This is a genomic window from Acinetobacter sp. YH16044 (assembly GCF_013417145.1).
GTDB lineage: Bacteria > Pseudomonadota > Gammaproteobacteria > Pseudomonadales > Moraxellaceae > Acinetobacter > Acinetobacter amyesii.
Window position 1 is genome coordinate 1 of sequence record NZ_VPEK01000024.1, and the last position, 42771, is coordinate 42771.

At 40.8% G+C, this 42771-nt stretch carries 44 protein-coding genes; 14 read left to right on the top strand and 30 right to left on the bottom strand.

The annotated features are described in order from the left end of the window. From FTV38_RS12610 to FTV38_RS12630, 5 genes are all read right to left on the bottom strand, one after another. A partial coding sequence (locus tag FTV38_RS12610) for a GTP-binding protein (RefSeq protein WP_228146067.1) occupies nt 1-220 on the bottom strand: 220 nt, incomplete at its 3' end. Nucleotides 221-313: 93 nt separating this feature from the next. Next, complete coding sequence (fusA, locus tag FTV38_RS12615; protein ID WP_180022659.1) at nt 314-2449, bottom strand: elongation factor G; 2136 nt, start codon at nt 2447-2449, stop codon at nt 314-316. A 130-nt stretch (nt 2450-2579) separates the two neighbouring features. Continuing rightward, complete coding sequence (rpsG, locus tag FTV38_RS12620) at nt 2580-3050, bottom strand: 30S ribosomal protein S7 (protein WP_005011815.1); 471 nt, start codon at nt 3048-3050, stop codon at nt 2580-2582. Nucleotides 3051-3228: 178 nt separating this feature from the next. Continuing rightward, nucleotides 3229-3603 carry a 30S ribosomal protein S12 gene (gene rpsL / locus FTV38_RS12625; RefSeq protein WP_000246374.1) on the bottom strand — a complete coding sequence of 125 codons (375 nt, stop codon included), beginning with the start codon at nt 3601-3603 and terminating at the stop codon, nt 3229-3231. A gap of 155 nt (nt 3604-3758) precedes the next feature. Then, complete coding sequence (locus FTV38_RS12630) at nt 3759-5219, bottom strand: EcsC family protein (protein ID WP_180022660.1); 1461 nt, start codon at nt 5217-5219, stop codon at nt 3759-3761. Nucleotides 5220-5492: 273 nt separating this feature from the next. Here FTV38_RS12630 and FTV38_RS12635 point away from each other — a divergent pair, with 273 nt between their 5' ends. Together FTV38_RS12635 and hemJ are read left to right on the top strand one after the other, a co-directional pair. Beyond that, nucleotides 5493-6722, top strand: a complete 1230-nt coding sequence (locus tag FTV38_RS12635) for a beta-ketoacyl synthase N-terminal-like domain-containing protein (RefSeq protein WP_111885033.1) — start codon at nt 5493-5495, stop codon at nt 6720-6722. A gap of 68 nt (nt 6723-6790) precedes the next feature. Next, nucleotides 6791-7243 (top strand): protoporphyrinogen oxidase HemJ, encoded by a 453-nt coding sequence (hemJ, locus tag FTV38_RS12640; protein WP_180022661.1) that lies wholly within the window; start codon nt 6791-6793, stop codon nt 7241-7243. Nucleotides 7244-7313: 70 nt separating this feature from the next. On the opposite strand, the gene FTV38_RS12645 is transcribed toward hemJ, so the two are convergent. The 9 genes from FTV38_RS12645 to FTV38_RS12685 all read right to left on the bottom strand — a co-directional run bounded on the left by FTV38_RS12645 (nt 7314) and on the right by FTV38_RS12685 (nt 12405). Further along, a complete protein-coding gene (locus FTV38_RS12645) occupies nt 7314-7556 on the bottom strand; it encodes a hypothetical protein (RefSeq protein ID WP_180022662.1) in 243 nt (80 codons plus the stop codon). 51 nt (nt 7557-7607) lie between these two features. Further along, nucleotides 7608-7838 carry a hypothetical protein gene (locus FTV38_RS12650; RefSeq protein WP_180022663.1) on the bottom strand — a complete coding sequence of 77 codons (231 nt, stop codon included), beginning with the start codon at nt 7836-7838 and terminating at the stop codon, nt 7608-7610. Nucleotides 7839-7909: 71 nt separating this feature from the next. Further along, nucleotides 7910-8575 (bottom strand): hypothetical protein, encoded by a 666-nt coding sequence (locus tag FTV38_RS12655; RefSeq protein WP_180005432.1) that lies wholly within the window; start codon nt 8573-8575, stop codon nt 7910-7912. Between the two features lie 108 nt (nt 8576-8683). Continuing rightward, nucleotides 8684-9157, bottom strand: a complete 474-nt coding sequence (gene lysM, locus FTV38_RS12660) for a peptidoglycan-binding protein LysM (protein WP_078190053.1) — start codon at nt 9155-9157, stop codon at nt 8684-8686. 191 nt (nt 9158-9348) lie between these two features. Next, nucleotides 9349-9585 (bottom strand): acyl carrier protein, encoded by a 237-nt coding sequence (acpP, locus tag FTV38_RS12665; RefSeq protein ID WP_078190054.1) that lies wholly within the window; start codon nt 9583-9585, stop codon nt 9349-9351. An 85-nt stretch (nt 9586-9670) separates the two neighbouring features. Continuing rightward, nucleotides 9671-10405: a 3-oxoacyl-ACP reductase FabG gene (gene fabG / locus FTV38_RS12670; RefSeq protein ID WP_078190055.1), complete on the bottom strand. Its 735-nt coding sequence runs from the start codon at nt 10403-10405 to the stop codon at nt 9671-9673. Next, the gene (gene fabD, locus FTV38_RS12675; RefSeq protein ID WP_168379587.1) at nt 10402-11382 is read right to left on the bottom strand and encodes an ACP S-malonyltransferase; all 981 of its coding nucleotides are present in this window, start codon (nt 11380-11382) and stop codon (nt 10402-10404) included. The genes fabG and fabD overlap by 4 nt, the downstream gene beginning before the upstream one ends. A gap of 205 nt (nt 11383-11587) precedes the next feature. Next, the gene (rpmF, locus tag FTV38_RS12680; RefSeq protein ID WP_004279227.1) at nt 11588-11770 is read right to left on the bottom strand and encodes a 50S ribosomal protein L32; all 183 of its coding nucleotides are present in this window, start codon (nt 11768-11770) and stop codon (nt 11588-11590) included. Between the two features lie 77 nt (nt 11771-11847). Continuing rightward, entirely contained in the window at nt 11848-12405 is a 558-nt protein-coding gene (locus FTV38_RS12685) for a DUF177 domain-containing protein (protein ID WP_078190057.1), read from the bottom strand. 97 nt (nt 12406-12502) lie between these two features. Between FTV38_RS12685 and FTV38_RS12690 the strand changes: the two genes are divergently transcribed. The 3 genes from FTV38_RS12690 (at nt 12503) to FTV38_RS12700 (ending at nt 14302) form a co-directional block, all read left to right on the top strand. Then, nucleotides 12503-13165 (top strand): elongation factor P hydroxylase, encoded by a 663-nt coding sequence (locus tag FTV38_RS12690; protein WP_111885029.1) that lies wholly within the window; start codon nt 12503-12505, stop codon nt 13163-13165. Nucleotides 13166-13254: 89 nt separating this feature from the next. Continuing rightward, a complete protein-coding gene (locus FTV38_RS12695; RefSeq protein WP_180022664.1) occupies nt 13255-13872 on the top strand; it encodes an L-threonylcarbamoyladenylate synthase in 618 nt (205 codons plus the stop codon). 103 nt (nt 13873-13975) lie between these two features. After that, on the top strand, nt 13976-14302 hold the full coding sequence (locus FTV38_RS12700; RefSeq protein ID WP_180022665.1) for a hypothetical protein: 327 nt from the start codon (nt 13976-13978) through the stop codon (nt 14300-14302). Between the two features lie 14 nt (nt 14303-14316). Here FTV38_RS12700 and FTV38_RS12705 read toward each other — a convergent pair whose 3' ends face one another. Next, on the bottom strand, nt 14317-15036 hold the full coding sequence (locus FTV38_RS12705; protein WP_180022666.1) for a GNAT family N-acetyltransferase: 720 nt from the start codon (nt 15034-15036) through the stop codon (nt 14317-14319). Between the two features lie 339 nt (nt 15037-15375). On the opposite strand from FTV38_RS12705, the gene FTV38_RS12710 reads away from it, so the two are divergent. The 3 genes from FTV38_RS12710 to rluB are packed head-to-tail and all read left to right on the top strand — an operon-like array spanning nt 15376 to nt 17923. Beyond that, the gene (locus FTV38_RS12710) at nt 15376-16170 is read left to right on the top strand and encodes a ScpA family protein (RefSeq protein WP_180005437.1); all 795 of its coding nucleotides are present in this window, start codon (nt 15376-15378) and stop codon (nt 16168-16170) included. Continuing rightward, nucleotides 16167-16763, top strand: a complete 597-nt coding sequence (gene scpB / locus FTV38_RS12715; protein ID WP_078190063.1) for an SMC-Scp complex subunit ScpB — start codon at nt 16167-16169, stop codon at nt 16761-16763. Before FTV38_RS12710 ends, scpB begins: the two co-directional genes overlap by 4 nt. A gap of 41 nt (nt 16764-16804) precedes the next feature. Beyond that, nucleotides 16805-17923: a 23S rRNA pseudouridine(2605) synthase RluB gene (gene rluB / locus FTV38_RS12720; protein WP_180011977.1), complete on the top strand. Its 1119-nt coding sequence runs from the start codon at nt 16805-16807 to the stop codon at nt 17921-17923. 50 nt (nt 17924-17973) lie between these two features. Here the strand turns inward: rluB and FTV38_RS12725 are convergent, their stop codons facing one another. From FTV38_RS12725 to FTV38_RS12750, 6 genes are all read right to left on the bottom strand, one after another. Further along, nucleotides 17974-19713, bottom strand: a complete 1740-nt coding sequence (locus FTV38_RS12725) for an ABC transporter ATP-binding protein (RefSeq protein WP_180022667.1) — start codon at nt 19711-19713, stop codon at nt 17974-17976. Between the two features lie 13 nt (nt 19714-19726). After that, on the bottom strand, nt 19727-20866 hold the full coding sequence (locus tag FTV38_RS12730; protein WP_078194230.1) for an ABC transporter permease: 1140 nt from the start codon (nt 20864-20866) through the stop codon (nt 19727-19729). Between the two features lie 7 nt (nt 20867-20873). Further along, entirely contained in the window at nt 20874-21812 is a 939-nt protein-coding gene (locus tag FTV38_RS12735) for an ABC transporter permease (protein WP_078190067.1), read from the bottom strand. A gap of 10 nt (nt 21813-21822) precedes the next feature. Beyond that, nucleotides 21823-23838, bottom strand: a complete 2016-nt coding sequence (locus FTV38_RS12740; protein WP_180022668.1) for a M3 family metallopeptidase — start codon at nt 23836-23838, stop codon at nt 21823-21825. Between the two features lie 23 nt (nt 23839-23861). Further along, nucleotides 23862-25625 (bottom strand): ABC transporter substrate-binding protein, encoded by a 1764-nt coding sequence (locus FTV38_RS12745; protein ID WP_373887013.1) that lies wholly within the window; start codon nt 25623-25625, stop codon nt 23862-23864. A 67-nt stretch (nt 25626-25692) separates the two neighbouring features. Continuing rightward, nucleotides 25693-27420 carry an ABC transporter substrate-binding protein gene (locus FTV38_RS12750; RefSeq protein ID WP_180022680.1) on the bottom strand — a complete coding sequence of 576 codons (1728 nt, stop codon included), beginning with the start codon at nt 27418-27420 and terminating at the stop codon, nt 25693-25695. Between the two features lie 773 nt (nt 27421-28193). Here FTV38_RS12750 and FTV38_RS12755 point away from each other — a divergent pair. From FTV38_RS12755 to FTV38_RS12775, 5 genes are all read left to right on the top strand, one after another. After that, complete coding sequence (locus FTV38_RS12755) at nt 28194-30905, top strand: TonB-dependent receptor (RefSeq protein ID WP_180022670.1); 2712 nt, start codon at nt 28194-28196, stop codon at nt 30903-30905. 148 nt (nt 30906-31053) lie between these two features. Continuing rightward, complete coding sequence (locus FTV38_RS12760) at nt 31054-31752, top strand: energy transducer TonB (protein ID WP_180022671.1); 699 nt, start codon at nt 31054-31056, stop codon at nt 31750-31752. Between the two features lie 28 nt (nt 31753-31780). Further along, nucleotides 31781-32644 (top strand): MotA/TolQ/ExbB proton channel family protein, encoded by an 864-nt coding sequence (locus tag FTV38_RS12765; protein WP_078194237.1) that lies wholly within the window; start codon nt 31781-31783, stop codon nt 32642-32644. 14 nt (nt 32645-32658) lie between these two features. Beyond that, the gene (locus tag FTV38_RS12770) at nt 32659-33084 is read left to right on the top strand and encodes a biopolymer transporter ExbD (protein WP_078190074.1); all 426 of its coding nucleotides are present in this window, start codon (nt 32659-32661) and stop codon (nt 33082-33084) included. Between the two features lie 18 nt (nt 33085-33102). Next, a complete protein-coding gene (locus FTV38_RS12775) occupies nt 33103-33516 on the top strand; it encodes a biopolymer transporter ExbD (RefSeq protein ID WP_078190075.1) in 414 nt (137 codons plus the stop codon). 104 nt (nt 33517-33620) lie between these two features. Here the strand turns inward: FTV38_RS12775 and FTV38_RS12780 are convergent, their stop codons facing one another. The 6 genes from FTV38_RS12780 to FTV38_RS12805 all read right to left on the bottom strand — a co-directional run bounded on the left by FTV38_RS12780 (nt 33621) and on the right by FTV38_RS12805 (nt 38850). After that, complete coding sequence (locus FTV38_RS12780; RefSeq protein WP_180022672.1) at nt 33621-34079, bottom strand: nucleoside deaminase; 459 nt, start codon at nt 34077-34079, stop codon at nt 33621-33623. 39 nt (nt 34080-34118) lie between these two features. Beyond that, nucleotides 34119-34763: a dethiobiotin synthase gene (gene bioD / locus FTV38_RS12785; protein ID WP_180022673.1), complete on the bottom strand. Its 645-nt coding sequence runs from the start codon at nt 34761-34763 to the stop codon at nt 34119-34121. Beyond that, nucleotides 34760-35548 carry a malonyl-ACP O-methyltransferase BioC gene (gene bioC / locus FTV38_RS12790; RefSeq protein WP_180022674.1) on the bottom strand — a complete coding sequence of 263 codons (789 nt, stop codon included), beginning with the start codon at nt 35546-35548 and terminating at the stop codon, nt 34760-34762. The genes bioD and bioC overlap by 4 nt, the downstream gene beginning before the upstream one ends. Before the next feature lie 7 nt (nt 35549-35555). After that, nucleotides 35556-36713, bottom strand: a complete 1158-nt coding sequence (locus tag FTV38_RS12795) for an 8-amino-7-oxononanoate synthase (RefSeq protein WP_180022675.1) — start codon at nt 36711-36713, stop codon at nt 35556-35558. After that, a complete protein-coding gene (gene bioA, locus FTV38_RS12800) occupies nt 36710-38002 on the bottom strand; it encodes an adenosylmethionine--8-amino-7-oxononanoate transaminase (protein ID WP_180022676.1) in 1293 nt (430 codons plus the stop codon). Before bioA ends, FTV38_RS12795 begins: the two co-directional genes overlap by 4 nt. Before the next feature lie 86 nt (nt 38003-38088). Further along, entirely contained in the window at nt 38089-38850 is a 762-nt protein-coding gene (locus FTV38_RS12805) for a YqiA/YcfP family alpha/beta fold hydrolase (protein WP_180022677.1), read from the bottom strand. Nucleotides 38851-39043: 193 nt separating this feature from the next. On the opposite strand from FTV38_RS12805, the gene FTV38_RS12810 reads away from it, so the two are divergent. After that, on the top strand, nt 39044-39577 hold the full coding sequence (locus FTV38_RS12810) for a peroxiredoxin (RefSeq protein ID WP_373887012.1): 534 nt from the start codon (nt 39044-39046) through the stop codon (nt 39575-39577). A 57-nt stretch (nt 39578-39634) separates the two neighbouring features. On the opposite strand, the gene bfr is transcribed toward FTV38_RS12810, so the two are convergent. From bfr to FTV38_RS12825, 3 genes are all read right to left on the bottom strand, one after another. Beyond that, entirely contained in the window at nt 39635-40099 is a 465-nt protein-coding gene (gene bfr / locus FTV38_RS12815; protein WP_067762676.1) for a bacterioferritin, read from the bottom strand. 346 nt (nt 40100-40445) lie between these two features. Next, the gene (gene rlmF / locus FTV38_RS12820) at nt 40446-41420 is read right to left on the bottom strand and encodes a 23S rRNA (adenine(1618)-N(6))-methyltransferase RlmF (protein WP_180022679.1); all 975 of its coding nucleotides are present in this window, start codon (nt 41418-41420) and stop codon (nt 40446-40448) included. Nucleotides 41421-41773: 353 nt separating this feature from the next. Then, the gene (locus FTV38_RS12825; protein WP_180011991.1) at nt 41774-42562 is read right to left on the bottom strand and encodes a hypothetical protein; all 789 of its coding nucleotides are present in this window, start codon (nt 42560-42562) and stop codon (nt 41774-41776) included. Nucleotides 42563-42771: the final 209 nt, after the last annotated feature.

Below are 42771 nucleotides of genomic sequence, written 5' to 3' on the forward strand. Positions count from 1 at the left end.
TTGGAGAATCGTATTCTACGTGTGAAGTATTAATTGTAATACCACGTGCTTTTTCTTCTGGTGCAGAGTCGATTGCAGCGTAATCTTTCGCTTCACCACCGAATTTTTTTGCACATACAGTTGCAATTGCAGCTGTTAAAGTAGTTTTACCGTGGTCGACGTGACCAATTGTACCCACGTTAACGTGTGGCTTATTACGTTCGAACTTAGCCTTAGCCATGAGATCTTCCTTTTTAAACTACTCATGCAGGGATACTGCATGAGCATTTGGTTTTTAACTATGAATTAGTTTGGGCTTATAGTAATCGAAAGATTACTCGTCGTCACCTTTTTTACCGCCAGATTGGAACTTAGCGATGATGCCTTCAGCCACGTTACGTGGTGTTTCAGCGTATTTAGCGAATTCCATAGAATAAGTCGCACGACCTTGAGACATAGAACGCATTTGAGTCGCGTAACCAAACATCTCAGCAAGTGGAACTTCAGCTTTAATTGCTTTAGTACCGCCAGGAAGATCGTCCATACCTTGAACCATACCACGACGACGGTTTAAGTCACCCATGATATCGCCCATGTAGTCTTCTGGAGTTTCTACTTCAACTTTCATGATAGGCTCAAGAAGAACAGGATCTGCTTTCATGAAACCATCACGGAATGCGTAAGAACCTGCCATTTTGAACGATAATTCGTCAGAGTCGACATCATGGTAAGAACCGTCGAACAATGTAGCTTTGATGCCAACAACTGGATAACCAGCAAGGACACCATTCTTCATACGTTCTTGAATACCCTTGTCAACCGCACCGAAGAATTCTTTAGGTACTACACCACCTACAACTTCTTCAGCGAATTCGTATTCTTTACCAGCATCTTCAGCAAGCGGTTCTAAACGTACGTATACGTGACCGAACTTACCTTTACCACCAGTTTGACGTACGAATTTACCTTCTTGCTCAACAGTCTTTTTGATTGTTTCGCGGTAAGCAACCATTGGTTTACCGATGTTCGCTTCAACGTTAAATTCACGTTTCATACGGTCAACAATAATGTCAAGGTGAAGCTCACCCATACCAGAAATAATTGTTTGACCAGATTCTTCGTCAGTACGTACGCGGAATGAAGGGTCTTCTTTCGCTAAACGGCCAAGAGCGATAGACATTTTCTCTTGGTCAGCTTTAGTTTTAGGTTCAACCGCAAGCGCAATTACTGGCTCTGGGAATTCCATACGTTCAAGAGTGATGATGTGTTTTTCATCACAAAGTGTATCACCAGTTGTAACGTCTTTAAGACCTACACATGCAGCGATATCACCGGCGCGAATTTCTTCAACATCTTGACGTTCGTTTGCGTGCATTTGCACGATACGACCGATACGTTCACGCTTAGATTTAACTGGGTTATAAACCGAGTCACCTTGGTGCAGAACACCAGAGTAAACACGTACGAAAGTCAAGTTACCTACGAATTTGTCGTTCATGATTTTGAACGCAAGCGCAGAGAACGGAGCTTCGTCAGAAGATTCACGTGAGCCTTCAGTTTCGTCTTTGTCGTCAAGGATACCCTTGATCGCTTCAACGTCAGTCGGCGCAGGTAAGAATTCAATTACAGCATCCAACATACGTTGAACACCTTTGTTTTTGAACGCTGAACCACAAAGCATTGGCTGGATTTCGCAAGCCAAAGTTTGAGCACGGATACCAGCAACGATGTCTTCTTTAGAAAGATCACCTTCTTCTAGGTATTTGTCCATTAACTCTTCAGAAGCTTCAGCAGCTGCTTCTACAAGGTTAGTGCGCCATTCTTGAGCTGTTTCAACTAGATCAGCTGGAATGTCGCCATATTCAAACTTCATACCTTGAGACGCTTCGTCCCAGATAATCGCTTTCATTTCGATTAGGTCAACAACACCCTGGAAGTTATCTTCAGCGCCAACTGGAATCACAACTGGTACAGGGTGCGCACCAAGACGTGTTTTCATTTGTTCAACAACACGGAAGAAGTTTGCACCTGTACGGTCCATCTTGTTCACGAATGCTAAACGAGGCACTTTATATTTGTTTGCTTGACGCCATACAGTTTCTGACTGAGGTTGTACACCACCTACAGCACAGTAAACCATGCACGCACCATCAAGAACACGCATAGAACGTTCAACTTCAACTGTGAAGTCAACGTGTCCCGGAGTGTCAATTACGTTGATGCGGTGTTCTTTAAACTGCTGGCTCATGCCAGACCAGAATGTAGTTGTCGCAGCAGAAGTAATGGTAATACCACGTTCTTGCTCTTGCTCCATCCAGTCCATTGTTGCTGCACCGTCGTGTACTTCACCGATTTTGTGAGATACACCTGTGTAGAACAAAATACGTTCTGAAGTTGTAGTTTTACCAGCGTCAATGTGCGCTGAAATACCAATGTTACGGTACTGAGAAATTGGGGTTTTACGAGCCATGATTTCTAGCATTCCTAAATTTTGTTGTTAAAACAGGACGCTTTAAGCTGCATAGCAACTTAAAGCGATTCGATGACAGAACAGTGACAACCGCTCAACCACCCTCCTGAATAGGGGCTGTTTTATCCGCTTAGAAACGGTAGTGAGAGAAGGCTTTGTTGGCTTCAGCCATACGATGCACATCTTCACGTTTTTTGATCGCTGCGCCTTTACCTTCAGCTGCATCAAGCAACTCACCAGCAAGACGTAAAGCCATAGTTTTTTCAGAACGCTTAGCAGCAGCATCTACTAACCAACGCATAGCCAAGGCAGTACGACGGGATGGGCGTACTTCCATAGGCACTTGGTATGTAGCACCACCAACACGGCGTGCTTTTACTTCGACCATAGGACGAACTTTTTCAAGAGTAGTCTCGAAAAATTCAACTGGGTCTACTTTAGATTTTTCTTGAACGCGGTCTAAAGCACCGTAAACGATACTTTCAGCAATAGATTTTTTACCATCTTGCATTACGTGGTTCATGAATTTAGCGATTGTTTGGCTGCTGAACTTAGGATCCGGAAGGATTTCACGGGCAGCAACTACGCGACGTCTTGGCATTTTAATACACCTAATAAATATGACACTTCAGGTTACTCCAGCAGGTGCACAAAGTGTCATGTGCTTTCGCTGGCCTTACTATACGTCGCTTGGAATTTTCACAAAAAATGCAGAAATCAGACAAGCGAGACGATAAAGGATTGCAGTTCTAACGAACTAAGAAGTTAATCTTTTCAGATTATTTCTTAGGACGTTTAGCACCGTATTTAGAACGAGACTGGTTACGATCTTTAACGCCAGCACAGTCTAAAGAACCACGAACGGTATGGTAACGTACACCTGGTAAATCTTTAACACGACCACCACGGATAAGAACAACACTGTGCTCTTGTAGGTTATGGCCTTCACCACCGATGTAGCTAGAAACTTCAAAACCTGAAGTTAAGCGAACACGGCAAACTTTACGCATTGCTGAGTTAGGTTTTTTAGGTGTAGTTGTGTAAACACGTGTACAAACACCACGACGTTGTGGACAAGCCTTCAACGCAGGAACTTTAGATTTTTCAACTAAAGTTGTACGACCCTTACGGATCAACTGATTTGTTGTTGCCATTTGGCAATTCTCCCGTTAATAAAAAGCCCCAAAAAATACTACTTTTTGAGGGCATGCAATTGTAAGCGAAGACTTAAAATTGGTCAACAATATACGATCATCGAAAACATTTATTCATCGTGATTTGCGCAATTTTTCACCCACAAATAAATAGTTTATTTTTCAGAAGAATCTGCTGATTTTTTTGTAACTTTATCCACGGCTGCTGTTTTGGCTTTACGCGGCTTAGTTTTGGGTGCAGCTTTTTCCACTGGGACATCCTCCTGCTGTACAGATTCCAACACATCAAACTCATCTTTTTCAGCTAAAGCAGGTTTTTGCGCAGCCACGGGTGCATGAGGTTCAACAACTTTTTCTGCGAGTGCTTCCAAACCTTCTGAGACTTTTTGTTCCTGCTCTACCGCCACTTCGGCTGCATCAGCGGTTTTAGCTTGTGCTTTTTTGGTGACTTTTACTGCGCGAATACTCTCATGACCTGCAACATTTATGGTTTGATCCAATACTGGCTCAGCCAAATCAATATCTTTCGCCTTAATACCTTCTAGTAATTTAGGTGTCGCCTGAGCAAGCAACTCAAGAGAGCGCTCGTAGGCATGCAAAGGTGACAAGCTAATATCTTGATGCTGCAAAATATATTGGCGTGCATTGGAAAAGACTTGCTGTGCCTTCTGATTCACTTCATCCACCAAACGACGACTATACACCACACTTACACCCGCACTCGCCACAGGAGATAAGCGTGATAGCTGGTTGAACAGTGAAACTTTTGGCATTTGATTGAGCCATGCCCACTTGAACTGACCATTTTCATCCAGTACATATTTTTTCAATGCTGCTGCATCTGTGTCCGAACCCACCAATTGCTGCAACTGATGCAAATCACTATTTTGCAGCGTGCTACTCAGGGCTTTAATCGCCATAAGCAAGGTTTGTTTTTCTGCAATTAAACTCAGGTCGACCTGTTTAAAAATAAACTGAACGATATCTTGATCACTTTCTTTACTTAAGTCGAAACCATAAGAACGTCCAACTTGATAAATCACTCGCAAGGTCATAATCAATGACGCAGGGATATCAATACTTGAACCGATGACACCTGTCGCACCTGTTAAAACCCCTTGAATTGAAGCAATCCATTTATTTTGCTCGCCCAAGGCCTGACTAATGCGACGTGAACGATCGACATCTTGTGTCAACTCTTCTAAATCACGTACGCCAGCTTCATCAAGCACTGCATCTACAGATGAAATATCCGAACTAAAATGATTCAATCGATCAAAAAGATAGTCAGAAATCTTGTCGCTAAATTGAGGGGCAACAAAATTAGCTACATTATTTACGGTATTAAAATGTCGACCGAATAATTGTCTAGAAACATTCGGAACATGTTCACGCAGAATTTGCTGCGGATTATCATATTTTTTCACATCAAATACGCTCATCTGACGTGACTGACCTTCCAAGGTTTGACCATTCTTTTGTGGCTGAATGACCTTAGTTACAGATTCGGGTGCAACATGATTGATAATAGACACCCCTGTAGAACTGAGCTTTTTAGCCACTCCAAAGGCGTTTGAGAGCAGACCAGCCGTTGGTTTATTATTCGTTTTCGCCATTCCCTACCCCATTCAGACTATTCTTGAAATTCTTGATAAATACTAGGTGTAGTCAAACTTTATCACAACTTGAATATGTATCTTTAAGTTAAGTTTTTTGCTGCAAAGTTGCAAATTAGCTCAGTCAACAATAGGCATAGGATTTGCCATAAGAATTCAAAAAGCTTTCTGCTATCATTATTCCAATCAAATTATATGAGTTCGCCTATTTAGAAAGTTTCCTTCGTATACTTTCTATAGCTTGCTCACACACTACCTATAAAGGATCTGTAGATGAAACGTGTTGTAATCACTGGTATGGGCATCAACTCATGCATTGGTAATACATTAGAAGATGTCACTCATTCTTTGCAAAACGGGATTTCTGGAACACGTTTCAACCCAAGTTATGCTGAACTTAATTTTAAAAGTCATGTCAGTGCGGCTGCAGAACAAAACTTTGACGGTATTGACCGCCGTTTAAAACGCTTTATGGGCGTATGCGCAATGTATGCATACAACTCAGCTTTGGCTGCGGTAGAAAATGCAGGCTTAACAGCAGAACAAATCGGTGGTAATCCACGTTACGGTATTGCGGGTGGGTCAGGTGGTGGTTCAACTGCATCTGTTGTTGAAATGAAAGAACTTCTAGACACCAAAGGTGCACGTAAAGTTGGTCCATTCTTTGTACCACGTAATATGACCAACACCATTACTGCAAACGTGGGTGTTGCATTTAAAATGCAAGGTATTGCACACACCATTACTAGCGCATGTGCAACATCTGCAGATGCCATTGGTTATGCATACAATTTGATTCAATTAGGCAAACAAGACTTAATGCTTGCCGGTGGTGGTGAAGAAGACCATTGGTCACAAAGTCTTTTATTTGATGCAATGGGCGCACTTTGTTCAAAATATAACGACACTCCAGAGACTGCTTCACGCCCTTACTCTGCTGACCGTGACGGTTTCGTGATCGCTGGCGGCGGTGGCTTCGTTGTACTAGAGTCACTTGAACATGCTCAAGCACGTGGTGCAAACATTTTGGCTGAAGTTGTCGGCTATGCAGCAAATTCTGACGGCGCTGACATGGTTGCACCATCGGGCGAAGGTGCGACGCGTTGTATCCTTATGGCTTTAGAAGAAGCTAAACAACATGGTGTAGATACCATCGACTATGTTAATACACACGGTACATCTACTCCGGCAGGCGATGTCACTGAACTTAAAGCGATGGAGCGTGCTTTCGGTGAAGGGCAAGTTCCTCCGCTCAGCTCGACCAAATCGATGACCGGTCACAGTCTGGGTGCTGCAGGTGTACAAGAAGCGATTTACTCTATTTTAATGATGCAAAATGACTTTATAGCACCAAATATCAACGTGACTGAACTTGACGAAGGTGCAAAACCTTTTGATATCGTACTTGAAAAACGTGATGCAAAATTGAATACTGTGATGAGTAACAGTTTTGGTTTTGGCGGTGTAAACGCTTGCCTCGTTTTCAAAAAATGGGAAGCATAATATAAAGTTTGCTGCTTTGGCGCTTCGGTGCCAAAGCACATACCCACCGCCCTTTTAAGGGTTAATATATGGATGCTCCATCAGATGCTTTCCTCTGGGTAAAAGCATTGCATATCATCGCAGTTGTTTGCTGGTTCGCAGCGCTATTCTATCTCCCTCGCCTTTATGTCTACCATGCTATGAGTGATGATGCTACGAGTCATCAGCGCTTTCAAATCATGGAACGTAAGCTATACCGCGGCATTATGTGGCCCGCTATGATTGCTACACTGATCACGGCGCACTTCCTCGTCGATTGGGGCGATGCAACACGACACTACCATGAAGCGCTTTGGTTCTATTTAAAAGTTGGATTGGTTGGACTATTGGTGATTTATCATTTTGTTTGTGGTTATTACCGTAAAAAGCTTATCGAAAATGCACATTATAAGTCGCATAAATTCTGGCGTTATTTTAATGAAATGCCCACTTTGATTTTATTTGCGGTTGTCATTTTAGTTGTAGTGAAGCCAAGCTTCTAAACGACTGTAAAAAAAGCCCCTACTCATTGGGGCTTTTTTATTTCTATATCAAAATGTTTATATACAAAAACTACAACTGCACACAGCTATCTAAAATATTCCAATTGTGTGCTCTAAATTGCTCACGCGGATACGGCACTTCAGCACACAACATCCCCTCTTTCTTAAAGAAACGTCGACCGTGGCTATTTTGATTCAACTGCATTAAATCAGTCGCACCCTGATTCAACAAATTAAAAATCATAATTCGATCATTCAAAATGTGCCCCGCAAGTACATAGCGCTCCCAAGGCACCCACTCTATATTGGACAAAGTATTGCCCAAATAATTTTTGATATGCCAAGATGAATACTGTCCCTGTTTTTAACCACCCTGCATCCTAAACGAATCATAAGAAAGCTCAGATAGCTGTGCCGCCTCTTCATATTGCTTAAACAATTGATTTGCAGTTTGATTTGGCAAATACAACCAATACATCAAGGAGGTATTCCAACCCGATGACTGCTGCACCTGATCCAACACCGCATATATGCCATAGGCTTCCAATTGTGCTGCTGAGCGCAAACTCAACTGACTGGCACTTAAAGGCTCCAAATAAACTACTTGTCCAGTCTTTAACTGCTCATTACGTATAATTCAAACATAACGTGCCAGCCAGCTTTGAATCAACATCCTTTCAACCAATGAGTTCGGGCGCTCAAGCATCTGCTGCAATCTGTGATATTCAGCCATATAGCATCCAGCTTATCCTCTTTATTTAACGCAATATTGATCTGATAAAGGATCGCTAACTGATTTAAATACTTAAAGTCTGGATATGCGGAATTGCTCGGCATACTTAAACTGCGGTATTGGTCTGCATGCTGCAACCATGTGTTAAAGCGCTGCAACGGCACCTTTTCTTGCTGTATCAACGCACCAAGCACCTGATGATGCTCAACAACAAATGCGCTAGCTGCCTTAGGATCATCGACCAGCAATTGCTGAAACTCCGCAACTAAATTCGTCTGTTCTTCTGACCACTTTTCACGTGTTAGCTTCGCATTCAATGGCTGGCCCAATACATTCTGATGCTCTTGCCCCAACAAACTAAATGCCCAATCTTGATGATAACGATAGCGCCCAACATTCAATGCCGAAAACCGATCTGCGGCATTCAGCCCAAGCAAGTTAAAATACGGCTCTTGTGTGTAATTTGAATGATAAGAAATTTCAGACTGCTGCCACTTGAGCACCCGAGGATCAATACGCTCATCCCACCGCAGCCAAAGACAAAAACACACAACAACTGCAAGCAACAGCAAGAAAATAAAGATGATTTTTTGTTTCATTGATTTCTTATTTTGAATTATTTCAGCCGCATTATATTCAACTTCACCATTCACGCATACAAAAAAAAGCCATCACAAGATGGCTTTTTTTACTTTAAACACAAATATTTATGCAGGAATACGAAGCACCTGACCTGGGAAAATGTCATCGGCATTTTTTAGCAAAGGACGGTTTGCTTCAAAAATTTTATTGTATTGATTTGCATCACCATAAAATTCTTTAGAGATTTTAGACAGGTTATCCCCCGACTTGACAGTATAGAACTTACTTTCAGGCTCAGGACTCGTCACTGTTAACTGATCATCCACTTGCGCCACATGATCAATATTCCCTACCGCCAAGATAATCTTTTCACGATCCGCTTGGCTTTGTACCTGACCTTTCACTGTCGCTAGATCTGAAGTACCGTTATAACTCACAGACAAACCAGTTACAGGCAAGCCCAGTGCTTTAATATGACCCAATAACTTATTGGCAATTTCTTGTGCAGATGGTTCAGAAGGTGTTGCTGGCGCTGCCTGAGGCTCTGCAGGTGCTGTATTTTTTTTACCGATACCTTTTACAAAATCAAAAAGACCCATGTTTTTCTCCGTTGTTTTTACTGTTTTAAATAATTTAACTATTGTTCAAACTCTATTTTTATAGCTAAAAAATAACCGCTTTTGAGTTGTTGTTGGTGACAGAAACGTAAGCTAATGTAAAAACAAAATATTCAGCATAAAAAAAGCCACCGAATGGTGGCTTTTTAAATCAGCATCGCTGAAATCTAAAATTAACCTAGTTTCTTAGAAACATAGTCAATTGCAGATTGTACAGTAGTGATTTCGTTTGAATCTTCATCAGGAATAGTGATGTCGAAATCGTTTTCGAAAGACATAACTAATTCAACTAGGTCTAGAGAGTCTGCACCTAAGTCATCCATGAAAGAAGCTTCGTTTTTGATCTCGTCTGCTTTAAGACCAAGTTGTTCAGCTACTGCTTGTTTTACGCGTTGTTCGATATCGCTCACAGGAATTCTCCTCATTGCTTGTGGCGTTTTTAATGCCGTTAGTTTAATTGAATCTAAATCGTTTTGAAAGTTTATACTTGAGCGCTTAGCTCATGTATAAACCACCATTTACATGTAATACAGTTCCGGTAATGTAACTTGCCTTTTCAGAAGCAAGAAAACTTACGGCATTTGCGATATCTTGCGGCTCACCTAAACGGTTTAAAGCCACTTGATCACTCATCTTTTTACGAATTTCTTCGCTTAACTGTTCTGTCATTTCTGTTGCAATAAAGCCCGGAGCCACTGCATTTACAGTGATTTGGCGGCTTCCCATCTCTTTTGCAAGGCTGCGACCAAAGGCCTCAATCCCTGCTTTTGCAGCAGAATAGTTTGCTTGTCCTGGGTTAGCAAAATGTGCAACCACAGAACTAATATTAATAATTCGTCCAAAACGTGCTTTGGTCATGCCCTTTAAAACACGTTTAGAAAGTCGATAAACGGCTTTCAAATGAATGTTGAGAATGTCATCCCAATCATCTTCTGACATACGAAGTAACAAATTATCTTTGGTAATACCCGCATTGTTCACTAAAACCAATACAGAACCAAAGTTTTGCTCAATGTCTGATACCAGTGCATCAATTGCAGTTGCATCACGTACATCTAGAACTTTACCTGCACCATTTTCAGCAAAAGCAGCAGATAATTTTTCTGCACCCGCTTCTGATGTTGCCGTACCTACAACAAAATAACCGTCTTGAATCAATTGCTGAGCAATTGCTGCTCCAATCCCTCGGCTCGCACCTGTTACTAAAGCAACTTTGCGTTCTTGTGTCATGCAATTTTCCCTTCTGCCACTAAAATGGCATTCAGTGCATCTTCCATACGACCTTTCGTGTCGAGTGGGAATGCTTTTTCAATATTTGGCAAACGTTTTGCGAGATTCGCAAGGACATTACCCGGACCACATTCAGCAATGTACTGAATACCTTGGTCTTGCAAATACTGCATGGTCTTTGTCCACTGTACAGATTGGTATAACTGTGCAGTTAACGCCTGACGTAATTGCGCTACATCAGTCGCGATTTCAGCGCCTACATTTTGTATTACAGGTATAGTAGGCAGCTCAATGGCAGTTTGTTCCAATGCTGTCGCAAACTGTTCAGCAGCAGGTTTCATCAATGCACAATGCGATGGCACAGAAACCGGAAGTGCGATTGCCTTACCGCCATTTTCTTTAGCAGCAGCCATAACCGCTTCAACCATGGCTTTATCGCCCGCAATGACAACTTGACCTTGTGCATTGTAGTTTGCAGCATCTACTGAACCTGGGCCTTCTGCTTGAGCACAAAGTTCAATGACTTTGGCATCATCTAGACCCAAAATTGCCGCCATTGCACCTTGACCTTCAGGTACAGCACTTTGCATTAACTGACCACGTAGGTTCACCAGTTTAACGGCATCACCTAGGCTCATCGCACCTGCAGCAACCAAGGCGCTGTATTCACCTAATGAGTGACCTGCAAGGTATTTCGGTGCAACACCACCTAACTCTAACCACACACGCCATAAAGCAATACTGGCAGTCAGTAGCACAGGTTGAGTAAATTCTGTTTGGTTTAACCCTTCACCACTTTGCGCAATTTGCCAAAGATCAAAACCAACTGCTTCTGATGCTTCTGCAAATGTTGCTTGCACACTACTAAACTGTTCTGCAAGTTCAGCGAGCATGCCGACTTTCTGTGACCCTTGACCCGGGAACACGAATGCAGTTTTAGTAGCTTGAGCTGCTTGCTCGAGTTGTTTAGCAGACATAAAAAAATCCTTTATCAAGACTGGTGAATTTATGCTATTTGGACATTTATTCAACACAATCCCATGTAAGCTTGTTTCAGGGACGGAAATTTAACACTTAATTTTTGTCTTGGTAATTGCCAAATGCAACAAAAAATCGGTACAAAAAAAGGGAGCTTAACGCTCCCATTTTTTCTACTAAGCTTGACGCTTAATACATCACCAATTATTCAGCAGATGCTTTAGCGAATAATTGACGACCACGGTAGATACCATCTTTAGATACGTGGTGACGACGGTGAGTCTCGCCAGTAGCTTGGTCTACAGTTAATGCATTCTCGGTTAAAGCGTCATGTGAACGGCGCATGTCACGGCGAGAGCGACTTTTACGGTTTTGCTGAACGGCCATGATGGCTCCTTACAAAGATCGAAAAAATGGATCAGAACAAATTCGATTGTCTTATACTCAAGAGTATAACACAAAAATTAGTTAAGTTTACCCTTCAAACCTGCCAAAACATCAAACGGGTTATCCCGTTTTTCTTCAACAAGCTCTTCAGCGGCAGGTTGATGCTTATGTTCACAAGCGTCATGCTTAGGTGACAAAGGCATCAACAATAACAATTCATCCTCTATCAGTGAGAGTAAATCAGCAGTCGCAGGCGCATCATATGAACCTTTGGTTGTTGCTTCACTTTCACCTAAAACGATGAAATCAGCATCCTCATCCAAGCGCTCTATCAGTGACTCGTCATCTACAAGAGCTAGATGAAAACTTAAAACAAGTGGAATCTCAACAGTATCCAGACAACGCTGGCATTCCATTGGAACATTTGTTTCAACATGACCATCTAGCCATACAATGCGATGATAAGCATCCATTGATAGCTTACAGTCTATGTTAATCAATTGATCATCAATTGATCCAACAGCTTCACGAGCAATACGAACAAAGCGAGATAATGGCAGTGTTCCTGACCATTTAAAGCCCTGTTCAGCCCATTTAAACGGCTCAATCTGTGCCGGAAAGGTATTTGCTGACATAATTAAGGCGGCAATTCTACAAATTCATCAGTACTCTGTCAAAGATTAAGATACAATTTTGTACTTATTTAGACAGACCATTTGGGTAACTTAAGTTATGCATCTGTTGCAGCCGCAAACAGAAGTGAATGTTTCATCACTTATGAGCACAATTTCAACGCTTGATTCTGACATTTCAACTGACCAAGTGCAACTCTCGGCTTGGGAGAAACTTTCCACAGAAACAGAACACGTCGATTGGCTCATCTTACACTTTAATCATTGGTTTTCCCACCTGAATGTGTGCTTAGTGAAAGGTGACTGTGAGCCCGAGTACTTTCCTGCCGATTCAAACGGCCCTGCCCGTATTCAATTTGCTCATGGTTATTTCAATAGCGCTTTGCATGAAATTAGCCATTGGACTATTGCTGGCGAGCAACGCCGTTTACTTCCCGATTTAGGCTATTGGTATGCACCAGATGGTCGTAGTAAAGAGCAGCAAGCCCTCTTTGAACAGGTAGAAATTAAGCCCCAAGCGATCGAATGGTTATTTGCAAAAGCCTTTGGGCGCAAGTTTCGTGTCTCACTTGATAACCTCACTGGTGAAGGAGGAGATGGCAGTAGCTTTAAAGATAATGTCTATGCACAATTACAGGCTTATTTTAAAGGCGAAGCCAAACTTCCACGCGATGCTTGGCGCTTTATCCAATGCATTTGTCACTGTACACGTGCTGGCAAAATGTTACAGGCGAATGAATTTCAACGTGAAATGCTTGATTAAATTATACAATTTGACTGCATTTCACATTGCACAAAGCAAATAGACCGCGACATAATGTCTAGAGCTTTTAATAATAAGAGGAAAACGACATGTTGCATTTAAGAATACATCCGGAAAATCCTCAGCCCCGTTTAATTACGCAAGCCGTTGAACGGATTCGTGCCGGCGATGTGGTGGTTTATCCTACAGATGCCGCCTATGCCATCGGCTGCCAAATTGGGAACAAAAATGCCATGGAACGCATTGCCCAAATTCGTCAGCTCGATGCTAAACATCAATATGCGATTATTTGTGCAGATTTATCTGACATTGCCACTTATGCCAAAGTCGACAATGCCATGTATCGTCTATTGAAAAATAACACCCCTGCTGTCACCACCTTTATTTTGCCTGCGACCAGTGAAGTTCCTCGCCGTTTAATGCATCCTAAAAAGAAAACCATTGGACTACGCATTCCGAGCAACCCGATTTGCCAATTATTACTCAAAGAATTGGGTGAGCCTTTATTAACATCGACCTTAATTTTACCGGGTCAAAAAGAACCGATTGATGATCCTTACGAAATTGAACTGCAAATCGGCAAACGCATAGATGTATTGATTGATGGCGGTTTAGGTACTTTGAATACCACTAGCGTTGTAAACCTTGCAGGTGAATACCCTGAAGTGATTCGCCGTGGTGTCGGTGATGTCCGTGCCTTTGAATAGCATGTACTGTTAAATACATGCTGTTACCGATCAGAGGCACAGCATGTAAAGGTCATCTGCTCAAAACGCGGTTAAAGCACCTTTCGATAAAGGAATCGACCTGATGACTTTATTTCAGATTTTACTCAAGCTCCAAAATGCGATAGACCTCAGTGTCTCCGAGCAAAACAATCTTAATCATCTTGCTATATATGCCACTGAGCCTTGGACTTTAGAATCCAAGGCTCAACTAAGGGCAAAAGATGAAAATTTAATTTCACCAATAGCGACAACACAGCCGCAAATTTTTCATTATTTTCTGCATGCATCAACGGTCAAATCGCTGTTTAAACGTAGAGCTAATCAAAATCTCTGCTCGCAAGCGCAGTGCCAACTCATCATCGAATTTGCACTTGAACAAAGGGTCTTACCAACAGGCTCAAAACCTTGATAGTGTGCTTTTCCTCAAGCGTAATAAAGCTGCATAAATTCCTTTAAATGAACTTTTTGTTGCCCTTGCTCATCAAAGTTGTTTGTATCGAGCCATGCTGCATATGCTTGAGACAACATTGGCCAATCCTGATCCAACATCGCAAACCAAGCAGTATCACGATTACGACCTTTCACTATCACATGTTGACGAAACAACCCTTCAAATTGAAAGCCAAAACGCAAAGCAGCGTTTTTCGAAGGCGTGTTCAAGTCATCACACTTCCACTCCACCCGTCGATATCCCGCTGCAAAGCATGCTTTTAACAACAGATAAATGGTTTCTGTTGCTGCGGTTGATTGCTTCATTAAACTTGAAAAATAGACATTGCCAATTTCAATGACAGCATGTGCAGGGCGTACATTGAGCAAAGCAACCCATCCTACAATGGCATCACCAACCTCAATGACATAATGCATCGAACCGGCAAAATAAAAGGATTGCTGAAAATAATCACGCAATTGCTGCATGCTTTGAATTTGAGAATAAGGCAAATACGTCCAACAACGTTCATCGGGTTCTTGTTGTACTGTCTGCCATAGCCGCTGTAAAAGACTATCATCAAGCTGATCGGGCAACATCGGAATAAGCCGAACAGATTGCCCCACTTCGGTTTTACATCTGAACTGGCAAGGTTCAAACTGCGTCAACGTCATCCCTACAGACTGACCCCATTGATTATATTGTTGTGGCATAGCTAATATTCTTTTAGTCAATTCATTCAAATCATTTCATGAAGGATGCCCATCATCCAGACATCACAGCTTAAATGAGTTCACGGATTGATGAGTGTATTTTTTATAATTAACACAAGATGTGATCGATATCACAGCTTTAAAATTTTACGTGTGTATAAATAAAGCCTATTCCCTATAAATTTTAAGTTTTTTACCCAATTCAACCGTTCAGTAATTTCTTTAAACGCATTTTTCCATTACACTATTCCCTATAACTTTTGTGCTTTTACTTTCGATGTGAGATCGAAGCGAAAGTTGTCTGCATGCCTTTGAAAATTCGCGTGGCCTATAATTGCAATGAACCAAACTGTCCATAATTCTATGGAAGATGCTCCACACATTCGCGTTTTGGATGAGTGGCAAGAAGCTATTCCAGAAGATTTGTACATTCCACCCGCTGCATTTGAAATTCTATTAGAGCATTTCGAAGGACCACTCGACTTTCTGATTTACCTCATTCAAAAAAATGGCTTCGACTTATTACAAGTCGATATTGCCCCGATTGCATCCCAATATTTGTCTTATATGGATGCAATGAAATCTCTAGATATTGAATTAACCGCAGACTATATGGTGATGGCAGCCCTATTGGCCGATTTAAAATCGCGTCTATTATTGCCAAAACCTAAATCGACCGCAGCACATGAACAAGATCCTAAACAAGAATTAATTGACCGTTTAGAAACGTATTTGCGCATCAAACAAGCTGCGGAAAGATTAGGTCAAATGACAGTATTGGATCGGGATACTTTCGATACCAATGTCAGTTTAGGAACGATTGTCGAAACCAATGATGGTTATGACATTCAATTACTTCGTGATGCCATACTCTGTGTTTTTAATCGACCAGAACCAGTTACCCACCAAATTCTACAAGAGCCTGTCTTACTCGAAGAACGTATTGCTTATATTGAAACTAAGCTTGAGTCAGGTGAAGTATTAGATTTTGCAGACTTACTCAAGCCAAGCCAAGGCCGCATGGGTGTTGTCGTGACATTTATGGCCGTGTTGGAACTGACACGCCAACAAAAAGTTCAAATTGTCGCATCAGGTGTAGAAGCACCGCTTGCAATTCAGGGAGCACGTGCATGAACACTGAACTTAAACAAATGACTGCGGTGTCTTCAGAAGATAATCTGCATGAAATTTTGATGCAGCTTGAAGCCATTATTTTTGCCAGTGAAGCGGCGGTGAGTATTGCCCGTTTAAAAGAGGCTTTCCAAGACCGTTTCAGTAAAACCGAATTACGCCAATATTTGCAGCAGCTTTCAATGCTGCAACACGGCAGATCAATTGAACTTGTTGAAACCGCTCAAGGTTTCCGTTTTCAAGTACGTGCAAAATATCGTAATATTATTGCACAGACCTGGCCTGAACGACCAACTCGTTTATCGCCATCCTTGCTCGAAACTCTTTCTGTCATTGCTTACCATCAACCGGTAACCCGCGCAGATATTGAGCAAATCCGTGGGGTGACCAACAATAGTCAAATTTTACGTACGTTATTTGACTGGAACTGGATTAAAGAATCTGGTTTTCGTGAACTCCCAGGACGACCCGCGTTGTTAGTTACAACGCCTCAATTTTTAAATGCTTTTGGTCTAACCTCTTTGGGCCAATTGCCTCCCCTGCAGGATGCCAAGGAAGCTTTTATGGCCCTCGATGCGAATGCACCGAAGTCATAAATAGGTGAACTGTTGATGATAATTTCTAAGGTTATGCTGTCATGAGTGAAAAATTGCAAAAGGTGCTCGCACGCGTTGGTTTGGGTTCTCGCCGTTATATGGAAGAAGTCATTGCCGCTGGTCGTGTGAGCGTAAATGGGCAAGTTGCCCAAGTGGGTGAACGTATCGAACCAGGTGATGAGCTTCGCATCGATGGTCGTAAAGTTCAGTTCCAAATTGAAGACGAAATTCGTCGCCGTGTGTTGATTTACTACAAACCAGAAGGCGAAATTTGCTCACGCAATGACCCTGAAAACCGTCCAACGGTATTTGAACAATTACCTCAAATTACAGGTGATCGTTGGGTAATGGTAGGTCGTCTAGATATCAACTCTACAGGTCTATTGCTGTTCACGAATGACGGTGAACTGGCGAACCGTTTAATGCACCCTTCTAGCGAAATCGAACGTGAATATGCCGTTCGTGTCATGGGTGAAGTCACTCCTCAGTTAAAAAATAACATGTTACAAGGCGTTGTTTTAGATGATGGCCCTGCAAAATTTGAGTCATTCTCTGAAATTGGTGGTGACGGTATTAACCGTTGGTATCAAGTGGTCGTAAAAGAAGGTCGTAACCGCGAAGTTCGTCGTATTTTCGAATCTCAAGGCTTAAAAGTGAGCCGTCTTTTACGTACACGTTATGGTTCAGTGATTCTGCCACGCGAACTGCGTACTGGTCGTTGGATCGAGCTAGATAAACAAGATATTGACAACTTAACCAAGTCGGTTGAACTTAAACCACGTCAAGGTACTGGCCTGTTTGGTATGGCGAAACGTCGTACTGAACGTATGCAAGACAAACCAATGGCAGCACGTCGCGGTGGTTACTTACGCCAACAACGTCGTGACAGTGACGAAAACCAGCCACAACAAAGCAATGGTTATCAAGACAATCGTGGCGAACGTCGTACTGGTCGTACTGAAGGTGGTTTCCAAGGCAATGGATTTAATCGTTCAGAGCGTCGCAACGAAGGGTTCAACAATAACCGTAATGATCGCAACAGTGAAAACTTCGGTAACCGTGAACGTCGTAACGACAATTTTGGCAATCGTGAACGTCGTAATGACTCTGTGCCAAGTCGCGCATTTAGCGGAAACAACAAAGGCTTTAAGAAATTTTAATTTCTTAAGTATAAAAAAACCGCTCATTTGAGCGGTTTTTTTTATGATTACTAAGCAAATTGTTCAGTGGTTTGTGGAATCGCACTCAGCAAGCGTTTGGTATATTCATGCTGAGGTGATCGATACAACTCATCCGAGTTTGCAATTTCAACGATATCACCATGGTTCATCACCATGATTTGGTCAGAAATATATTTCACCACAGATAAATCATGTGAAATAAAGATATAGCTCAAACCAAATTCATCTTGTAAATCTTGCAATAAATTTAGAACTTGGGCTTGAACCGAAACATCTAGGGCAGAGACAGACTCATCACAGATCAAAATTTCAGGCTTTAAGGTCAAGCATCGTGCAATGGCAATACGTTGACGCTGACCACCAGAAAACTCATGTGGATATCGATAAAATGCTTGGGCAGGCAAACTGACACGCTCTAGTAAATCAAACGCCATTTGCTCTCGTTCTGCATCATCCTTCCCTATCTGATGCACTTGCATCGGCTCCATCAGAATTTGACCCACCGTAAAACGTGGATTAAGCGAAGCATATGGGTTTTGGAAAATGATCTGTATTTTGCGCTGATATTGGGTAAATTCTTTTTCGCTCATCGCCAAAATATCATGACCTTCAAACAGCGCCTGACCACCTGTCGCTTCCTGTAGACGCATCAGTAAAAGGCCGATTGTGGTTTTACCTGAGCCAGATTCTCCAACCAACCCGAGCGTTTTACCTTTCGCCAGTTGAAACGAGACACCTTTGACCGCCTGATATTCATCCTTACCAAATAAACCCTTGCGGCTATAAAACGATTTTTTCAGGTCTTTGACATCTAAGATAATCTGTTCATTACCTGTGAGACCACGCGTTCGTTGTCTACGGGTTTCTTCTGATAAATGCACATCCTCAATCAGCTCATCACCATTTTGACGCATAAAATCACTGATCATCGGTAATTTATAAGGACGTTCTGACATCTGCGGACGGCATTTGAGCAAAGCTCGAGTGTAGATATCTTTAGGATGATCCAACACTTCATTGACCAAGCCTTGTTCACGGATTTCTCCATGACGCATGACAATCACCTGATCGGCAATTTCGCTTACCAATGCTAAATCATGCGTAATGAACAGCATCGACATCTCACGTTTCTTTTGCAAGGTTTCAAGTAAATCTAAAATTTGCTTTTGAATCGTCACATCAAGTGCTGTGGTTGGCTCATCTGCAATCAATAACTTCGGCTCACATGCAATTGCCATTGCAATCATGACACGTTGCTGTTGACCACCTGACATTTGGCTAGGATAGGCATCAATTTTCGTTTCAGGAGAAGGAATACCTACTTCCTTCAATAATTCCAAAGTCCGTGCTCTTGCCTGCTTACGCCCCATACCTAGATGAAGTCGTAATACTTCGGAAATTTGATCACCCACCGTAAAGACAGGATTGAGTGACGACATCGGTTCCTGAAAAATCATTGCAATATCTTTACCACAGATATTACGCATTTCTCTTGGAGACAGACTCAGTAAATCCTGCCCTTCAAAAATAATTTTACTGCTTGCATCTATACGGCTTTGATCACGTGGCAACAGCCCCATGGTTGCCAATGAGGTCACCGATTTGCCACTGCCAGATTCTCCTACAAGTGCCACGGTTGTATTGGCAGGAATGTCAAAAGATATTCCTTTGACCGTTTCGATATAACTTTTATCTTCGGCTTTAAAGCTCACTTTCAGATTTTGAACACTGAGGAGCGTTGGTTTAACAGTTTGATTTTGTTCCGTCATCCTTTACTCCTCCTTATTTCAATTTTGGATCTAATGCATCACGCAATGCATCAGTAAACATTGAAAATGCCGTAACCAAAACCGCCATCGCTACAGATGCTGCGATAAGTTGCCACCATTTACCTAAAATCAATTCACTTTGTGCTTCATTAAGCATACTGCCCCATGACACAACCCCAACAGGAACACCAAATCCCAAGAAGCTCAAAATCACTTCTGACTTAATAAAGGCCACCACTAAAATCGAGATTTGCACCAATGCAATATGACTGACGTTCGGAAAGATATGCACAAAGATACGTCGGAAATGACTCACCCCTATCGCTTTGGCAGCAAGCACATATTCACGCGAAGTATGCTTCATATACTCTGCACGAATCAGACGATATACCCCCGTCCACCCAGTAAGTCCTAGAATGAGGACAATTGACAAGATCCCCTTTTGTTGTAGTACAGCAGCAATCGCAAGAACCAAGAGCAAATACGGAATCGAGGTAAAAATGTTATAGAACCAGTTTAAAATATCATCAACCCAACCACCAAAGTAGCCAGAAATTGCCCCTAAAATTGTCCCAATCACGACAGCAAGTAATGCAGCTACCACGCCAACAATAATAGATGTTTCAGCACCCTTAATGGTTTTTTGCAGGACATCCTGCCCCCATTTATCCGCACCAAACGGTAAAGTTTGTTTTAGCTCACTTTGTTGATCTAACAAATGACCACCCAATTGCTGATCAATCGCCTTCATATCTTCTGCTAGTGGATCGACAACGCCATAGTAGTCAATTGCATTGGCACCACCTTGCTCAGTCGCAATCTCTGCATTCAGTTCAGCAATTACATCTTTTAAAGGATCAACAGGATTTTCAGGCAATGCCATATCTTCTGCTGATGCTTTGGTTTTGGCTGTTTCATTGAGTTCCGCCCCAATAAAACTTGGAGGTGCATAACTCACAGCCACTTCTTTATTCCAATTGGATGCAACCATGCCTGTCATCGACAATAACAACACAACGAAATAGCACAGTACAACGAACAACGACACCATCGCTAATTTATCGGCCTTTAGGCGTCGCATCGCCAACTTCCACAAGCCAGTCGATGCAGGTGTTGATGCCGTTGCTTTGGTCTTATTGAATATTCCTAGCATAGGCCACCTACTTCAACTGAACGCGAGGATCGACAAGTTTATAAATCAAATCCGCGATTAAGTTAAAAATCATTGTAGCTGCTGCAACGTAGACCGTAATCGCCTTAATGACAGGGAAGTCACTGCGTTCAACAGCAATAATGACTTCACGACCAATACCCGGAATACCAAAGAATCGTTCAATCAGGAAAGCGCCTATCAGCAGTGCTGGTAGACTCGACATGACATCGGTAATAATTGGAATTGAGGCGTTACGTAGTACATGTACACCTAAAATACGGCTTTCACCCACACCTTTCGCACGCGCAGTTCGAACATAGTCTTGATTGACTTCATCCAATACAAAACTGCGGTATAAGCGCAAAGTTGGCGCAATACTCACCACCAACATAATTAAGATAGGCAGTAAACCGTATTTAAATAAGTTTTCGCTAAAGTGATCACTCCAGCCTTGAACCGGAAACCAACTCAACTGATATGCAAAAACGTATTGGAAAACAATAATGTAAACCAAAATACTAATCGACATACCAATCGTACAAAGCATCATAATCATACGATCGGTTAATGTGCCACGAACTGAAGCCACAGCAAGTGCCAAACCAATTGAAATGATCGTTTGCAAAATAGTTAAAGGAATTAAAATCGTCAGTGACGGTCCTAGACGGGTCAAAATAATATCTGACACCGACTCACCTGTACTCCAACTCATTCCATAATCAAAAGTTAAAATCTGCTTAATGAAGATCCACAATTGGACATAGTAGGGTTGATCAACCCCCAACTGTTGACGGATGTTTTCAATTTGCTCTGGGTTCGACATTTTGCCTGCTAGAATATATGCAGGGTCTCCACCTACCCAGTTAAATAAGAAGAATATGAGCAGAACAACCCCCAACATCGTTGGGATCATCTGCCATATACGCCGTATGATATATGCCAGCATAAAGTTGTCCTTACTTCACTCGTTGTCCAGTAATTTCATCAAAGAAAGCTTTGTTATCAGGTTTACGACCTAAGAAATCATGCACAAGTTTTTCTGCTTCATATTGACCACCTTGCGACAAGATCGTTTTACGGTAGCGTTGTCCCACTTCAGGGTTATTTAGGTTATCTCCGAAAGCAGACAACATATCGAGTGCCATCACTTCAGACCACATATAGCCATAATAGCCAACTTGATAACCGCCCATGATGTGGTTGAATTGTCCTGGGAATTCAGTGCTTGGGACATAGCCTAAAGCTGTCTCGCCTTCCATTTTCTTCCAGACATCTAACGGTTTAACACTCAAAGCATCTGATGAGTGAAGTGCCATATCATATTTTGCATACAAGGCTTGACGTGCATAATGCAAACCACGTCCATAGCTATGAACTGCTTTTAATTTATTAATCAGTGCATCATCTACAGGTGGACACGCTGGATTACAGTAATTTGCGAGTGTAGATAAAGTTTCTTTACGACGCGCCCATTCTTCATACATTTGTGAAGGTGCTTCTACAAAGTCGCGCTCTACAGAAGTCCCCGATTGAGATGCGTAGCGTGTATTCGACAAAATACCGTGTAAGGCATGACCAAACTCATGAACAAAGGTTTCAAGTTCATCACTATTTAGACCTTTTCGGTTAAAGTTGGTCACCAAAGCAGAAATCGGTTTACGCTTAGTCAAGGTACTACCACCTTTTACGCCCCAAACAGCCGCATGACCATACTTCCCTTCACGTGGGTATTTATCGATATATAAACCACCAAGCAGCTCACCGGTCTTTTTATCTTTTACATCATAATATTCAACTTCTGACTGCCAAACATCAACTTTCGCAGGCTTAAATTCAATGCCATAAAGGTCAGATGAAATGGCAAAAATCCATTCTTGAGATGCTTGGGTTGGGAAATAGTCACGCAATTTTTCTTGATCGATTTGATACTTTTCTTTGCGAAGTTTTTCACTCCAATAACTCTCACTCCAGCGATTGATTTCAGCTTTTTCGAGTGGAATTTTCAGGCTTTTCGCTTTGAACTCACGTAAAGTCTCAACTTCTTTTTTCTCTAAAGGTGCCACCGTTTGATGAACATCGGCTAAGAACTTATTCACTGTTTCAGGGTCTTTTGCCATACGGTGTTGCAACACCCATTCGGCATAGCTTTTTTTGCCAAAGAGCTGCGCAATTTCATAACGTAAATCCATTGCTTGCTTTAACAATACTAAGTTTTTCTCAGTACCACGACGCGTGAATGCAGTTTGGTAACGCTTACGCGCATCATCACTTTCTGCTAGTTCCATAAATGGACGGTATTCTGGGTATTCAAAACCGAGCAAATAATTGCCCTTTTCATTTTTCTTTAAGCCCGAAATATAGCTGTCTGGCAAGCCTTTCAACTCCGCCGGTGTAAACTCCAGTTTTTCTTTATTATCTCGTACATTACGCGCATATTCTTGTTCAATTTTTGCCAATTCATCAAAGATAGCTTTCAAACGTGCACGTTTTTCAGGTGTAAATTGCACCCCTGTATTTTCAAAACCATCCAAGATGTCTTGACGCATTTTTTTATCAATTTCGTCATTGGTTTTGAGTTTTTTAATTTGCTCATAAAGTTTTGGATTTTGATAAACCGAAGTTTGAAACTCCATAATTTTAATTTCACAATCTTCCGCAGCCTTACGTAAAACCTCATCAGGATCGACGTTGCTATATAGTCCGATTGGTCCATAAAAATCTTCAAATTTGGCAAAAATTTGATCCCACTCCGCCAAAACAGGTGCTGCTTTTGCATTATTTTTTATCTTTTTTTGCTCAAATGCCGCTAAATCTGTTTTCACTTGCTGAATTTTGGCATCACACAGCGCAGGTATTTCTTTGGCTTGGAACTTTGGCAAAGTACTCCGTATTGAATCTTCGGCTTGAACGAATTGGCTAGCGCCGATCATCAACATACTGAGGGTGGTGAGTTTCAAAGCTTTATTTTTCATAATTTCTCCAGTTTTGTTCCATTTTATTTTTTCGGGTCAATATCGATGTACATCCATTCTGTTGCCAAAATTGGATGCTTTTTATAACCAATCACGCGTGGTTGCGACAACACACTACGGTAACGTGCATAATTAATTTGGACAGGCATGTACACTTCTAATATGCGTGACATTTTCCGATAGATTGCATCACGCTCCGGTCCCGGTTTCATACGCTGCGTCTGTTCATATAAACGGTCGTATTCAGGAATTTTTGAACAGCCGTTGTTGGTGACATTGATATTTTTGCCATAGAACAATTGCATAAAATTGTCTGCATCTGGATAGTCTGCGATCCATGCAGATGCTTTAAACATGGTTTTACACTGTTTTTCGGCTTTTAAAGCTTCTGCAAATGGCATCGACTTTGTTGTCATTTTAATTTTGATGCTATCTAAAGTTTTCTTCCAAAATTCGCCCAACTGCTGACTACGGCTACTATTGCCCGATATCGTCATTTCAATCGTAAGCGGTTTACCATTCGGTTGAGTACGCCAGCCATCTGCGCCGATTTTATAGTTATAACGATCGAGCAATAAATTTGCCGCTTTAACTGAGTATGGAATACTCGACTTATAATTCGGGTCATAGCCGACAACGCCGAGTGGAATTGGGCTTTGTAATTTTTGTGCATCACCATTCATCAAAATTTTGATTTGATTATCTGCTGAATAAGCCATCGCCATTGCACGACGTAATGCAATTTTTTCTTTACTAAAACCTCCAACCACAGGGTTTTGCATATTCCAATAGTGATAGTCGATAGAGGGGTCAGAAATCCGCGACATTTGGATGCCTTTTTTAGCCAACTCAGGCTTTAACTCTCCATCTTTTAAGGCTTGTACCGACAAATCTCCATCTAGTACCAACAAATCCGCTTCATTTTTTGCAAAGGTCAACCAACGTGATTGTGATTCTTCCATCACCTGAATATCAATCACGCCAATTTGCGGCATTTTTTTGCCTTGCATGGCTTTTACAATCTTTTCATCTTTGGCATCTGATGCTTTAAAGTCCCAGACAAAGCCACGATAGTTTGGATTGGCCTTTAAAATAATTCGTGAACCAGGTGTCCAGCGTGTCAAAATATATGGCCCTGTGCCCACAGGTTTACCCATCACAAAACCCGCTTTGTCTCGATATTTTTCGACCACTTCACGTGCCATGGCCGATGCAGGTTGATGAGCCAATAACATTGGAAAGTTTTGATCTGGAGAATTTAAACGAATGACAAGGGTATACCGATCAGGGGTTTGTATGCCTTCAATGGGCGCATCATAATCAAACTTACCTGTTTTTTTCGCCTTATCTAAAACCTTCTCCATGCCTAAAATGCGGCCATCGAGTAGCCAACTGTTTGGTGAGCGAAGTTGTGGATCGACTAAACGTCTAAAGGTATATGCATAATCAGCCGAGGTTAACTCTCTTTTCTTGCCCTTAAACACAGGATCATCAGCAAAATAAATGCCTTTTTGCAGGCGAATGGTATAAGTCAAACCATCAGCACTGATTTCTGGCATCGCAGCCGCCGTTTTAGGAACCAACTTTGCTGGTGATGCTAAATAGTCATAGGTATATAAGGTTTCAAAGATTGATGTATTCACATGTGCAGAATACAGATCATGCACGCCAACTGGGTCAAAACCTGTTTCTGCGACAGGGAAAATATGACGTAAAACTTTATTTGGATCTGCTGGATTCTTTGCCGATGCTAATGTCGGCATCGCATTGAACAACACTCCCCCCATCAAACACGCTGTAGCAAATTTGGTTAGCGTAAAATTCGAATTTCGCTTCATTGTAATCCTGACTCAATTATTTTTTACTAGGCTGAATATCGAGATATTGCCAACTGGTGTTCATCATTGGATGTGTTTTATACCCCTGAATTTCAGGGTGAATTAACCAATTACGAATCCGTGTAGAATGGATAATCCAAGGGTTATCCGCTTCAATTTGACGGTTCATTTTTTCATAAAAAGGTTCACGATCTTTAGGTTTCAACACAATTGCTTGTTTATATAATGCGTCATAAGCTTTAGATTGATAACAACTTAAATTCCCTTGTCCTGAATTTGGCCCATATAGTAATTGAGCAAAGTTCTCCCCTTCAGGATAATCTGCAATCCACGCTCCAGACCACATCATATATTTACATTGCATTGCTTCTTTTAAATTGTCAGCAAAGTTACTGACCTTAAACTGTACCCGTATCCCAATGGCATCGAGATTTTTTTTCCACAACTCAGATTGAATCACCGATTTAGAGCTATTTTCAGTATTTATTTTTAAGATCAACGCTTTACCATCGGGCAAGGTTCGATAACCATCAGCACCTTTCTTATACCCAAATCGATCCAGTAATTTATTAGCCAGCAATGGGTTATATCCCAAACTGCTGCGATATTTTGGATTAAAGCCGCTCACGCCTTCTGGTAAAAACATTTCAGCCTTTACGGCCTGCCCTTGATATAACTGTTTAATCGCTTCAGCTTGATTGTATGACATGCTGATGGCACGGCGTAAAGCGATCTTTTCAAGGCTTTGACCACCGACAAGCGGGTCTTGCATATTGAACATGCTGTAGGTGATTTCAGCATCTTTATTTGGATAATGCTTAATGCCGAGCTTTTGCATATCCGGCTTTAGTTTATTTTGCGAATCTAAGGCTTGTGGTACTGCATTTGAGGTCAATTTATCAAAATTCAGCTGCCCTGTTTTAAATGCTAACCACCGAGACTGTTCTTCTTCAATAATACTGACGGAAACCTTGCCGATTTGTGGCATTTTCTTCCCGTTCATTTCTTTAACTAACTGATTGTGCCAAGCGGTGCCTGTCGATTTAAAATTCCAGACAAAACCACGATAATTCGGGTTTGCAACCAATTCTATCTTGCTACGTGGAACATATTTACTGAGCTGATACGGTCCTGTTCCCACAGGATGCTGTGCAATTTTATTGCCATAAAATTCAACAACTTCTTTTGAAATTGCACCAAACGTAACATAGGCCAAAATATATTGGAAATTATAGTCAGGGCGCGTCAAAGTAATTTGCAAAGTATAAGGATCTATCGCTTTTAGGCCGGCAATTGCTGCATTGTAATTAAATTTTCCTGACTTTTTTGCATCCGCAACGACCGCATCCCCCCCTAAGATCTTGCCATCAATAAATGAATAAGTCGGAGAACGGTTAGCTGGATCTAAAATTCGCTGAATTGCGTAAATGTAATCTTGCGCAACTAGCTCGCGTTTTTTTCCCTTAAAGGCTGGATCATCTGAAAAATGGATGCCTCGTTTGATTTTGAAGGTATAGACTTTTCCTTCTTGTTCAATCTTTGGCATCGTTTCAATAGTATTTGGAACAAGAACAACAGGACGTGCTAGATAGTCATATTTCAATAAGGGTTCAAAAATCGCTTCCGCAATATTGCCACTATAATAATTATAGGTTTTGACCATATCAAAACCATCATCAGGTGCTTCAAATGCAATATTTAAAACTTTATTCGATTGTGCAGAAGCTTGAACCTCGGCCATCATCCCTGTTGAAATTAATAATGCAAGGAGCGCTATTTTAAATTTTCTAGTTTCCAAACCTTTTCCTTTCTGATGATTTTTTAATAATACAAAGCCGCAAGCAGACTTTAAATAAAGCCACCCTCACTAAAATAAAACAATCCAGTTTAAATTGAGTTTTAAACGTAGAACTTAATACAGCAATTAATATAAAGCGAAATTCATGCCACCACTCCTTGGTTGAAAGTTATCTGAATTAAATATCCTTTTAAATTCATTTTTTAAGATAAATTTATACTAATAGCGACTTTCCGAGTAAAGCTCGTTTTTATCAAAAATTCAACTCTCGGATGTGTACTCATCCATGCACATTCTGCACAAATATAATACATTCCTGATTCATAATGGATCACGATCAGATGAAATGACAGACAACAGACAACTAAATAACTGAATTTATGGTTTTTATTTTTTATTTATTTATCTTATTAGCCTTATAAATCAAACACATAAATATGAATTAAATCACACTTTTTATGGTTTAATTTGCACCTAATCATGTTTTTAAATTTTTTTTTTGATCAAATGTTAAATTCCCAATAAACCCCAATCAAAAGGATAATTTTAAAAAATATACTTACCGTTCATCTTAAATTTCTCCAATTTAAAATCAATAATGTAGATATTTATCAGTATTTTATATTTGAAAATATAATTTAAATATAAATATGGCACTTGAATTGCTTAAAAAGAATCAAGCAATATCGCTAACTACAACAAAAAGGAATACTTTTACTATGAAAGAGAAAAAAAATGCTAAATCTGTGGGGGGCACACCATTTAGCAAAACAATACTTAAATTAAGTACTCTTAGTTTAAGTATGCTGTGTTTATCTTTAGCGCATGCAGCAGAAACAAATGAAGAAGAAACAGTTAAGCCAACAAAAGTAGCCAAAGTAACTGTGACTGGTTCATCCATTAAAGGGGTTTCTGCTCAAAGTTCTTCACCTATTACGGTGATTAAAGTTGAAGAATTAACTAAACAAGGGGTTACAACGACTGAAGAAGCCTTAATAAAAATTAGTGCGAACCAAGCGGGCTACAGTACAGCGCAAAACGTTGGTGCAAGTAATACGTCAGGCTCAACAGCGAACTTACGTGGCCTAGGATCAGATAAAACCCTTGTCCTACTTAATGGACGTCGTTTGGCTTATAGCCCATTTAGTACATCTGAGACCAACTTAAATACTATTCCGCTTGCAATGGTTGAACGTATTGAGGTTTTACGTGATGGTGCCTCTGCAACTTATGGTGCAGATGCAATTGCAGGTGTAATTAACTTTATTACCAAAAAACAATACACAGGCTTAGGTATTAGCGGTGGTTTACTCAAACCAGAAGATAAAGGCGGCGAAGAATACGATGTTTCGATTTTTGGTGGCTATGGCGACTTAGATGAACAAGGTTTTAACGTTTATGGCGCAATTGACTACCGTAAAGCCAAAGAAATTATGGCAAAAGACCGTAAAGTCAGCCGTCGTGGTGGCCTTCTACCTGAGTTAGGTATCGATGCTGGTTCAGCAAATGGCTTCCCTGCTAACTTTCTTGATCCAAACGGCGGGCCTTTAGATGATGAAGGCAATCCTGAAGGTGTTCTCGCAAACCCATACGGTGGAGCTGCAAACTGTAATAACTTAGTCAATGTAGTTGAAGATGGCGGACTATGTTTCCTCAACACCCAAGCATTAATTGGTATTCAGCCAGAAACTGAGGACTTGTCTGCAATTGGTCGTGCAACCATCAAACTTAGCGATAACTTCAACGCTATTGGTGAATATGTCTATGCAAAAAGCAAAGTGACGACTTCTATTGCTCCAGACGTCTACAGCCGCTCTGTCACGATTCCTAAAAGCAGTCAATATTATCCAGGCGAGGGTATTACCCCTGGTGTAGATGGTCTAAGTGGTGATCCATTACAACTTTACTTACGCTCTCAAGCGGGCAACCGTGTTTCACAATCTATCAATGAATCACATCGTATTTTTGCCGGACTTGAAGGTGAAGCATACGGTTGGGATATCAACGGTGGCGTAACTTACGCAAAAGGCGAAGCATCAGATAGCTTTGTAAGTGGATACTTAAATCGTAACAAACTACAAGAAGGATTAAATGACGGCACAATCAACCCATTTGGTCCATCTGCAGATGCTAACGTTTGGAACGCATTAAATGTGAGTGGTACAACAAACGAAGCAACACTTGATTCCACAACATTTGACTTTACCGTGAGCCGCCCGATTTACACCTTACCAGCTGGTGATGTTGGTTTTGCATTTGGTGGAAGTTTTACAACTCAAGATTGGGAAGCAAAAGTAAACTCTGAGTTAGTACGCCTTGTACCGGGTAGTGGTATTGACCCTGATAAACCTCTGAGTAAAGGTGACCGAGATATTACTGCCGCTTTTGCTGAGCTTCAAATTCCAATTACCAAAACAATTGAAGCTCAACTTGCAGCACGTTATGACGACTACAGCGATTTTGGCGATACGTTCAATCCAAAAGTCGGTATTCGTTGGGAACCAATGAAGCAACTTATGTTCCGTAGTACCTACAGTACTGGTTTCCGTGCTCCAAGCCTTTGGGAAATTAATGCGCAACAAAGTAAAACCTACACTGGCGCAAAATATAACGACCCTGTCCTTTGCCCAGGTGGTAATCCAACTTCACCTCAATATCAAACCGAATGTAATACTCAATTCTACCGTATGCAAGGTGGTAACCCAGATCTTCAGCCAGAAGAATCTAAAACATTTACCGCAGGTTTTGTTTACGAACCAATTAAAAACTTAGTTTTAGCTGTTGATTATTACAACATTGAAATTGAAGAATTAGTTGGCCAAGTGGGTGAAACTTCAATTTTTGAAGATCCTGAGAAATATGCTTCATTATTCGTGCGTGGTGCCGATGGTCGTATTGAATACATCAATACCATTCTAATGAATACAGGGGGTATTAAAACTCAAGGTATCGACATTAGCTTAGATTACCTTTCACCATTAACCGCGACAGGTCGTTTTGGCTTTGGCATTAATGGTACCTATGTCATCAAAAATGACTACCAAGAAGAAAAAGGCGGTGATTGGGAAGGCTTAGTAGGTGTGTATGACGACCCTGCTGTTTTACGTTGGAAGCACACAGCGAACCTAAATTGGAGCTATGAAAACTGGAAAATCATCTTCGAACAACAGTTCTTCCGCGGCTACGATGACCAAAACCAAATCGGCGAAGAAAAATTTGATAAACACCGTGTGCCTGATTACACACTGTATAACGTTGCAGGAACATACAGTGGTTTCAAAAACTTAGAAATCACGGGTGGTATCAAAAACCTATTTGCTGAAGAGCCTGCTGCATCGAACGTATTAGATAACTTCCAATATGGTTATGACCCTCGTTATAGCGATCCTACTGGTCGTACATTCTATGTCCGTGGTACTTACAAGTTCTAAAAGCTAAATTTGCCAGTACGATTCCAACTGGAATTGTACTGGCACTATTTATTTAATTAATTAGTCAAACATAAAAAATGCAAAAAACACTTATATCTCAAGTGCCAATTTCACTATTGATTGTTTGTCTCACATTTCAGGAGTAGTAATGGGCAAAAGCTTTTCCGAATTAGAAAATAATTCCGGCAAACGCCTGATCGGAATTGGGGCAGTCATTCTTCTGCATCTCATTGTACTCTACGGATTAATTACTGGCCTGTCCAAAAAAGGTGAGAAAACTGTAGAAGAACCTGTTGAATTAATCATTATTCAAGATAAAAAACCTGAGCCAGAAAAACCGAAACCAATTGAAAAACCACCTGAACTACCAAAACTCGTTAAGGAAGTGCTCAAAACACCAGACCCTCAACCTGAACAAAAGGTTGTTGAAAAAGCTGCACCAACACAAACAGTTAAAGCCGTTTCAACACCTACGCCTACAACCTCTCCATCTCCTAGCCCTGTTGCAGCACCTGCACCAGTCGCTGCGGCAGCACCCGCTCCTGCCCCTGCTCCAAAACCAGCTGGGGAAACACGTGGTGCATCTGAGGGAAGCGTTGGATGTAAAGAACCAGATTACCCTCGTGAAGCTGCAATGGCAGAAGAAGTAGGAACTGTCCGCATCTCTGTATTGGTTGGGCCTGACGGCAGTGCGAAACAAGTGAAGGTCAAAAAATCGAGTGGTACTAAATCTCTAGATAAGGCTGCTAGCAAAGCATTCAGCTTATGTACATTTAAGCCTGCACTCAAAAATGGTGAGCCAGTTGAAGATTGGTTTGATATTGAATACGAATTTAAACTTGATTAATGAATCTACAAAAATTTGGAGAATATAAATGAATAAAATGATGAAATCTGCGCGTATTTTTGCATCTGCTACAGTTTTAGTAACAAGTACATTACTCCCACTGCAAGCAGCATTTGCTGAAGAATCTGCAAATACTGCAACAACACAAGTAGAAACTACGAATACAACAAATACACCTGCACCGCCACCAATGCCTACAGCAACCAAAGAAGTCTATAACCCGTATGGCTTAGAAGCACTATGGCGTGAAGGTGACATCGTTGCTAAATCGACACTCTTTATCTTGGTCCTGATGTCGATTGGAACTTGGTACATCATGGTCACTAAATTTATTCAACAAGCTAAAATTAAACGTCAAGGCAAAGAAGCCGAAGCTAAATTTTGGGATGCTGCTTCAATTGATAGCGCAGCAGAAACCTTAGACGAATCGAGTGCATACCGCTTTATTGCAGAAAAAGGCATTAATTCAACCAAAAAACATGGCGGTAATCTGCTGGAACGTATCGACTTCAACACATGGGTGACTATTTCAATCCAGCGTGCTATCGATAAAATTCAAAGCCATTTAAGTGGTGGATTGGCTTTTCTCGCAACTGTCGGTTCGACTGCACCATTTGTGGGTTTGTTCGGTACAGTTTGGGGTATTTACCATGCTTTAACGGCAATTGGTATTTCAGGTCAAGCATCTATTGATAAAGTTGCAGGCCCAGTCGGTGAAGCCCTAATTATGACGGCAATTGGTTTGGCTGTAGCAGTACCTGCGGTTCTTGGCTATAACTGGTTAACGCGTCGTAATAAAGCAGTTCTAGATAATGTTCGTACCTTTGGTTCAGATCTACACACCGTACTTTTAAGCGGTGAGATCAAAAACAATAATAACGACACCAAATAAGAGAGGCATCAGCCATGGGAATGATGGTCAATTCAGATGGTGACGAAGATGATGTAATTTCAGCCATTAATACAACACCTTTGGTTGATATTATGTTGGTACTGCTCATTATTTTCTTAATTACAGTACCTGTTGCAATCCATACAGTTCCGGTGAAGTTACCTGAGGAAAAGAACACTCCTTATGAAACCAAACCGATCAATATTCAGATTGCTGTCAATAAAAATGGCGATATCTTCTGGAATGAAAAATACATTGCAGATAAAGATACGCTGATCAGTCGACTACAAGCGGAAGCTAAAAAGCGTCCGCAACCTGAAGTTCATATCCGTGGCGATCAGGTGACAAAATATGAAGCGATTGATGAAGTCATTAGTGCAACACAAGCAGCAGGAATTGGCAAAATTGCTTTTGTCACTACTCCTGTTGCCGCACCATAATCGGATGAGGGACAAGGTATGGGAATGAATGTCGGTTCCGATAAAGACGATGATGTTATGTTGGACGTCAACATGACGCCATTGATCGATGTGATGTTGGTTTTGCTCATTATGTTTATTATCACAATTCCAATTCCAAATAATTCGATCAATATTGATTTGCCAAACGGTACGCCACCGCCAACCAATGAAAAGCCGCCTGAGCCGGTCACTTTACGCATTGATGCACAAGGTAAATTATTTTGGAATGGTCAACCCGTTGCCAATAAGCAAGCTTTAGAAACACTTTTTGCTGGTGTTGCACAACAAGCAGATCAGGATACGATCAAAGTGCAACCTGACAAAATGACAGAATATAAAGATGTCGCAATGGTGATGGCCGCAGCACAACGTTTGAATGTCAAAAAAATTGGGGTCTCAGCAAATCAATAATTGCTCCCCAACAAAAAAAGCCAACTGATCACCTCAGTTGGCTTTTTTAATTCTTCACAGAAATCTATACAGTTAGTGACTCAGAAATAAACACATAGTATTTATTAAGTATTTTTCTGCTTCCAAAAATCATATAGCTCATGATCAGAGTTTGGCTTTAACTGACTAAAACTCAACCCTTGCTGTTCATGTGGTTCATGTCTTAATTTTTCGGCAATCTCTGCTGTAGATAAGCCATAGGCTTCTGCATCAGCATTTGAATAGGCATACACAATTTTTTCAACTCCAACCATTCGCAGAGCTGCCAAACACATTGGACACGGTTGTCCGCTCGCATAAACGACACAGTCCTTCAAAGACGTCGTATTTAAATTTTGTGCGGCTTGTCTTAATGCATTTAACTCGGCATGAGATGTCGGATCGCCTGAGATTAATATTTGATTCACCCCTGTACTCACCACAGCACCATGCTTAACGATCACAGCACCAAATGGTCGCCCACCTTGCTCAATATTTTCTTTCGCAAGTTGAATCGCAAGTTCTATAAACGCATGATCCGTCATAAATACGCCCAATTATTGTCAATATAAAGAGTTAGCCCATTATGCCAATACAGGAACATCAATCCATAACGCCTCTGGAAAGTGTTTCGCTAAATATGCTTTTAAATATTCAGCAGTATCTTTAGAAATCAATGCATCTTGCGATTCATCATTTAAATTATAAGCCAGTGCATAAAGCACTAAGCCACGACTTTTTAGTGCTTCCAAACTTAAAATCGTATGGTTAATGCTGCCCAAACGACCTGATGTCACCAAAATAACGGGATATTGTTTCTCTACAACATAGTTGATGGTTAAAAGGTCTGTGGTTAAAGGCACCATCAAACCACCCGCACCTTCGACTAAAACGTTGTCATATTTTTCAGTTAAACGTTTTGTCGCATATTCAATTTTAGCAAAATCAATGTCACGTCCATCGATTTTGGTGGCGAGATGTGGCGACGCAGGATAACTAAATATTTCAGGCATCGTGAGTTTGGTTTCATCTTCGACCAACAACCCCGTGCCCATAATTTGACGATGTTGTTCTATATCCTCAGAAATATCAACATTGCCTGTTTGGATCAACTTTTGCGTGATCGTTCGCGCCCCTTGTTCATTCCATATTTTAGCCAAATAGCCCGTGGTATATGTTTTACCGATGCCTGTATCGATCCCACTAATGAAATAAACTTGCCCTGTCATGGCATTCTCCGTGCAATACAAAAAATCGGATGATAGGTCAGTGCATAACGCATCTGCCCAGATTCATCACGCAAAGAAAACTGTTGATATGCTGAATAAAAATCAAAGAGCGATTGTTTCGTCCAACGAAAATGTGAGGCTGTCGCAGTCACACCTGTCGCTTTTAAATGCTGCAAAACCTGCTTTGGATGATCAAAATATAATGCCGCTGTCTGCTCTGAAAGATGCAGAATTTCAAAACCATTTTGACTTAATATAGCTTGAAGCATATCGATATCGAGGTAGTCCAAACCCTGCCCAGTCAAAGCTTTTATTTCCTGTAAATTCTGCTGTCCAAAGGTCGAAAAACAAAAATATGCCTCTGGATTTAAACTTTGAAAGGCTTTTTCGACAATGCCCGCAAAGTTCCCTACCCATTGCAAAGCCGAACTCGATGCGATCAAGTCGATATGCTGTGGAAATTCAAGTTGTTCGATATCTCCAAGTCTGTACTGAATCTGTGGACTTGACGGAAAATGCTGTTGAATTTCTGCATATAGATCATTTAAAACCATACGATTGATTTGCATATTTTCCAGCATTAAATGGCTTAAATTCCCCGGGCCACATCCAATTTCAAAAAGCGTTTCCACAGGATGATTTTGCAACTTTGGACAATACTGCTGCATCAACTCAAATAAATGTTGAGCAATCTCTTTTTGTGCTACGGCATGTTCAGCATAGCTGTGCCCTGCCTGAGCAAAGCGTAACGCCACTTGGGATTTATCAATCTCAAAATTATTCACAAGTCACTCACAACAATTGAGTCAACTGATCCAAATCAGTTTGTGTAATCTGAGCAGTGAGTGAAATGCGTAAGCGCGAACTATGCTGCGGCACAGTGGGCGGACGTACAGGCATGATATAAAAACCTGCCGCTTGCAAAGCTTGAGCCTTGGCAACAGTTTTATTCGACTCGCCAATAATGACGGGCACAATATGTGATGTAGATGGACAATCAAAACCTTTGTCTTGCACCGCTTGTTGCAAATTTTGACTGATTTGCTGTAAATGGTGACGCTCTGCTTTTAAATTTAAAACATTCTTGAAAATAAAATCTGTCCACGCCATACAGATCGGGGGCTGTGCAGTACTAAAAATCAACGGTCGCATCGAGTTAATCAAATAGTCACGAATAATCGCATGACAGATGAGATACCCCCCTATTGAAGCCAGTGCTTTACCAAATGTCCCGACTAAAAGATCAATATCATCAATCGTCTGATATTGTTCAGCACAGCCTAAACCACGCTCACCGCGCACACCGATTGCATGCGCCTCATCGACATACAACATCACTTTGGGAAATTGTTTTTTGATCCGTACCAGTTCAGCCAAATCGGTTTCATCACCATCCATACTGAAAATCGATTCAGTCACCACAATGATCCGCTCAAAAGCCTCATCTTCATGATATTTGCATAAAAGCTGAGAAAGATGCGCCAAATCATTATGGCGATAACGTACATATTTCGCACTCGATAATCGGATGCCATCAATCATACTGGCATGAATCAGCTTATCCGCCAATATCAAGGTTTTACTGTCTGCCAGTGCAGGTAAAATCCCGATATTCATGTGATAGCCGCTATTAAATAACAGTGCTGATCGGCCATGAAAGGCATCACTTAATGTTGATTCAAGTTGTTCATATTCAGGAAAGTTTCCAGTTAATAAACGCGAAGAGGATGAACTCATCCAACGCTGTGCGTTCGGGGTTTCATCAAAAAATTGTTCACGTAGATGTAGGTTTGAAGCCAGACCTAAATAGTCATTTGACGCTAAATTCAACATATTGTGATTGTGAATACTGATGCAATGATCGTGCTGAAGATTAGAAGTGAACTGACGTAAGTTGCCTTGCTGTTTCAGTTGATCAAGTTGATCTGAAAAATGGCTAAGCAGATTCATACCGACTGCCCCATGTTTTTCACCACCTCAACCATTTGTTCTAGCAAAATTTTTAATTCATACTCAGAAATAATATAGGGCGGCATCACATAAACTAGCTTACCGAATGGACGAATCCAAATGCCACGACGGACAAACTCCTGTTGTAGCATTTTCATATCTACATTGAAGGTCAATTCCACCACACCAATAGCACCAAGTATTCGCACATCTTTGACATGTTCAAGCGATGAAAGTGCTAGTAAATGAAACTTCAATTGAGTTTCGATACGTCGAATATTGGCTTGCCAATCTTGAGAAAGCAGCAGTTCGGTACTTTTTACAGCCACAGCGCAAGCCAAAGGATTTGCCATAAAGGTTGGGCCATGCATAAACACGCCGGCTTCGCCTTGGCTAATCGTATTTGCGACTTTCTGCGTAGTCAGGGTTGCAGACAAGGTCATATAACCGCCTGTCAGTCCTTTACCAATACACATAATATCTGGCTCGACTGCAGCCCATTCCCAAGCAAAGAGTTTTCCTGTTCGCCCAAAGCCAGTCGCAATCTCATCAAAGATCAGCAAGATATTGTATTGCTTGCAGAGTAATTTAGCTTGACGCAAATATTCAGGATGATAGAAACGCATACCTCCTGCGCCTTGTACAATCGGCTCAAGAATCAATCCCGCAATATTTTCATGCTGTTCAATCAGAGTCTTTTCTAGTTCAGCAATATCCGCTGAATTCCACGCTTGGTCAAAGCCAATTTGCGGCGCAGGAACAAAAATTCGATTTGGCAAACTTGGGCCAAAAATTTGATGCATCCCTGTCACGGGATCACACACAGACATCGCATTCCAAGTGTCGCCATGATAGCCAGAACGTGGAGTGACAAAATTGGTTTTATTCGGTTGATGCAAAGACGCCCAATACTGCACTGCCATTTTCAAGGCTACTTCGACAGCAACCGAACCTGAATCGGCAAAGAAGATTTTATCTAAACTGGGCGGGGTGATTTTTAACAGTAATTTAGCCAATTGAATCGCGGGATCATGCGTCAATCCACCAAACATGATATGTGACATCTGTTGCAGTTGATCGGTCACAGCCTGATTTAACTCGGGATGGTTATAACCATGAATCGCACACCACCATGAAGACATACCGTCAATCAATTGACGACCATCTTCAAGCTCAATCATCACCCCTTGCGCACGTTTCACTTTAAACGTTGGAAGGGGCTGAGTCATCGATGTATAGGGATGCCAAATATGCTGCTGATCAAATTGTAGATCGGTTAAATTGGCCATCCCTCACTCCATGTATCAGGCTTAAACATCAATGTGGCAAGATGTTAAACCCACGGCAATGAAAAATAAATTGCCATAAAGCCCAGCTAGTCAGAGATTTGTTCTATTTTCTTTAAATATTGGCAGATTTTGCAACTTATGACTTCAGATTGAAACAATGGAAAGCCATGTGAGCCGGAAACCAATTCTGTCTCCAAAAACTTTACAGCTAAATTACGCAATAATCGCTCAACTTTGTAACTAACCAAATAATCTTGCTTAGCAAAAATATGGTATTGATGACCTGTGTAATTTTTCAAGATACTGACATTATTGAGCTTCTCCAAACAGTTCAATCCTGCTCGAAGCACATCTAAATTTTGCGCTTGAATCAAACTTTGCAAGGTGATGAAATCTTGCTTGCTGCTATCAGTGCCCTGACAAACCATATAACCAAACTTTTTTAGGGTCGAAATTGCATCCTGCTCGAAAGATTGTTTGAAGCTTTGAAAACTGACTTGATCCATCGCAGCAGGCCACTGTTCATCAGCCACAAAACTTGGATTTGAACCTAATGTGATCAGCACTTTCTGTTGTTGATATTTTTTTTGAATTTCATCTACCAAAATCGTCGCCAATTGACCACCAAGAGACCAGCCAATAATCACATCAAATTGCTGCGCCAATTCAACTTTCTGTTCGAGCACTTCTAGATTTAAGGCATCAAAAATATTCCATAATTCGACCTGATAACCTTGAGCGATCAATGCCTGCTGTAAAGGAGCAAGTAATTTACGACCGCCGCCCCAGCCAGTAATAAGTAAAATATGTTGATTCAATACAAACTCTAAAATTAAACGATTCCACATAGTATAAAAGTTCAAAGCAAGTTTGATAGTGGCATTTCAGCACATCAACCGATTTGCCAAAAGACATTCGCAATCGACTTCAATAAATATAAAATCAGCCAGCCTACAGCGCTTTAAAATTTGCTAAGATCAGATAAAGAACAATATAAACTGATGCTCTATGAAAGTTTCTTCATTGCTAAAAATCTGTTTCATGACATGTGCTTTAATAGCAACGACCCAAATCACAGTTGCTGAAACATCAATACTCAGCACCAGTCAAAACAAACAAAAACAATGGGTAGGCACACCCGCACCCAACTTTAAATTACAAGATCAAAACGGAAAATGGCACGAACTGAAGCAATATCAAGGGAAATGGCTCGTTCTGTACTTTTATCCCAAAGACAACTCACCCGGTTGTACAGAAGAAGCCAATCAATTTAAAACCCTATATCCACAATTTTTAAAAAGTAATGCGGTTGTTTTGGGCGCAAGCTTAGATGATGTTGCATCACATCAAAAGTTCTCTAAAGCACTCGGACTTCCCTTTCCAATTCTTGCCGACCAACAGCACAAGCTGGCTACTCAGTTAGGTATTGTACGAAACTTAGGGATTTTGAAAGTTGCCAAACGTGAAACCTTTCTCATTGACCCGAAAGGCATTATTGTTTATCACTACACCAGTGTGATTACACAGACACATGCGGCGCAAGTCTTGGCAGATATCAAAAGACTACAACAATAGTTTTCATGCCCCAATAAAAAACCCAGCAGAAGCTGGGTTTTTTGGATATTTTTTAAATTACATTTGAGACTGAATATAATTTGGTAGGCCAATAAGTTCGATCAAACGCATTTGCTTTTCAAGCCAGTAAGTATGATCTTCTTCAGTATCTGACATTTGCTGACGCAGCATATCACGGGTCACATAGTCACCCTTTTCTTCACACAATTTTACACCTTGTGCAAGTTTCTCACGAACATGATATTCAAGCGCCAAATCCGCTTTTAAACAGGTCACAACGTCTGTACCGACTTCAATATCATCACGATTCATATTCGGCGTTCCTTCAAGGAACAATACGCGACGAATCAATGCATCTGCATGTGAGCCTTCTTCTTGGCTTTCATGATCGATACGTTCAAAGATTTTGCTCAGGCCCCAATCTTCATACATACGGGAATGAATTAAGTATTGATCACGAGCAGCCAGTTCGCCACCGATCAGCATATTTAAGTAGTCTACGACTTCTGGATTGCCACGCATTTTCTTCACTCCATACCCTTTTCAAATATTATGGACAAGTTTCAAAATGAATGCAAAATATAATTTTTGTAAGTTTATGATTTATATAAAATTTAAATGATAAACATACGCATTTGCAGTTCAATTCCGCGCATTTTTCACATATAAAAGAAGCCCTTGCAGAAAATTTAAGGCATTTAGAACACGAAATAATCAAAAATCGCTAGATGCTGTTTTTTGTAACAATTAACAATGCGTCTTGTTTAGCAAAAATTCGCCGGATTGATCCAAGACGCCATACTTGCAATGCCTCGCCTCTATTCATGGAATAGTGCACTGATGACCCAAATTTCCAAAGAAGACAGACTTAAGCTGAAGTCCAACGTGCATTCTTCCACGCTTGCTGCTGCTTTGAATCTAAAAAAGTCCAAGCGACAAAACGGCTTTCTTTTTGTCCCTGCGTCATTTTAATGGTTTTCACATCCACTGCGCCGCTCTTCGCTAAGGCCTTTAAAAGCACTGGCAATGTTGTTTTCTTGGAAACTAGTGTACTAAACCAAAGGCATTGCTCTGCAAACTGAATGCTCTCTTGCACCATTTGGCAGACAAATCGTTCTTCGCCGCCATCACACCAGAGTTCGTTTTTTTGACCTCCAAAGTTTAACACCACCTTGGTACGATCAACCGGCTTGCCCAGTTTTCTTAATTTTTGCGTTGCTGTCGCGTTGGCTTCATCTTGCGAGGCATGAAATGGCGGATTACACATGGTCAAATCAAAACAATCTGAAGGTTTGATCACACCATTGAAAATATTGCTCGCTTTTTTCTGCAATCGAATCTGAATACCTTTACGCAGATTCGGATTTGCCTCCACAATAAATTGGGCACTTTTAACCGATGCAGCATGAATGTCTGAGCCGACAAATTTCCAGCCATAGCTTCGATGACCAATGATCGGATAAATACAGTTCGCGCCAACGCCAATATCTAAGACTTGAACGGTGTTTCCAGCTGGAATCAGACCTTTATTGTTAGCACTCAACAAGTCAGCCAAATAGTGGATATAGTCCGCTCGCCCCGGAATAGGCGGACAAAGATAATCTTGAGGAATATCCCAATATTGAATGCCATAAAAATGCTTGAGCAATGCTTTATTCAACATTTTCACAGCGTGCGGATCAGAAAAATCTACCGATAAATCGTTATATTTATTTGGGCTGACAAAAGGTGCAAGTTCCTTACAGCTCTTGATTAACTGAGGAAAATCGTAACGACTACGGTGCAGATTTCGTGCATGTAATTCCGACTTTTGCTGCGGAAAAGATTTCTTTGCTTGCGCCATATGTATGCCAATATTCAACGGGAGAACAGAATCATCTGATAAGGCAGGATATCTACCTGCAAATTAGTTGATATTGTACGTGAATTTGACCATCAATGACGCCCCAATCCTTTTATTTGTCTATCTGCAAATCAATAACCACGTGGACATCTATTCTTATTTAATCTGTACATTTTTGGTTGCTATAGCATTAGATTTCATTAAAAAAACCGTGGAAGATGAAGAATCAACAAAAAAGCCCAATCTGTGATGATAGGGCTTTTCATATCAGCATAAAATAATGATTTATATGAAATAAAAGTTAGTATTCGTATAGCGTGTATTATGTTAATTTTAGGGGAACTTAATATTCATTATCCATCTAAATCAAATATATCTAGAGAATCAACATACGGTAAGATCATATAATTATGATCTGATAAATGTCGTTTCAACCTACTACTAGTTTCTTGATTATAAGAATAAATGTTATCTAATTCTTCGAAGAGAGAATCCAGTTTCTCTAAGGTAAAGCTTGGCTTCTTGATAAAAAATAATAAACTCGCACCTAAGCCAACATATTCTAGATCAAAATTCTTATCCAAATATTGGATTAAACTGAAAGATTCAAAAGGAGATAGATCACAACTAAAATATCCATTGAGCTGTGCTGCAAATTTTTCATGATCATTTTCAGAATTAACTAATTTAATTTGAATAACTTCATCTAAAATTTTTTCAGGCTGCTCATTAATTTTTAATAAAACAGATAGGTCTTGATCACTATAATTAAATTTTCCATGTAGATCATGAATGTTCACCTTATTTTCAGATCTTAATAATTGATCAATATGATACTTAACCTGAAATGGCAGGGTGTTGTCATAGCTTATATCTTCATCTTCACCCTCTTCAATAATTTCCGATGTATCAAAATAAAGTCCATCTCCCATCGAAGCATGCATAGACGTATATTCACACTGTCCTATATCTTCTAAAAGCATTAACACTTTCTTAGGAGCATTTTTTGCTTTAATTTCTAAATACAAATTGAGAACATCTTTCCAAGATTTAGATTCACTAATTGTTGCAAAACACAACAATTCTTGAGCCTCATCACTTAAAAGGGGATTTGCTTTCTTTTCGATATTAAGTGTAGTCATAAGATTTTTAGAAAGTTAACTGAAGCCAAGAATTATGTCAGATCTCCTCCATTTAACATAATGGCTGTTATACGAAATGAAATGTTAGAACCCATTTAAAGTGTCTATATTCTCACCAATAAAAATGTCTGGTTTATGATGATTTTTATCACCATGGACTGGATATAAAATATAGATGCTGATCACTATGTCTGACAAAGAAATTCAAC

What these genes read in the sequence shown, in the direction of transcription:
- fusA (WP_180022659.1), bottom strand. Translation starts at nt 2,449, where the DNA reads ATGGCTCGTAAAACCCCAATTTCTCAGTACCGTAACATTGGTATTTCA.
- rpsG (WP_005011815.1), bottom strand. Translation starts at nt 3,050, where the DNA reads ATGCCAAGACGTCGCGTAGTTGCTGCCCGTGAAATCCTTCCGGATCCT.
- rpsL (WP_000246374.1), bottom strand. Translation starts at nt 3,603, where the DNA reads ATGGCAACAACAAATCAGTTGATCCGTAAGGGTCGTACAACTTTAGTT.
- FTV38_RS12630 (WP_180022660.1), bottom strand. Translation starts at nt 5,219, where the DNA reads ATGGCGAAAACGAATAATAAACCAACGGCTGGTCTGCTCTCAAACGCC.
- FTV38_RS12635 (WP_111885033.1), top strand. Translation starts at nt 5,493, where the DNA reads ATGAAACGTGTTGTAATCACTGGTATGGGCATCAACTCATGCATTGGT.
- hemJ (WP_180022661.1), top strand. Translation starts at nt 6,791, where the DNA reads ATGGATGCTCCATCAGATGCTTTCCTCTGGGTAAAAGCATTGCATATC.
- FTV38_RS12655 (WP_180005432.1), bottom strand. Translation starts at nt 8,575, where the DNA reads ATGAAACAAAAAATCATCTTTATTTTCTTGCTGTTGCTTGCAGTTGTT.
- lysM (WP_078190053.1), bottom strand. Translation starts at nt 9,157, where the DNA reads ATGGGTCTTTTTGATTTTGTAAAAGGTATCGGTAAAAAAAATACAGCA.
- fabG (WP_078190055.1), bottom strand. Translation starts at nt 10,405, where the DNA reads ATGACACAAGAACGCAAAGTTGCTTTAGTAACAGGTGCGAGCCGAGGG.
- fabD (WP_168379587.1), bottom strand. Translation starts at nt 11,382, where the DNA reads ATGTCTGCTAAACAACTCGAGCAAGCAGCTCAAGCTACTAAAACTGCA.
- rpmF (WP_004279227.1), bottom strand. Translation starts at nt 11,770, where the DNA reads ATGGCCGTTCAGCAAAACCGTAAAAGTCGCTCTCGCCGTGACATGCGC.
- FTV38_RS12685 (WP_078190057.1), bottom strand. Translation starts at nt 12,405, where the DNA reads ATGTCAGCAAATACCTTTCCGGCACAGATTGAGCCGTTTAAATGGGCT.
- FTV38_RS12690 (WP_111885029.1), top strand. Translation starts at nt 12,503, where the DNA reads ATGCATCTGTTGCAGCCGCAAACAGAAGTGAATGTTTCATCACTTATG.
- FTV38_RS12695 (WP_180022664.1), top strand. Translation starts at nt 13,255, where the DNA reads ATGTTGCATTTAAGAATACATCCGGAAAATCCTCAGCCCCGTTTAATT.
- FTV38_RS12700 (WP_180022665.1), top strand. Translation starts at nt 13,976, where the DNA reads ATGACTTTATTTCAGATTTTACTCAAGCTCCAAAATGCGATAGACCTC.
- FTV38_RS12705 (WP_180022666.1), bottom strand. Translation starts at nt 15,036, where the DNA reads ATGCCACAACAATATAATCAATGGGGTCAGTCTGTAGGGATGACGTTG.
- FTV38_RS12710 (WP_180005437.1), top strand. Translation starts at nt 15,376, where the DNA reads ATGAACCAAACTGTCCATAATTCTATGGAAGATGCTCCACACATTCGC.
- scpB (WP_078190063.1), top strand. Translation starts at nt 16,167, where the DNA reads ATGAACACTGAACTTAAACAAATGACTGCGGTGTCTTCAGAAGATAAT.
- rluB (WP_180011977.1), top strand. Translation starts at nt 16,805, where the DNA reads ATGAGTGAAAAATTGCAAAAGGTGCTCGCACGCGTTGGTTTGGGTTCT.
- FTV38_RS12725 (WP_180022667.1), bottom strand. Translation starts at nt 19,713, where the DNA reads ATGACGGAACAAAATCAAACTGTTAAACCAACGCTCCTCAGTGTTCAA.
- FTV38_RS12730 (WP_078194230.1), bottom strand. Translation starts at nt 20,866, where the DNA reads ATGCTAGGAATATTCAATAAGACCAAAGCAACGGCATCAACACCTGCA.
- FTV38_RS12735 (WP_078190067.1), bottom strand. Translation starts at nt 21,812, where the DNA reads ATGCTGGCATATATCATACGGCGTATATGGCAGATGATCCCAACGATG.
- FTV38_RS12740 (WP_180022668.1), bottom strand. Translation starts at nt 23,838, where the DNA reads ATGAAAAATAAAGCTTTGAAACTCACCACCCTCAGTATGTTGATGATC.
- FTV38_RS12745 (WP_373887013.1), bottom strand. Translation starts at nt 25,625, where the DNA reads ATGGGGGGAGTGTTGTTCAATGCGATGCCGACATTAGCATCGGCAAAG.
- FTV38_RS12750 (WP_180022680.1), bottom strand. Translation starts at nt 27,420, where the DNA reads ATGATGGCCGAGGTTCAAGCTTCTGCACAATCGAATAAAGTTTTAAAT.
- FTV38_RS12755 (WP_180022670.1), top strand. Translation starts at nt 28,194, where the DNA reads ATGAAAGAGAAAAAAAATGCTAAATCTGTGGGGGGCACACCATTTAGC.
- FTV38_RS12760 (WP_180022671.1), top strand. Translation starts at nt 31,054, where the DNA reads ATGGGCAAAAGCTTTTCCGAATTAGAAAATAATTCCGGCAAACGCCTG.
- FTV38_RS12765 (WP_078194237.1), top strand. Translation starts at nt 31,781, where the DNA reads ATGAATAAAATGATGAAATCTGCGCGTATTTTTGCATCTGCTACAGTT.
- FTV38_RS12770 (WP_078190074.1), top strand. Translation starts at nt 32,659, where the DNA reads ATGGGAATGATGGTCAATTCAGATGGTGACGAAGATGATGTAATTTCA.
- FTV38_RS12775 (WP_078190075.1), top strand. Translation starts at nt 33,103, where the DNA reads ATGGGAATGAATGTCGGTTCCGATAAAGACGATGATGTTATGTTGGAC.
- FTV38_RS12780 (WP_180022672.1), bottom strand. Translation starts at nt 34,079, where the DNA reads ATGACGGATCATGCGTTTATAGAACTTGCGATTCAACTTGCGAAAGAA.
- bioD (WP_180022673.1), bottom strand. Translation starts at nt 34,763, where the DNA reads ATGACAGGGCAAGTTTATTTCATTAGTGGGATCGATACAGGCATCGGT.
- FTV38_RS12795 (WP_180022675.1), bottom strand. Translation starts at nt 36,713, where the DNA reads ATGAATCTGCTTAGCCATTTTTCAGATCAACTTGATCAACTGAAACAG.
- bioA (WP_180022676.1), bottom strand. Translation starts at nt 38,002, where the DNA reads ATGGCCAATTTAACCGATCTACAATTTGATCAGCAGCATATTTGGCAT.
- FTV38_RS12805 (WP_180022677.1), bottom strand. Translation starts at nt 38,850, where the DNA reads ATGTGGAATCGTTTAATTTTAGAGTTTGTATTGAATCAACATATTTTA.
- FTV38_RS12810 (WP_373887012.1), top strand. Translation starts at nt 39,044, where the DNA reads ATGACATGTGCTTTAATAGCAACGACCCAAATCACAGTTGCTGAAACA.
- bfr (WP_067762676.1), bottom strand. Translation starts at nt 40,099, where the DNA reads ATGCGTGGCAATCCAGAAGTCGTAGACTACTTAAATATGCTGATCGGT.
- rlmF (WP_180022679.1), bottom strand. Translation starts at nt 41,420, where the DNA reads ATGGCGCAAGCAAAGAAATCTTTTCCGCAGCAAAAGTCGGAATTACAT.
- FTV38_RS12825 (WP_180011991.1), bottom strand. Translation starts at nt 42,562, where the DNA reads ATGACTACACTTAATATCGAAAAGAAAGCAAATCCCCTTTTAAGTGAT.